The sequence below is a fragment of the Mesorhizobium atlanticum genome (assembly GCF_003289965.1).
Taxonomy (GTDB): domain Bacteria; phylum Pseudomonadota; class Alphaproteobacteria; order Rhizobiales; family Rhizobiaceae; genus Mesorhizobium; species Mesorhizobium atlanticum.
This window is the reverse complement of the sequence record NZ_QMBQ01000008.1, coordinates 169,885-224,886: the sequence shown is the minus strand read 5'-3', so window position 1 is coordinate 224,886 and position 55,002 is coordinate 169,885. Positions and strand designations below refer to the sequence as shown.

At 64.0% G+C, this 55,002-nt stretch carries 58 protein-coding genes and 1 tRNA gene (2 of these 59 cut by a window edge); 19 read left to right on the top strand and 40 right to left on the bottom strand.

Features of this window, described 5'->3' with window-relative positions; genetic code table 11:
* Positions 1–208: the beginning of a GumC family protein gene (locus DPM35_RS25440; RefSeq protein WP_112129952.1), read on the bottom strand. Its footprint begins 2,051 nt before the window's first position; 208 of the gene's 2,259 nt are visible here — the first part of the coding sequence; it begins with the start codon at positions 206–208; its stop codon lies off the left edge, out of view.
* 263 nt (positions 209–471) lie between these two features.
* On the opposite strand from DPM35_RS25440, the gene DPM35_RS25435 reads away from it, so the two are divergent.
* The 6 genes from DPM35_RS25435 (at position 472) to DPM35_RS25410 (ending at position 5,717) form a co-directional block, all read left to right on the top strand.
* A complete protein-coding gene (locus DPM35_RS25435; RefSeq protein ID WP_040983193.1) occupies positions 472–1,035 on the top strand; it encodes a polysaccharide biosynthesis/export family protein in 564 nt (187 codons plus the stop codon).
* Between the two features lie 9 nt (positions 1,036–1,044).
* A complete protein-coding gene (locus DPM35_RS25430; RefSeq protein ID WP_112129951.1) occupies positions 1,045–2,175 on the top strand; it encodes a glycosyltransferase in 1,131 nt (376 codons plus the stop codon).
* 98 nt (positions 2,176–2,273) lie between these two features.
* Complete coding sequence (locus DPM35_RS25425; RefSeq protein WP_112129950.1) at positions 2,274–3,809, top strand: undecaprenyl-phosphate glucose phosphotransferase; 1,536 nt, start codon at positions 2,274–2,276, stop codon at positions 3,807–3,809.
* On the top strand, positions 3,806–5,113 hold the full coding sequence (locus DPM35_RS25420) for an O-antigen ligase family protein (protein ID WP_245431636.1): 1,308 nt from the start codon (positions 3,806–3,808) through the stop codon (positions 5,111–5,113). The genes DPM35_RS25425 and DPM35_RS25420 overlap by 4 nt, the downstream gene beginning before the upstream one ends.
* 54 nt (positions 5,114–5,167) lie before the next feature.
* Positions 5,168–5,244 (top strand) — tRNA-Pro (locus tag DPM35_RS25415).
* A gap of 170 nt (positions 5,245–5,414) precedes the next feature.
* Positions 5,415–5,717, top strand: a complete 303-nt coding sequence (locus DPM35_RS25410) for an acyltransferase family protein (RefSeq protein WP_146767985.1) — start codon at positions 5,415–5,417, stop codon at positions 5,715–5,717.
* 153 nt (positions 5,718–5,870) lie between these two features.
* Here DPM35_RS25410 and DPM35_RS25405 read toward each other — a convergent pair whose 3' ends face one another.
* A complete protein-coding gene (locus DPM35_RS25405; protein WP_112129948.1) occupies positions 5,871–6,884 on the bottom strand; it encodes a sugar-binding transcriptional regulator in 1,014 nt (337 codons plus the stop codon).
* A gap of 142 nt (positions 6,885–7,026) precedes the next feature.
* Here DPM35_RS25405 and DPM35_RS25400 point away from each other — a divergent pair, with 142 nt between their 5' ends.
* Positions 7,027–7,806 carry a hypothetical protein gene (locus DPM35_RS25400; protein ID WP_112129947.1) on the top strand — a complete coding sequence of 260 codons (780 nt, stop codon included), beginning with the start codon at positions 7,027–7,029 and terminating at the stop codon, positions 7,804–7,806.
* 17 nt (positions 7,807–7,823) lie between these two features.
* On the opposite strand, the gene ptsP is transcribed toward DPM35_RS25400, so the two are convergent.
* From ptsP to DPM35_RS25375, 5 genes are read right to left on the bottom strand one after another with little or no spacing between them, the layout of a single operon-like run.
* Positions 7,824–9,809 (bottom strand): phosphoenolpyruvate--protein phosphotransferase, encoded by a 1,986-nt coding sequence (ptsP, locus tag DPM35_RS25395; RefSeq protein WP_112129946.1) that lies wholly within the window; start codon positions 9,807–9,809, stop codon positions 7,824–7,826.
* Positions 9,810–9,854: 45 nt separating this feature from the next.
* Positions 9,855–10,235, bottom strand: a complete 381-nt coding sequence (locus DPM35_RS25390; protein WP_112129945.1) for a PTS glucitol/sorbitol transporter subunit IIA — start codon at positions 10,233–10,235, stop codon at positions 9,855–9,857.
* Positions 10,236–10,262: 27 nt separating this feature from the next.
* A complete protein-coding gene (gene srlE, locus DPM35_RS25385; RefSeq protein ID WP_112129944.1) occupies positions 10,263–11,267 on the bottom strand; it encodes a PTS glucitol/sorbitol transporter subunit IIB in 1,005 nt (334 codons plus the stop codon).
* Positions 11,268–11,282: 15 nt separating this feature from the next.
* Positions 11,283–12,050, bottom strand: a complete 768-nt coding sequence (gene srlA, locus DPM35_RS25380; RefSeq protein ID WP_112129943.1) for a PTS glucitol/sorbitol transporter subunit IIC — start codon at positions 12,048–12,050, stop codon at positions 11,283–11,285.
* Positions 12,051–12,102: 52 nt separating this feature from the next.
* Positions 12,103–12,540, bottom strand: a complete 438-nt coding sequence (locus DPM35_RS25375) for a transcriptional regulator GutM (protein WP_112129942.1) — start codon at positions 12,538–12,540, stop codon at positions 12,103–12,105.
* A 189-nt stretch (positions 12,541–12,729) separates the two neighbouring features.
* On the opposite strand from DPM35_RS25375, the gene DPM35_RS25370 reads away from it, so the two are divergent.
* Both DPM35_RS25370 and DPM35_RS25365 read left to right on the top strand, forming a co-directional pair.
* Positions 12,730–13,371 (top strand): hypothetical protein, encoded by a 642-nt coding sequence (locus DPM35_RS25370; protein WP_112129941.1) that lies wholly within the window; start codon positions 12,730–12,732, stop codon positions 13,369–13,371.
* Positions 13,372–13,476: 105 nt separating this feature from the next.
* Positions 13,477–14,133: an HAD family hydrolase gene (locus DPM35_RS25365; RefSeq protein WP_425373416.1), complete on the top strand. Its 657-nt coding sequence runs from the start codon at positions 13,477–13,479 to the stop codon at positions 14,131–14,133.
* A gap of 1 nt (position 14,134) precedes the next feature.
* Here DPM35_RS25365 and DPM35_RS25360 read toward each other — a convergent pair whose 3' ends face one another.
* The 7 genes from DPM35_RS25360 to DPM35_RS25330 all read right to left on the bottom strand — a co-directional run bounded on the left by DPM35_RS25360 (position 14,135) and on the right by DPM35_RS25330 (position 21,301).
* Complete coding sequence (locus DPM35_RS25360) at positions 14,135–15,301, bottom strand: DUF930 domain-containing protein (protein WP_112130034.1); 1,167 nt, start codon at positions 15,299–15,301, stop codon at positions 14,135–14,137.
* 136 nt (positions 15,302–15,437) lie between these two features.
* Entirely contained in the window at positions 15,438–16,817 is a 1,380-nt protein-coding gene (locus DPM35_RS25355) for a pyruvate dehydrogenase complex dihydrolipoamide acetyltransferase (RefSeq protein WP_112129939.1), read from the bottom strand.
* A gap of 3 nt (positions 16,818–16,820) precedes the next feature.
* On the bottom strand, positions 16,821–17,819 hold the full coding sequence (locus DPM35_RS25350) for an alpha-ketoacid dehydrogenase subunit beta (RefSeq protein WP_112129938.1): 999 nt from the start codon (positions 17,817–17,819) through the stop codon (positions 16,821–16,823).
* The gene (locus tag DPM35_RS25345) at positions 17,819–18,847 is read right to left on the bottom strand and encodes a thiamine pyrophosphate-dependent dehydrogenase E1 component subunit alpha (RefSeq protein WP_112129937.1); all 1,029 of its coding nucleotides are present in this window, start codon (positions 18,845–18,847) and stop codon (positions 17,819–17,821) included. Before DPM35_RS25345 ends, DPM35_RS25350 begins: the two co-directional genes overlap by 1 nt.
* A gap of 2 nt (positions 18,848–18,849) precedes the next feature.
* Complete coding sequence (locus DPM35_RS25340) at positions 18,850–20,178, bottom strand: NAD(P)H-dependent oxidoreductase (RefSeq protein ID WP_112129936.1); 1,329 nt, start codon at positions 20,176–20,178, stop codon at positions 18,850–18,852.
* 245 nt (positions 20,179–20,423) lie between these two features.
* A complete protein-coding gene (locus DPM35_RS25335; protein ID WP_112129935.1) occupies positions 20,424–20,882 on the bottom strand; it encodes a YbaK/EbsC family protein in 459 nt (152 codons plus the stop codon).
* Positions 20,883–21,034: 152 nt separating this feature from the next.
* Positions 21,035–21,301, bottom strand: coding sequence for a helix-turn-helix domain-containing protein (locus DPM35_RS25330; protein ID WP_112129934.1), 267 nt, complete (start codon positions 21,299–21,301; stop codon positions 21,035–21,037).
* A gap of 558 nt (positions 21,302–21,859) precedes the next feature.
* Between DPM35_RS25330 and DPM35_RS25325 the strand changes: the two genes are divergently transcribed.
* Together DPM35_RS25325 and DPM35_RS25320 are read left to right on the top strand one after the other, a co-directional pair.
* A complete protein-coding gene (locus tag DPM35_RS25325) occupies positions 21,860–22,072 on the top strand; it encodes a hypothetical protein (RefSeq protein WP_181592144.1) in 213 nt (70 codons plus the stop codon).
* Between the two features lie 115 nt (positions 22,073–22,187).
* Positions 22,188–23,177 (top strand): ATP-grasp fold amidoligase family protein, encoded by a 990-nt coding sequence (locus DPM35_RS25320; protein WP_181592133.1) that lies wholly within the window; start codon positions 22,188–22,190, stop codon positions 23,175–23,177.
* Between the two features lie 87 nt (positions 23,178–23,264).
* Here the strand turns inward: DPM35_RS25320 and DPM35_RS25315 are convergent, their stop codons facing one another.
* The 7 genes from DPM35_RS25315 to DPM35_RS25285 all read right to left on the bottom strand — a co-directional run bounded on the left by DPM35_RS25315 (position 23,265) and on the right by DPM35_RS25285 (position 28,047).
* Positions 23,265–23,567, bottom strand: coding sequence for a glycine zipper domain-containing protein (locus DPM35_RS25315; RefSeq protein WP_112129932.1), 303 nt, complete (start codon positions 23,565–23,567; stop codon positions 23,265–23,267).
* A 94-nt stretch (positions 23,568–23,661) separates the two neighbouring features.
* Positions 23,662–24,201 carry a MerR family transcriptional regulator gene (locus DPM35_RS25310; protein WP_042640150.1) on the bottom strand — a complete coding sequence of 180 codons (540 nt, stop codon included), beginning with the start codon at positions 24,199–24,201 and terminating at the stop codon, positions 23,662–23,664.
* 132 nt (positions 24,202–24,333) lie between these two features.
* Positions 24,334–24,657, bottom strand: coding sequence for an integration host factor subunit alpha (locus DPM35_RS25305; protein ID WP_040983242.1), 324 nt, complete (start codon positions 24,655–24,657; stop codon positions 24,334–24,336).
* Between the two features lie 105 nt (positions 24,658–24,762).
* Positions 24,763–25,734, bottom strand: a complete 972-nt coding sequence (locus DPM35_RS25300) for a beta-ketoacyl-ACP synthase III (RefSeq protein ID WP_112129931.1) — start codon at positions 25,732–25,734, stop codon at positions 24,763–24,765.
* Between the two features lie 9 nt (positions 25,735–25,743).
* Positions 25,744–26,814 (bottom strand): phosphate acyltransferase PlsX, encoded by a 1,071-nt coding sequence (plsX, locus tag DPM35_RS25295; RefSeq protein ID WP_112129930.1) that lies wholly within the window; start codon positions 26,812–26,814, stop codon positions 25,744–25,746.
* A 130-nt stretch (positions 26,815–26,944) separates the two neighbouring features.
* Positions 26,945–27,493 (bottom strand): YceD family protein, encoded by a 549-nt coding sequence (locus tag DPM35_RS25290; protein WP_112130032.1) that lies wholly within the window; start codon positions 27,491–27,493, stop codon positions 26,945–26,947.
* 11 nt (positions 27,494–27,504) lie between these two features.
* Positions 27,505–28,047: a ubiquinol-cytochrome C chaperone family protein gene (locus DPM35_RS25285; RefSeq protein WP_112129929.1), complete on the bottom strand. Its 543-nt coding sequence runs from the start codon at positions 28,045–28,047 to the stop codon at positions 27,505–27,507.
* Positions 28,048–28,164: 117 nt separating this feature from the next.
* On the opposite strand from DPM35_RS25285, the gene DPM35_RS25280 reads away from it, so the two are divergent.
* The 3 genes from DPM35_RS25280 to DPM35_RS25270 all read left to right on the top strand — a co-directional run bounded on the left by DPM35_RS25280 (position 28,165) and on the right by DPM35_RS25270 (position 30,355).
* The gene (locus DPM35_RS25280) at positions 28,165–28,686 is read left to right on the top strand and encodes an outer membrane protein assembly factor BamE (protein WP_112129928.1); all 522 of its coding nucleotides are present in this window, start codon (positions 28,165–28,167) and stop codon (positions 28,684–28,686) included.
* 132 nt (positions 28,687–28,818) lie between these two features.
* Positions 28,819–29,364 carry a dTDP-4-dehydrorhamnose 3,5-epimerase family protein gene (locus tag DPM35_RS25275; RefSeq protein WP_245431635.1) on the top strand — a complete coding sequence of 182 codons (546 nt, stop codon included), beginning with the start codon at positions 28,819–28,821 and terminating at the stop codon, positions 29,362–29,364.
* 1 nt (position 29,365) lies between these two features.
* Positions 29,366–30,355, top strand: coding sequence for a glycosyltransferase family 2 protein (locus tag DPM35_RS25270; protein WP_112129927.1), 990 nt, complete (start codon positions 29,366–29,368; stop codon positions 30,353–30,355).
* Between the two features lie 97 nt (positions 30,356–30,452).
* On the opposite strand, the gene DPM35_RS25265 is transcribed toward DPM35_RS25270, so the two are convergent.
* The 5 genes from DPM35_RS25265 to osmF form a co-directional block, all read right to left on the bottom strand.
* Positions 30,453–32,594: a sodium-translocating pyrophosphatase gene (locus DPM35_RS25265; RefSeq protein WP_112129926.1), complete on the bottom strand. Its 2,142-nt coding sequence runs from the start codon at positions 32,592–32,594 to the stop codon at positions 30,453–30,455.
* Positions 32,595–32,843: 249 nt separating this feature from the next.
* Positions 32,844–33,593 (bottom strand): ABC transporter permease, encoded by a 750-nt coding sequence (locus tag DPM35_RS25260; RefSeq protein ID WP_112129925.1) that lies wholly within the window; start codon positions 33,591–33,593, stop codon positions 32,844–32,846.
* Entirely contained in the window at positions 33,590–34,528 is a 939-nt protein-coding gene (locus DPM35_RS25255) for an ABC transporter ATP-binding protein (protein WP_112129924.1), read from the bottom strand. Before DPM35_RS25255 ends, DPM35_RS25260 begins: the two co-directional genes overlap by 4 nt.
* Positions 34,525–35,691, bottom strand: a complete 1,167-nt coding sequence (locus DPM35_RS25250) for an ABC transporter permease (protein WP_112130030.1) — start codon at positions 35,689–35,691, stop codon at positions 34,525–34,527. The genes DPM35_RS25255 and DPM35_RS25250 overlap by 4 nt, the downstream gene beginning before the upstream one ends.
* A 52-nt stretch (positions 35,692–35,743) precedes the next feature.
* The gene (osmF, locus tag DPM35_RS25245) at positions 35,744–36,655 is read right to left on the bottom strand and encodes a glycine betaine ABC transporter substrate-binding protein OsmF (RefSeq protein WP_112129923.1); all 912 of its coding nucleotides are present in this window, start codon (positions 36,653–36,655) and stop codon (positions 35,744–35,746) included.
* Positions 36,656–36,896: 241 nt separating this feature from the next.
* Between osmF and DPM35_RS25240 the strand changes: the two genes are divergently transcribed.
* A complete protein-coding gene (locus DPM35_RS25240; protein ID WP_112129922.1) occupies positions 36,897–37,469 on the top strand; it encodes an NADPH-dependent FMN reductase in 573 nt (190 codons plus the stop codon).
* Between the two features lie 47 nt (positions 37,470–37,516).
* Here DPM35_RS25240 and DPM35_RS25235 read toward each other — a convergent pair whose 3' ends face one another.
* From DPM35_RS25235 to DPM35_RS25195, 9 genes are all read right to left on the bottom strand, one after another.
* The gene (locus DPM35_RS25235) at positions 37,517–38,737 is read right to left on the bottom strand and encodes an MFS transporter (protein ID WP_112129921.1); all 1,221 of its coding nucleotides are present in this window, start codon (positions 38,735–38,737) and stop codon (positions 37,517–37,519) included.
* Positions 38,734–39,228, bottom strand: coding sequence for a transcription antitermination factor NusB (gene nusB / locus DPM35_RS25230; protein ID WP_095818388.1), 495 nt, complete (start codon positions 39,226–39,228; stop codon positions 38,734–38,736). Before nusB ends, DPM35_RS25235 begins: the two co-directional genes overlap by 4 nt.
* On the bottom strand, positions 39,225–39,719 hold the full coding sequence (gene ribH, locus DPM35_RS25225; RefSeq protein ID WP_112129920.1) for a 6,7-dimethyl-8-ribityllumazine synthase: 495 nt from the start codon (positions 39,717–39,719) through the stop codon (positions 39,225–39,227). The genes nusB and ribH overlap by 4 nt, the downstream gene beginning before the upstream one ends.
* Before the next feature lie 245 nt (positions 39,720–39,964).
* A complete protein-coding gene (locus tag DPM35_RS25220) occupies positions 39,965–40,582 on the bottom strand; it encodes a riboflavin synthase (protein WP_112129919.1) in 618 nt (205 codons plus the stop codon).
* 61 nt (positions 40,583–40,643) lie between these two features.
* On the bottom strand, positions 40,644–41,771 hold the full coding sequence (gene ribD, locus DPM35_RS25215) for a bifunctional diaminohydroxyphosphoribosylaminopyrimidine deaminase/5-amino-6-(5-phosphoribosylamino)uracil reductase RibD (RefSeq protein WP_181592132.1): 1,128 nt from the start codon (positions 41,769–41,771) through the stop codon (positions 40,644–40,646).
* Between the two features lie 2 nt (positions 41,772–41,773).
* Positions 41,774–42,253 carry a transcriptional regulator NrdR gene (gene nrdR / locus DPM35_RS25210; protein WP_112129917.1) on the bottom strand — a complete coding sequence of 160 codons (480 nt, stop codon included), beginning with the start codon at positions 42,251–42,253 and terminating at the stop codon, positions 41,774–41,776.
* Positions 42,254–42,392: 139 nt separating this feature from the next.
* Positions 42,393–42,983: an invasion associated locus B family protein gene (locus DPM35_RS25205; protein ID WP_112130029.1), complete on the bottom strand. Its 591-nt coding sequence runs from the start codon at positions 42,981–42,983 to the stop codon at positions 42,393–42,395.
* A 111-nt stretch (positions 42,984–43,094) separates the two neighbouring features.
* The gene (gene glyA, locus DPM35_RS25200; RefSeq protein ID WP_112129916.1) at positions 43,095–44,408 is read right to left on the bottom strand and encodes a serine hydroxymethyltransferase; all 1,314 of its coding nucleotides are present in this window, start codon (positions 44,406–44,408) and stop codon (positions 43,095–43,097) included.
* Between the two features lie 125 nt (positions 44,409–44,533).
* The gene (locus DPM35_RS25195) at positions 44,534–46,174 is read right to left on the bottom strand and encodes a Na+/H+ antiporter (protein WP_112129915.1); all 1,641 of its coding nucleotides are present in this window, start codon (positions 46,172–46,174) and stop codon (positions 44,534–44,536) included.
* Between the two features lie 531 nt (positions 46,175–46,705).
* On the opposite strand from DPM35_RS25195, the gene DPM35_RS33145 reads away from it, so the two are divergent.
* On the top strand, positions 46,706–47,431 hold the full coding sequence (locus tag DPM35_RS33145) for a helix-turn-helix transcriptional regulator (protein ID WP_112129914.1): 726 nt from the start codon (positions 46,706–46,708) through the stop codon (positions 47,429–47,431).
* Positions 47,432–47,594: 163 nt separating this feature from the next.
* Here the strand turns inward: DPM35_RS33145 and DPM35_RS25185 are convergent, their stop codons facing one another.
* The 4 genes from DPM35_RS25185 to DPM35_RS25170 form a co-directional block, all read right to left on the bottom strand.
* Entirely contained in the window at positions 47,595–48,848 is a 1,254-nt protein-coding gene (locus DPM35_RS25185) for a L,D-transpeptidase family protein (RefSeq protein ID WP_112129913.1), read from the bottom strand.
* Positions 48,849–49,334: 486 nt separating this feature from the next.
* Positions 49,335–49,850, bottom strand: coding sequence for a transcriptional regulator LdtR (gene ldtR / locus DPM35_RS25180; protein ID WP_040983294.1), 516 nt, complete (start codon positions 49,848–49,850; stop codon positions 49,335–49,337).
* A 251-nt stretch (positions 49,851–50,101) separates the two neighbouring features.
* Positions 50,102–50,524: a DUF6163 family protein gene (locus DPM35_RS25175; protein WP_112129912.1), complete on the bottom strand. Its 423-nt coding sequence runs from the start codon at positions 50,522–50,524 to the stop codon at positions 50,102–50,104.
* Positions 50,521–51,564: an enoyl-CoA hydratase/isomerase family protein gene (locus tag DPM35_RS25170; RefSeq protein ID WP_112129911.1), complete on the bottom strand. Its 1,044-nt coding sequence runs from the start codon at positions 51,562–51,564 to the stop codon at positions 50,521–50,523. The genes DPM35_RS25175 and DPM35_RS25170 overlap by 4 nt, the downstream gene beginning before the upstream one ends.
* Positions 51,565–51,738: 174 nt before the next feature.
* On the opposite strand from DPM35_RS25170, the gene DPM35_RS25165 reads away from it, so the two are divergent.
* Positions 51,739–52,551, top strand: coding sequence for a DUF2066 domain-containing protein (locus tag DPM35_RS25165; RefSeq protein ID WP_112129910.1), 813 nt, complete (start codon positions 51,739–51,741; stop codon positions 52,549–52,551).
* A gap of 254 nt (positions 52,552–52,805) precedes the next feature.
* A complete protein-coding gene (gene hemB, locus DPM35_RS25160; protein WP_112129909.1) occupies positions 52,806–53,837 on the top strand; it encodes a porphobilinogen synthase in 1,032 nt (343 codons plus the stop codon).
* Between the two features lie 162 nt (positions 53,838–53,999).
* Here hemB and DPM35_RS25155 read toward each other — a convergent pair whose 3' ends face one another.
* A complete protein-coding gene (locus DPM35_RS25155) occupies positions 54,000–54,704 on the bottom strand; it encodes a glutathione S-transferase family protein (RefSeq protein ID WP_112129908.1) in 705 nt (234 codons plus the stop codon).
* Positions 54,705–54,812: 108 nt separating this feature from the next.
* Between DPM35_RS25155 and DPM35_RS25150 the strand changes: the two genes are divergently transcribed.
* A protein-coding gene (locus DPM35_RS25150) for a polyhydroxyalkanoate depolymerase (RefSeq protein ID WP_112129907.1) crosses the window boundary here: on the top strand, positions 54,813–55,002 show its 5' portion. It continues 1,019 nt past the right edge of the window; only the first 190 of its 1,209 coding nucleotides appear in the window; its start codon is at positions 54,813–54,815; the stop codon falls past the right edge of the window.

The window sequence follows — 55,002 nt, the reverse complement described above, 5'->3', positions numbered from 1 at the left end:
CCGGCGGCCGGGTGTATTCCGATTCGCGCGAGCCGATCTCCAGCTTGGCTGTCGCCTTGTAATAAGGCGTCGCGAGCCAGGCCAAAGCGAAGGCGAGCCCGGTGACCACAAGCGTGACAAGAACAATGCGCAGCCAGTTCCTCGCCAGGCTGGCGAAAAGCTGTTTCAGATCGACATCGACATCTGCGGCCGCGGACTGAACGGACATGCATCCTGCTCCGAACTTTGAGTCGAGGATGGACCGTAAACAACTATGGTAACTCACCCGTTAAGATTAGGGCTGCAGCTTATTAGAGGACACTCAAAGAATATTGGGTGAAAGCAATAGAACGATTGGGCTTTTTGCCGATCAACGCGGCCCCGGATCGCACTCCTTTACCGCCCATTAACCCTAACAGGATGATAACGGTCGCACTTTCCTGGGGTTGTGCCGCGGCTTGCGGCAAGAGCGATGAAGGTTCCTGGCCGGTCATGAAAAGCACTGCTTCCCTCTTTCGCGCTTTGCTTGCCCTGTCGCTTCTCACCGGCTGCTCGAGCTATCGCCCGACCCCCGCCGCCTTCCATGAAGTGCTCGACCAGCCCTACCGGCTCGGCGCCGGCGACCGCGTCCGTGTCACGGTGTTCGAGCAGGACGGGTTGACCAACACCTACAGCGTCGACCAGTCCGGCTATCTCTCCTTCCCGCTGGTCGGCGCGGTTCCGGCGCGCGGCCACACCGCGCAGCAGCTGGAGAAAGAGATCGCCGACAAATTGCGCCAGGGCTATCTGCGTGATCCCGACGTTTCGGTCGAGATCGACCGTTACCGGCCGATCTTCGTCATGGGCGAAGTGGGCGCTGCCGGCCAATATTCCTATGTGCCGGGGCTCACCGTGCAGAAGGCGGTCGCCATTGCCGGCGGCTTCACGCCGCGCGCCAATCAGGAGAGCGTCGACATCACCCGCGACATCAACGGCAAGGTGATGACCGGACGGGTGCTGACATCCGATCCGCTGCTGCCCGGCGACACCGTCTACGTCCGCGAACGCCTGTTCTGAAAAGCCGTCGTGGCGGTGAACCTCAGGATCGTCCACTGCTTCCGCTCACCTGTCGGAGGAATCTTCCGGCATGTGCGCGACCTGACCGAGGCGCAGGTCGCCGCCGGTCATGCGGTGGGAATCGTCTGCGACTCGACGACCGGCGGCGACTATGAAGAGCGGCTGTTCGAGGCAATGAAGGATAGCCTGGCGCTAGGCATCCATCGCACGCCGATGCAGCGCCATGTCGGGCCGGGCGATCTCGCCTCGGCCTGGCGCACCTACAGAATCATCCAGGAATTGCGGCCGGACGTGCTGCATGGGCACGGCGCCAAGGGTGGCGCCTATGCCCGGCTGTTCGGCTCACTGTTGCGGGTTTCAAGGTCTCGCGTGGCCCGCCTTTATTCGCCGCATGGCGGCTCCCTCCACTATGATGAAACAACAGCGACCGGAAAGCTGTTCTTCGGGCTGGAGCACTTCATGGCGCGCTTCACCGACTGCCTGCTGTTTGTTTCCGACTACGAGCGGAAAACCTATCGCCGCAAGGTCGGCGAACCGCCCGTACCCAACCGGCTCGTCTATAACGGCCTGCGCGCCGCCGAATTCGAACCGGTGGCGACGGCGGCAGATGCCGCCGATTTCCTGTACATCGGCATGATGCGCGACCTGAAAGGCCCGGATATCTTCATCGATGCGCTGGCTTTGGCCGGCAGCGAGCTTGAACGCCCCTTGAGCGCGGTGATGGTTGGCGACGGCGACGACCTGCCGCGCTACCACGTGCGGGTCGAGCGGCTTGGCCTCAAGAACCGCGTTCGCTTCCTGCCGCCGATGCCGGCCAGGCAAGCTTTCGCCCTGGCCGAGCTGGTCGTGGTTCCATCCCGCGCGGAGGCGATGCCCTATATCGTGCTCGAAGCCTTGGCGGCCGGCATGCCGATGATCGCGACCGCGGTCGGCGGCATTCCGGAAATCTTCGGCGAGAGTTCCCCTGTCCTGATCCGGCCGGACCCCGTCGAGCTTGCCGGCAAGATGAAGACTACGCTCGACGAGCGCGACGCGTACCGGGAGATGATGCCGCAGGCCGACGAGCTCAAGGCCCGATTTGGGGCGGATGTAATGGCGGCCGAGATCGAGACGGCCTATCTCGCGGCGCTCAACAAGTAGGTCCGCAACCGCACAACAGCTTCAAAACCACCGGTTGTCTCAAGCCTTTTTTAGCTCTCTTTTGCTATGCATTCGCGCGAAGCTCGCGGACAGTTCCCATGAATGAGATCGACCCCGCACACCGCTTTTCCATGGATGCGGTGCGCAACTACGACGCTCCCGCCGAGAGCGAAAAGCCCGGCGGCATCAACGATGTAGCGCGCCAGGTCGCCTCGCAATACCGGCGCGATACCATGTCGCCGATCATGGTCAGCGGCGTGCTGCGCATGGTCGAGTTCGCGGTGCTGCTCCTGTCGGGACTCTGCGTCTATTTCTACTATGTCGGTTTCTTCACCTATCTGGCCTGGCAATATCCGCTGGCAATCGCGGCGACGTCGTTCCTGGCCGTGGTGCTGCTCGACGTCACCGACTGCTACCAGATCGCGGCGCTGATGCGCCCGCTGGCCAATTTCGGCCGGGTGCTGCTCGTCTGGGCCGGCAGCTTCGCGCTGATGGCACTCACCGCCTTTGCCATCAAGGCGTCGGAAGACTATTCGCGCCTGCTGTTCGGCACCTGGTTCGTGGCCGGCTTCGTGCTGATCTTCGGTTTGAGACTGGTGATGTCCAGCCTCATCCGGCGCTGGGCGCGCGACGGCCGCATGGAGCGCCGCGCCCTCATCGTCGGCGGCGGCAAGGCTGCTGAACAGCTGATCCGCTCGGTCGAGAAGCAACCCTACAACGACATCCGCATCTGCGGCATCTTCGACGACCGCAACGACAAGCGCTCGCCGCCGATCGTCGCCGGCTATCCGAAGCTGGGCACCGTTTCCGAGCTCATCGAATTCGCCCGCATCGCGCGCATCGACATGCTGATCGTGTCGCTGCCGTTGACCGCCGAATCGCGCGTGCTGCAGTTGCTCAAGAAACTCTGGGTGCTGCCGGTCGACATCCGGCTCTCGGCGCATTCCAACGCGCTGCAGTTCCGGCCGCGCGCCTACTCCTATATCGGCTCCGTGCCGATGCTCGACATCTTCGACAAGCCGATCAACGACTGGGATTCGGTCGCCAAGCGCGCCTTCGACATCGTCTTCTCGCTTGTCGGCATCATCCTGTTCTCGCCGGTGATGCTCGCCACCGCAATCGCCATCAAGCTCGACAGCAAGGGTCCGGTGCTGTTCAAGCAGAAGCGGCACGGTTTCAACAACGAGATCATCGAAGTCTACAAATTCCGCTCGATGTTCACGGACCGGTCCGACCCGACCGCCAAGCAGACGGTGACCAGGAACGATCCGCGCGTCACCCGCGTCGGACGCTTCATCCGCAAGACGTCGATCGACGAGCTGCCGCAGTTCTTCAATTCGCTCCTCGGCTCGCTGTCTCTGGTCGGGCCGCGCCCGCATGCCATCGCCGCTCAGTCGCACAACCTGCTCTACAACGAGGTGGTGGACGGCTATTTCGCGCGCCACAAGGTCAAGCCCGGCGTCACCGGCTGGGCGCAGATCAACGGCTGGCGCGGCGAGATGGATACCAACGAAAAGATCCGCATGCGCACCGAATACGACCTCTATTACATCGAGAACTGGTCGATGCTGTTCGATCTGCGCATCCTGTTCCTGACGCCGATCCGCCTGCTCAACACGGAAAACGCCTATTGAGCGCCATCGCCCATGAGTTGCAGCCGCGGGCATTGCCGGCGTCCGCGGTCAACCAGTTGCCGCCTTCAGCGGTCAACGCCAAGCTGATCTCGCTGATCGCGTCGGCGGCGATCGGCATCGGCATCCTGCTCTCCGGCTTCGTCATCAGCGAGCCCGCGCCCTACGAGATCTACATGGCCGGGCTGATCGCGGTCTGGGCACTGTTCGGCCTCAGGATCTCCCGCGCGATCGTGCCGCTTCTGGTGCTCCTCGTGGCAATGAACATCGGCGGCATGATCGCCATGACGCAGATGGCGGATCTCGCCAACACGCCGCTCTATCTCGCCGTCTCGCTGTTCCTGGCCTTCAGCGCGGTGTTCTTCGCCTCGGTGACCTCGGTCCAGCCCAGCCTCTACCGGCTGATCTTCATCGCCTATGTCGTGTCGGCGGTGGCGACGTCGCTGCTCGGCATCGCCGGCTATTTCCATGCCTTTCCCGGCGCGGAGATGTTCACCAAATACGACCGCGCCGCCGGCGCCTTCCAGGACCCGAACGTGTTCGGGCCATTCCTGGTGCTGCCTGGCACCTACCTGCTCTACGTGCTCTTAACCGGCCCCGTATCGCGCATGCCGCTTCTGGCTGTGCCGTTGCTCATCATCACGGCCGGCATCTTCTTTTCCTTCTCGCGAGGGGCCTGGGGCATGTTCGCGGTGTCGGCGGTGCTGCTTACCGCGTGCCTGTTCCTGCAGAGCGCCAGCGGCAAGTTCCGGCTGCGGGTCGTGGTGATGACGATCGCCGCCGTGGCGCTGCTGGTCATCGCCTTCCTCATCATCCTGCAACTGCCCGGCGTGTCGGACATGTTCACCCAGCGCGCGCAGCTCGAACAGAGCTACGATTCGGCGCGACTCGGCCGATTCGCCCGCTACACGATCGGCTTCCAGCTGGCGATGGAGCATCCGTTCGGCATCGGCCCGCTGGTCTTCGGCACGATCTATGGCGAGGACACGCATGACATCTGGCTGAAGGCGCTGATGGATTATGGCTGGCTGGGCTTCGTCTCGTTCCTGACGCTGACCTTATGGACGATCGGCGCCGGCTTCCGCATCCTTCTGCGCGACCGGCCGTGGCAACCTTATCTGCTCTGCGCCTATGTCGCCTATCTCGGCAATATCGGGCTCGGCACCTTCATCGACATCGACCACTGGCGCCACCTGTACCTGCTGCTCGGCCTGGTCTGGGGCGCGATCGCGCTGGAGTACCGGCATCAGCGGGAATTGCGGCTGGCGAGGCCTGCATCCCTTCCTGCGATTTCACCTGCGCGATAGGCACCGAATTCGGTTGACCCGCACGGGGTTATCACGATACATCGCCACCCGGTCCGGAGTGTAGCGCAGCCCGGTAGCGCACTTGACTGGGGGTCAAGGGGTCGTCGGTTCGAATCCGGCCACTCCGACCATTTTCAGCCTGAGACTTGGCCCCAGAGCTTTCGTCGACCGAGAGCGACCGGCTTGACCGATTCCCGTGCGGCCGTTCCTGTGGAGCGCGGCCACCATCGTTGAGCATAACGGGCCGACAGGTTACCTCGCGTTCAGCTGGATGGCGCCAATGCCTCTCCCGCTTCTGAGGATGCCCGAATTCATCACCGGCATCATCTGCGCCTTGCTGTTCCGGGCCGGCGCGTTCAACCGTCGTCGTGACGACGTGGCCGCCATTGTGGCCGGGGCGTTCACGATGGCCGCGCTTATCGCGACAAGCACGGCATCGACAGGATCTTTCGCAGCAATAGGCTTTGTTGCCTTGATTACGACATGCGCCGTCAATGACGGCCTTGTTCAACGCGCCCTATCGTGCAGGCCGCTCGTGCTGCTGGGCAATGCAAGCTATGCCCTCTACATCCTGCAAATTCCGGTTCGAAAGTGGAGCCAGTGATATTCACGGGAGAATGGGACTGGATCGGACGGCTTTTGTATCAGCCCTTGCTGGTCATCATTTCGGTCGCCGTCTTCATTCTGCTGGAGGAGCCTGCCCGCAAGCTCCTCCGCGGTTCAATTGCGGAACGGGCAAGCCCTTCCGTCGCTTGATTCATGCCCCATGCGCCGCCAGCATACGGCGCGCGCTTTCCTCGTCAGTGATGAGCACGGTTGGCGCAATCAGGTTCATGGCGCCGAGCAGCGCCTCGGTCTTCTCCGCGCCGCCCGAGGCTAGGATGCGGATCGGCGCCTTGCGCAGCCGATCGACATCCACCGACATCACATGGCTGTTGACGGGATGGTCGACCAGATCGCCCTTGCGGTCGTAGAAATGGAACAGAAGATCGCCGACGGCGCCACGCGCCAGCAGGGCCTCCCGGTCCGCTTCATTGAGGAAGCCGCCGCGCGAGAAGGTGGTGGCCGAAGCAATGCCGCCGACGCTCAGCAGGACCGCGTCGAGCGCGTCGGCCATTGCAAAAATCTCCTGCAGGCCGCAGCGCTCGACCAGCGCGATCTTGGTCTCGACGCTGTCGACGACGGCCGGCGTCGGCATCAGATAGCCGTCACCCTGAAAAATCTGGGCGAAGCGCCAGGCGAACTCGGCCGGGTTGACCCGGCGTGCGACACCGACGCCGCCAAGCAGCGAGATCACGCTGAAGTCGGTCAGCGACTTGGCGCTGATGAACGGCAAGGTGTGGAACAGCGTCACACCCCAGCCGACGCCGACCCGCATGCCGGATTTCATCGCGTCGGACAGGAACATGCCGGTCTTGGCGGCGATCGCCGGGATCGGATCGGCGTTGGAATCAGAGAGCGGCGCGACCAGCGCCTGCTGCAGACCGAAGGTCTTTTCCAGCGCGCGCTCCAGGCGCACGATCTCCAGGAGCTCGCTCTCGATGGTGATCTTCACCTCGTTGCGCGCCCTCGCCTCCGCCAACATGCGCACGATTGTGACCCGGCCGACGCCGAGCACGTCGGCGATCTCGTTCTGTGTCATCTGCTCGACGAAATACATCCAGGCGGCGCGGATCCTGAGCCGGTCGGTCCGGCTTTCATTGACGACCTGCTCAGCCGCCTCCGCTGTCGCCTTGCCGCTTTCAGATTCGCCCTGCCGTCGCCTGCCCAAGTTCCCCTCCGCGATACCGCCGCCGATTCTGCGTTCTGGTTAAATATCGTCTATTGATCTACCAAGCGAGACGAACAATCTAGAGAGGGCGACTGGCGCCCCAGAGCCCTGACCGGCTTTCAGCATTTCGAGGCAATTGGTGATGCTGCGACAAATTTCCGAAGATGTGCGCGCCAACCTGAAGGACCGGCTTCGGGAACTGCGCGATGCCATTCGCCAGAGCCGCCACGACAGCGCCGGCGAGGCATCTCACGATATAGCCGGCAATTTGCCTCCCTTTCCGGGCCGTAGCCTGCTCGGCCACGCCGCGAGCGCTGTCGACGACGCGCTGACGATCGCCGAATCCTTCGTTCCGCATTCCCGGCCGCTCAAGGTCGACGGAACGACCGTAAAAAGCCTGCGCGCCTATTTCCCGCAAGGCGATGAAGACCGGCAGATAAACGGCGAACGTCAGTTCAGGCGTGACATGTATTATCTGACCCGGGCGGTCCTTGCCGGGCTCGGCATAGAAAACCCAAGGGTGCATGAGGCGAGCTTTTCGGCCGTCCATGCCGCAGTGCGCAAGCGCCATGCAGAATTGCTCGCCGCAGCGACAGCGTCCGCGGCCTCCACGGACCAGATCGCGGCGGCCTGCTCGGCCCTGCTTGTCGAATGCCTCAACCACCGCCCCATCCAGCTTGGCGAGACCGGCTCGGCCGCAACGACCTTCACCGACAGGTCGTTTGATATCGATTGCCTGGCGCCGATCGTGCTAGCCTGCGGTCTCGCCACCAAGGGCGAGACGTCCGAGCCCGACATTCTCGAGATCGCGGTGCTGGCGGCAGAAGTGCGGGAGGATCGCATCCGGCAGGCTTGCGCCCAAGCCAATGCCGTCCAGGAACTGACACCGGTTCTCGCCACCCTGCTCGCGCATCTGACGTAACCGCCGCGAGGGATCCGCTATCGTTCAGCCGCCATGGCCGCGATGGTCTTCTTGGCGCGCTGGATCGAGGCCGGGCTCATGCTGAGCTCGGTCAGGCCCATCCCGATGAAGGTCGGGATGAGGTCCGGACGGCCGGCGGCTTCGCCGCACATGCCCACCATGATGCCGGCGGCGACACCGGCCTTGGCGGTCAGTTCGATCGCCGACATCACCGCCGGATTGGTGACGTCATTGAGCTTGGCGACCGTCGGATTGAGGCGGTCGGCGGCCATGATGTACTGGGTGAGATCGTTGGTGCCGATCGAGAAGAACGCCACTTCCTTCGCCAACGCCGGCGCGATCAGCACGGCAGCCGGCGTCTCGATCATCACGCCGAGATCGAAGCTCGCATGCTCAACGCCCTCGGCCTTCAGCTCGGCCGCGCATTCATCGACCAGTGCCCGCGTGCGCGTCACTTCTGAAATCTCAGAAACCATAGGCAGCATCACCTTGATGTTGCCGTGCACGGCGGCCCTGAGCAGGGCACGCAGCTGGCGCTTGAAGATGTCGGGCCGGTCGAGACACATGCGGATGCCGCGCCAGCCGAGGAAGGGGTTTTCCTCGTCGGGAAATTCGATGCCGGCGATCGGCTTGTCGCCGCCGATGTCGAGCGTGCGCACGATCACCGGATGCGGCGCGAATGCCTTGGCCAAGGCGCTGTAGGTTTCGGCCTGCATGTCTTCCGACGGCAGGTGCATGTGGCGCATGAAGAGCAGCTCGGTGCGAAACAGGCCGACGCCCATGGCGCCGGCTTCCTGCGCCGCCTCGATCTCTTCCAGCGAGCCGATATTGGCGGCGACCTCGATCACCGTGCCGTCGGCGCGGGTAGGAGTTACTTCCTTGAATATCTTGAGGCCCGCGCGCTCCTGCGCCGCGGCTTCTACGCGCCGGTTGAAATCGGAGCGCGTCGCCTCATCCGGGTCGACGATCACATGCCCCGCATTGCCGTCGATGGCGACTTCCTTGGCCGCACGCAACTCGTTGATCTTATTTCCCAGACCAAGCACCGCCGGGATGCCGTGCGAGCGCGCGATGATGGCGATGTGCGAGGTGGCGCCGCCATGCCCGCAGACCACGCCGCCGATGCGCTTCAGCGGCGCGCGCGCCAGATCCCAGGCGCCGATGTCGTCGGCAATCAGGATCGCGCCCTGCGGTATGGTCTCCAGGCTGACCTCGTCCTGGCCGAGCAGCACCAGGCAGATCTGCCGGCCGACGGCATGGACGTCGTCGGCTCGGGCGTTGAGATAATGGTCATCTACCGCGCTGAAATCGGCGGCGATGGTGGCCGCGGCAGCGATGACGGCGGAGACCGCATCGTCACCGCCTTTGATCAATCTTTCCACTTCGCCTGTCAGGCTGTCGTCGGCGGCGATGTCGCGCAGCGCCGCGACGATGCCACGGTCGCCGGCGGAGAGATTGTCCTCGGCGAGCGTGAGGTCCATGCGGGACTGGACGCTGGTGACGGCGCCGCGGAAGCGCTCGATTTCGCTGTCGATCTCATCGGCCCGCAGCCGTCTGCCCGGTCCTTCGATCTCCGGCGGGAAATGGGCAAAGGCCGGCCCGATCGCAACACCCTCGCTGGCGGCGACGCCCTGGAGCTTGGAGATTCCATCCATCGGCGCGGCAGCCAGCGGCGCGGCCTCGGGAGCGGGTGCCGCGGCTGCGGTTTCCGAGCCGCCCTCGCCCGCTTCACTCTCGTCGTCGAGGCCGGCGCGCGGGTTCTCAAGATAGCCGATCAGCGCCTCGATCGCCTCGATCGCGTCGGCGCCGTTGGCGCGCACGGTGACTTCCTGGTTCTCTTTCACCGCCAGCAGCATCAGCTTGACCGAGCTCTTGGCGCTGACCGCCTTGCCGTCCTTGACCAGCTCGACATCGGATTCGAAACCCTTGGCGAGCTTCACGAACCGCGTGGCGGGACGGGCGTGCAAACCTTCGTGCACTCTGACGATGGTCGAGCGTTCCATGGCAATACTCTAGCTTACGGCGCCACCTGGACGGCGCTGATCCTATCAGGCGGCGATGGTGATGACAGCGCCCGGCGTCAGAGCCGTCACCAGCGCCCCGGTGTCGATCTCGGACGCGCACAGCTCGCCCGGCCTTTCGGCCTCAGTCGCTCCGTTGAAGGAGATCACGACATGGCCCATTTCGCGGACCTTGCTCCAGGCCGTGGAGCCGACCGCCGTTATCGTCGCCGAGACCGGTCCGAGCGTGATCGACGCGCCTTTCGCCGGCCCGTTATCGCTCGGGCCCTCCTCCGTCTTGTGCAGCACGGAGACCTCGGCCAGTTCGGGAGGCGAGCCATCCGCGAAAAGGATGACCACGCCGCCCTCGGCGAGGTCCGCCACTTCGGGTCCAATTGCCGTAACCCGTGTCTTGAGAAGAACCGACATATGGCGAACCTCGTTTTTACTGATGGCTTAGAACACGATCAGGGACACGACCCATGCGATCAGCACGGAAACCGGGCCCATGATCTGGCGGCTGATGAGCACCGCCGGCACGCCGATCTCGATCGTCTTCGGCTTGGCTTCACCCAGCGCCAGACCGACGGGAACGAAATCGCAGCCCACCTGGGTGTTGTAGGCAAACAGCGCCGGCAGGGCCATTGCGGGCGAGATGGTGCCGTTGGCGATCTGCGGGCCGATGATGGCGACGCCGATGACCTGCGCGATGACCGCGCCCGGTCCCAGGATGGGCGACAGGAACGGCAGGCCGCAGATGGCCGAGATGACCAGCAGGCCGACAATGTTGTTGGCCAGCGGACCCATCGGCTGCGCCAGCACGTCGCCGATGCCGGTATAGAGGATGAGGCCGATCAGCATGGTCACGAAGGCCATGAAGGGCAGCACGTTGCGGACGACCTGGTCGATGGTGCGGCGGCCGGAGTTGAAGAAGATGCCGACCACGCGGCCCATGACGCGGCCGATCGAGCTGATCAGGCCGATAAGCCCGCCTTCACTCGGCAGCGGTTCGGCCGCCCTGGCAGTGGTGTTGTTGCTTGAACTCATCGATGCTGCTCCCCCCGCAGTGGTGACCGCTTCGGATCCGTCCGCCATTGTGACGTTGGCCGGCTTCACGCCCGAAACGTAGATGTCTTCCGTGATGAATTGGGCGAGCGGACCCGCCTGGCCGACCGGCGTCAAGTTGACGGTCGGGATGCGCTTGCGCGGGTAGACGCCGCAGCGTGCGGTGCCGCCGCAGTCGACGACGACGACCGCCATCTCGCTTTCGATCGGCGGCGACTTGAAGCCGTCGACGGCCTGGGCGCCGGTCATGTCGGCGATGAGCTGCGCCACCGGATGAATGCCGCCGCCGGTTACCGACACGACCTTGTTGCGCTGATCGGTCGGCTCGATGACCAGGGGGCCGCCCCAGCCGGTGGAGCCCTTCGAGATCTTTACTGCCTTGAATGTCTTGGTCATGGTGCCCTCCCGCCCTTAGAGCTCGACGCCCTGGCGGCGCGCCATGATGGCCGTGATGCGCTCGGTCAGGATGCCCTTCAGCAGGATGACGACGAGGCCGACGAGGGCGTACCAGATGGCCACCTTGACGTGATAGCCGTTGGCGATGACACCCCGCTTCTCGAGGTCGAGCAGCGCGACCAGCATGCCGCCCCAGACGAAATATTCACCGGGGTTGATGTGCGGGAAGAGGCCGAGCGGCGGATGCACATAGGACACTGCCGCGTCATAGAAGGCAGGCTTGTGCTTTTCTTCCAGGAAGGAGCCGAAGGTGTAGGCCATCGGGTTGGTGAGGAAGAACACGGACAGCACCGGCAGCACGGTATAGCGGGTCAGCGCGATGCGGCCGGCGCCGCGCGCCAGACCGTGGACGCGCTCCTCGCCGACCAGTTCGGTCACGGCGTAGAAAGCGGTCATCAGCACGACCAGGGTCGGGATGATGCCGGTGACGAAGCCGGCGAACACCTCGCCACCCTTCTGAAAGATGCCGATGAAATACTTGCCGATCGCGGTCAGCCAGCCGAGCTGCTCTTCCTGCTGCACGTTCTTCAGCTGTTCCTTCAGCTGATCGGCGGTCACCGGCGCGTTGTCGGTCGTCGCCTGCGCCAGGACCACGAGATGATCGGTGGCATGCTCGACGCCGAGCTTGCCGTGCCAGGCAGCATCCGAGACCATGGTGCCTGCGACATGCAGGTTGTGCACCGCCAGGTCGGCATGCTGCGCCAATAACGAAATTACAGACATTTCTCCTCCTTATGACCCCTGCCGGTCATTCCCAGCCGGCTGCCGGCGTCGTTTAAGCCCTTGCTACGTTCAAGCCGGCCAAGCCCGGCTTTTTCCCCGGCTCCGACCGCGCGCGGTCGATCTGCTCGATCGCCCGTTTCACGGCCTCGGCCACACCGGGTTCCCCCTCCCCCATGATCGCAGGGTTGGACCGGAGTCGATCGAGGGGGATGCCCTCGAATTCTTCATGTCGCTTGAACTTGGTCAGCACCGAACGGCCGCTCATGACCATCATGCGGCGCACGATGAGATCCGGCGTTACGACGATGAGCGCGATGGTGCCCTTGGCGAGGCGACCGCGGAAATTGCCGGCGCCGATGAAGCCGTCCTTGTATTGGCTGGTGACGCCTTTGAAGACATCGGAATAGTGCCGCATCTGCAGCCAGACGCCCAACGATTGCAGCGCCCAGACAACAAACAGCAGAAGCAGCGCCCACTGCCAGATCGCCATTTCGGTCTCCTCCCGAGTCTCTTTCTCCGGCACATACTGAACGGAGCAGAGATGACCCGAAAGTGAGAACATTTGTTTCCTCGAATGTCAACATGTATTATATTTGTGGCCATAACGCTCCACAGGCGACCGGTCGATTTCGGCATCGGCGGCGCCTGTGCTAGCCTGTCGTCAAACGGGATATGAGACATGGATCTGCCTTTCAGGCATGAACTCGCGCTTATGCCGGACCTTCGCCACCGGCTGCGGCAGCTGCGCTGGTTTCGCGCCACCTTCCGCAGCAGCGCGAAGGTGGTGTCGGAGACGTTCGGCGTGCGCTTCGAGATCGACGAGGCGAAGCTGACGCGCGCCTTTCTCGACTGGATCGAGGTCATGGAAGCGCAGAAGCGATTCGCTGACGTGGACCGCGCGGACTTCATCGTCTTCGCCGCCGGACTGGTGCTGCGCGAGCTGATCCGGCAGGCGCCGGCGCGGGAGGTCTCAGGTCTGAAGGAAATGATCGAGACCGATGCCAATGCCGGCACGGCGGAGATCGTGCGCTTCTGGCCGGAGGGTTTCCTCTATACCAACTACTGCGTGTCGGCGATCCTGGCCGTGCATGAGCAGGAATTCGGCACGGCGCCCAGCATCGACAAATGCGCCGACGACCTGCGCACCTGGTGGTCCTACCGCGAGAACGCGACGGAAATGCCCGCCTATGCCGTGGCCTTCCTCGACCGCTTTCTCGGCGCCGAGCCCAACTGGATCACGCCCGATCGCGCCCAGTCGCGCCAGGCTATGCAGCGCGCGCTAGGATCCTCGCCGGTCAGCGAGGCGCTGCGTCAGCTTTGAGAGCTGGACACGGAACCACCCACTATTGAACATCTGACTTTTTATCGATAGCGATGTGCACATTGGCACAGGAGCTGGGAGAGGCGCGTGGCGCAAGCTAGACTGATGATTTTCGACTGCGACGGCGTTCTCGTCGACAGCGAGCCGCTGGCCGCCAGGGCCTATGAGCGCGTTTACGAGAAGCACGGAATGCCCGGCGTCCATGGCGGCATCATCGCCCAATGCATCGGCATGAAGCAGGCGGACATCATCGCAAAAATCAAGGAGCTGACCGGCCACCAGTTCCCGCCCGCCGCCGACGGCGACATCTGGGCCGAGACCAAGCTGCTCTTCACCGAGGAGCTGAAGCCGACGCCGGGAATCGTGCCTTTCCTCGGCGCGCTAGCCGGAGACCGCTGCGTTGCCTCGTCATCCTCGGTCGAACGCATCGACCACAGCCTGTCGGTGACAGGACTGTCACGCTTCTTCGGCGAGGCGATCTTTTCCTCTTCGATGGTAAAGAACGGCAAGCCGGCGCCCGACATCTTCCTCTATGCCGCCGACAAAATGGGCGCGAAGCCGTCCGACTGCATCGTGGTCGAGGATTCGCCGTTCGGCGTCCAGGGCGCGGTCGCTGCCGGCATGATCGCGATCGGCTATACCGGCGGCGGTCACACCTATTCCGAGCACGGCGCACGGCTGAAGGCCGCCGGCGCCGATTTTGTCTGCGCAGATTGGCACGAAGTCGGCCGGCAATTGGCCGAGCTCGGTGTGCCGGCCTAATCTAGCGGAGACTGGGGAAGCGACGCCGGGTCCAGTCACCGGGCGGCACCAATCCCCCCACGCGGAAGTTGAAGGACAGGACCCGCGTCGCATCGGCGTCGACCTCGCAGCGGAAGCTCAGATCATACCATTGGGTTGTCGTGCTGAAGGCGGCCTGCGGTGGGTTGAGAACATTGCCCTGTTTCAGGGGAATTGTCGGCAGCCATTTCGGCGCGTAATCGGCACTTTGCAATTCCTGGTTCAGGACGTTGGCGCAAAGATTGGCTATGCGCTGATCGCGCGGCACGTTCTCCATCGAGCTTGTGGCCAGCGCGTTGCCGGTCGCACCCGGCGAGTAAAGCTTTCTGACGCCCGGCAGGCCCGAATAGATCGGCGATCCCGCAACCTCGCTGTCGGCGGAGTTTGACCTTCCCAGGTTCGCGCTTGGTGCTCTCAAAGCTCTTGCGGATTTGAACTTCATCGCCTTGGAGGGTTTAGGTTTTACCTTTTCGGCCGGCGCAGGCTTGTCGCCGGCCTCGGCCGTCGATGGCTTTGGCGCTTCGGCCGCAGGCTTTTCGGCGGTTTGCGGAGCTGCCTCCTGCTTATCCTGCTGCTGTTTGTCAGTGTCCTCTGTCGCCTGCTTCTCCTCGCTTTGCGCGGGTTTTTCCTCCGGCGCGGCGGTTGCCGGTTTCTCTTGCGCCTTATTGGTGCCCGCCTGCTGCTCTGGCGTTACAGGCGGAGCGGGCTGGCTGGGCGCGCGCTGCGATACGACAGGCGGCTTAGTGGGCTGATCCTGGACCGGCGACGAGGCGTTGGCCGGCGCACTGCCGCCATCGGGAGATTTCTCCGGTCCGGTATCCTTCTCGCCATATTGGAAAACGCGCTTCAGAACCGGGATGTCCTGCGGTTTCGGCGGCTGCGGAGGCGGTGGCTTCTGCACGGGCTGCTCAGGCGGCTTCTCGGCCTTCTTTTCAGGCGTCGGCTCCGGCGGCTTTGGCGCAGACTTCGGCTTGGGCTGATCGGGCGGCGGCACGATCGCGACGTTGACCGGCTGCTCCTGTTGGTCCGGCTGTTGCTCGGGCCTCGGCAGGCCATAGAACAGGAATGCTGCGATCAGGGCATGCAGGAACAGCGATGCGGCCAAGGCCCATCGCCAATTCCGAAACCATTCCCGCATCTTGCCGTTCATTGCGCCCGATGTGGAACGAAACAGCGGCGGCTTCAAGCACCGGGCCTGGATTCCTGCGAGCTGCCGGCCTGACAAGTCGGTGATCGCAGGGCCCGTGGCGTAAGAGCAAGCCGGATCAAGGACCTGCGGGGATGACTTACACCAGCATGCTCATCGGGTTCTCGATCATGCGCTTGAAGGCGCCGAGCAACTCGGCGCCGAGCGCGCCGTCGACCGCGCGGTGATCGGTCGAGAGCGTCACCGACATGACGGTGGCTATCTTGATCTCGCCCTTCTTGACCACGGCCCGCTCCTCGCCCGCGCCGACCGCCAGGATCGTGGCATGCGGCGGGTTGATGACGGCGGCAAAGTCCTTGATGCCGAACATGCCGAGATTCGACACCGCCGTGGTTCCGCCCTGATATTCTTCCGGCTTCAGCTTGCGGCTGCGGGCGCGGCTTGCCAGGTCCTTCATCTCGTTGGAGATGACCGACAGCGTCTTTTCATCCGCATGGCGAATGATCGGGGTGATCAGGCCGCCTGGGATCGACACCGCGACGCCGACATCGGCGTGCTTGTGCTTGACCATGGCGTTCTCGGTCCAGGATGCGTTCGCGTCCGGCACCGCCATCAGCGCCATCGCCATGGCCTTGATCACCATGTCGTTGACCGAAAGCTTGTAGGCGGGAACCTCGCCCTTGTCGGTCTTCCTCATCGGAGCCGCGGCATTGAGCTGCGTGCGCAACGCCAAGAGCGCATCGAGCTCGCAATCCAGCGTCAGATAGAAATGCGGGATGGTGGATTTCGCCTCGACCAGGCGGCGCGCGATGGTCTTGCGCATGTTGTCGTGCGGCACCAGCTCGTAGGAGCCTTCGGCGAACAGCTTCAACACCTGGTCGTCCGACATCGGCTTTGGCGCGGGCGCCGAAGCGGACGGGAGTTCGGCCGGGCTTGGCGATGCGATCTCGGCGACCAGTTGAGCAGGAGCGGCGGCCTTCGCCGCAACTGCGGCCTCGACGTCGGCACGCACAACACGGCCGCGCGGACCGCTGCCATGTATTTCGGCTATCTTAAGACCGGCTTCACGAGCCAAGCGGCGCGCCAGCGGCGTTGCGCGCTCGCCTTGCGATTGGCCAATCTCCCCCCTTGTGGGGGAGATGCCCGGCAGGGCAGCGGGGGGCGCGAAGGAATGAGAGGCTGGCGGGACAGCGCCCCCCTCTGCCGGCTTCGCCGACATCTCCCCCACAAGCGGGGAGATTGGAGCCTTGTTCTGCGTCGTCTCTGCCGAATACACCTCGTCGTCGGCATAGATCCAGGCGACGGGCTCACCGACAGGAATGTGGACGCGCTCCTTGCCTGTGACGTTGCGCAGCGTGCCGCTGGCCGGCGCGTCGATCTCCATCGCCGCCTTGTCGGTCTCGATCTCGAAGAGCACATCGCCCTTCTTGACCTTGGCGCCCTCCTCGGCGAACCAGCGCGAGATCTGGCCGGTCGCCATGTCCATGTCGACCTTGGGAAGAATGACTTCTGTCGGCATCGCTCAGCGGACCCCTTTCACGAGGTCGCGCGCGGCGGCGATGATGTCGGGGACCTGCGGCACCGTCGCCTTTTCAAGATCCGGATTGTAGGGGATCGGCGTCTCGGCGCCGCCGAGGCGCACGATCGGCGCATCGAGATAGTCGAAGGCCTCGCTTTCAGCGACCAGCGCGCTCACCTCGGCGCCGATGCCTAGCGTCTTCACCGCCTCGTAGACGCAGAGCAGGCGCGAGGTTTTCTTCACGCTGTCGATGACAGTCTGCCGGTCGATCGGCCGGATCGTGCGCAGATCGACCACCTCGATGTCGATGCCCTCGCCTTCCAGCGCCGCGGCGGCGTCGAGCGCCTTCTGCACCATGATCGATGTCGCGACGATGGTGAGGTCGCGGCCCTCGCGGCGGATCTCGGCCTTGCCGATCGGCACGGTGTAGTGGCCTTCCGGCACATGTCCCTTCATCTTGTAGAGCAGCTTGTGCTCGAAGATCATGACCGGATCCGGATCGGCAACGGCGGCAAGCAGCATGCCCTTGGCATCGTGCGGCGTCGCCGGCTGGATGACCTTGAGGCCAGGCACATGGCCGAGCCAGGCTTCCAGGCTCTGGCTGTGCTGGGCGGCGGCGCCTGTGCCGGAGCCGGCGGGGAAACGCATCACCACCGGCACCGAAACCTCGCCGCCGAGCATGAAGCGCATCTTGGCCGCCTGATTGACGATCTGCTCCATGGCGAGCGCGGCGAAATCCGAGAACTGGAACTCGAAGATCGGCCGCATGCCTGTGACGGCCGCGCCCACCGCGACACCCGCGCCGCCCAGTTCGGAGATCGGCGTGTCGATCACCCGGTCGGTGCCGTAGCGCTCGACCAGATCGCCGGTCACCTGGAAGGCGCCGCCATAGACGCCGATATCCTCGCCCATCAGGAAGACGCGCTCGTCCATGTCCATGGCGATGGCCATGGCTTCCTGGATCGCCTGGGCGTAGCTCAGTTCACGCACCACGGCGTCCATCACGCTTGCTCCGTGTAAACATAGTTCTCAAGGGTGGCGATCTCGGGAGCCGGGCTCGCCTTGGCAAACTCGATGCCGTCGGCGATCTCCTTGGCGACCGCGTCGCGGATCGCCTGGATGCCCTGGTCGTCGATGAAGCCGAAATCGCGCAGTTCCGTCTCGAACAGCGTGATCGGATCGCGGTTCGCCATCCAATCGTCGATCTCTTCCTTGGTGCGGTAGCGGTTGCGGTCGCTCTTGGAATGGCCGCGGTGGCGGTAGGTCTTGGACTCGATCAGGGTCGGCCCCTCGCCCGCGCGCGCCCGCTCGACCGCCTTGAAGGACGCCTCGGCGACCTCCGAGAAGATGTTGCCGTTTACGATCACGCCGGGCATGGAATAGGCGGCCGCGCGCTCGGCGATGTTCTTCACCGCGGTAGAACGCGCCGTCGAGGTCGACATGCCGTAGCCGTTGTTCTCGCACACGAAGATCACCGGCAGCTTCCAGATCGCCGCCATGTTCAGCGCCTCGTGGAAGGCGCCTTCATTGTTGGCGCCGTCGCCGAAGAAGGAGACGACCACCTTGCCGGTCTTTATCATCTTGGATGAAAGCGCGGCGCCCACGGCGATCGGAATGCCGCCGGCAACGATGCCGTTAGCGCCGAGATTGCCCTTGGCGACATCGGCGATATGCATGGAACCGCCCCTGCCCTTGCAGTAGCCGGTGGTCTTGCCGAAGAACTCCGCGAACATGCGGCTGACCTCGGCGCCCTTGGCGATGCAATGGCCATGGCCGCGATGCGTCGAGGTGATCTGGTCATCCTCGGCGAGCGGCATGCAGATGCCCATGGCGCTCGCTTCCTGGCCGATCGACAGGTGCATGGTGCCGTGGATGAGGCCGCGCATGTAGCACTCTTCCGCGCCCTCTTCGAAGCGGCGGATGAGGTACATCTTGTGAAGCACGTGTCTGAGCTGCTCGGGGCGGTACTGACGATAGACGAAGGGTAGGTTGGCCCGGCTATCCGCGACGGCTTTGCTGGCTCCGGCCATGATCACGCCTCTACGGTCCCGTAAACGAGCTTGTCCTGGCGGGCGCGCAGCTCGGCGATCTTCGAGCCCGGCGCGGGCGCCGCATTGGCATAGGTGATAAGCTCGCCCTTCTTGATGGGCGCGGTGACCGAGCCACCCTGCAGCAGGCCGCAGGGAATCGCGCGCGCCGCATGGGCTTCCGGAGCCGTCATGATCCAGGCGCGATAGCAATACTCGCCGATGGCATCGAGGTTGTCGCCGGGCTTCAGATCCTTCTTGGCGACGGCGCAGACCTCGGCGACCGGCTTTGCCAGCGGCACCATGTCGGCCTTGCCGTAGAGCACGACGCGGGCGCAGGTGAGCGGCACCTCCAGCGAGGTCAGGTGATAGGGGCGGTGGAAGGTGAAGTACGGGCCCTTGCCCATCTTCAGGTCTTCCATGCGCTCCGAGATGCGCGGATGCGACATGTCGGCCACGACGAAGACGCCCGGCGCGACGCCCTTGCCGATCGAATAGTCGACGACGCCGACCTTCGACAGCACGCCGCCGTCCTTCTCAGGCACCAGCACCTTCGACAATTCGCCGAGCGTGGCCGATGGACCGTGCATGCCGGGCTTGTCGGGAACCAGCCCGGTCGCGTTGGCGATCGCCGCCATCTCGACCATGGTCTTCGAACCATCGACGAATTCGACCAGCATGCGCACATTCATATGCCGGCGCTTCGCCTCCTCCTCGTAATCCGGAGGCGTGGCGTCGATGTTGAGCGGGTTGTTCTTCCCCTTGCCGGCGGCAACGATCGGATGGCCCATGGCTGAGACGAACTCGATCAGTTCCATGCAGGAAGACGGCTCGTCGCCGGCGCCCAGAGAATAGGTGACGCCGAGCCGGTCGGCCTCGGCCTTGAGATAGGCGCCGATGGTGACGTCGGCCTCGACATTCATCATCACAAGGTGCTTGCCGTGCTCCATGGCGCGCAGGCCGATCTCGGCGCCCACGGCCGGAACGCCGGTCGCGTCGATCACGACGTCGATGAGCTCGTTGCCGATGACAAGGCTGGAATCGTTGGTGACGGCGATCTTGCCCGCCTCCATGGCAGCGGTCATGGCCGAGGCGTTCGACACTTCCCGTGCGTGTCCGGTTTCCTGGAACGCGATATCGACGGCCTTGCTGGCCGCCGGAAGGTTGAGCTCGGAAATGGCGCCGATCTCGATGCCGGACATGTGGGCGACGCGAGTAACGATGTCGGTTCCCATTTCGCCGGAGCCGATGAGGCCGACGCGGATAGGCTTGCCGGACTTGCCGCGTTCATCGAGATCCCGGGCAAGGCCCGTCAACGAAATATTGGAAGCCATGCCGCTTATTCCTCCCATATCGCATGCTGTTTGGTCGCTTGACGGGTATTGAACATATGTATTTCTGTCAAGACTAATGTCCAATCTTTGACCGTTAGTCGACGCTTTTCGGATTGGTCGAGGCGCGGCAGCGAAAGGCATGGACAATGAGCGCCGCCATCAAACCGAATGCGAGCGAGCGCCCGCGGCCGAATGCCGGCCTAGGCCGTTCGACGGACCGCAAGAAGATATCTAGGCGTTAATTGTTACTGGCAAACGTCGATCCATATGGCGCCGACCAGGTCGGCCATGCGCTGCGGTGCAATGCGCACCGCGGCATTGGTGGCGCCGGCAGCGGGGACGACCTCGTCGAAGGCCTTGAGCGACAGATCGCAATAGACGGGAAGCGGTGCCGGCAGGCCGAACGGACAGACGCCGCCCGGCGGATGGCTGGTGGCTGCCAGCACTTCTTCGCCGCCCAACATGCGCGGCTTGCCGCCCATCCTGTCCTTGAATTTGCGATTGTCGAGCCTGGCGACGCCGCTGGTGACGACCAGCATGGTCTCTTCGCCCACACGCAGGCAGATCGTCTTGGCGATCTGCGCCGGCGTCACGCCATGGGCTTCCGCCGCCAGCGCCACGGTTGCCGAACTGGCCTCGGTGACGATGACTTCGATGTCGGGCGCATGCCGCGCAAAGAAGGCGCGAACCGATTCCAAGCTCATGGTGAACCCCTCGTCAGGTCTGTCGGATAGCAGCGGTCGGCGATTCGCATGGCGCAACCATTGTTGGCAAGAGCCAGCGCTCTCGTCTTTCAGGCATTAAAAAGCCCGCCGGGCGAAACCTCGGCGGGCTCGAATGGACGCTTTTCGTGCCTCTACTGATGCGTGGGCCGATTTTCGGCTGCCGGCACTGTGATCAATTCCTCTTCCGGCATCTGCAGCGCGGAAGCGATGCGCCGAAGCTTGGCGGGATCGACGTCCTTGCCGTCTTCGATGTCGACGATCTCGCCCACGGCCAGACCGCAGGTCAAAGAGAGTTCCTCGATCGTGTATCCCCTCGTTTCGCGAGCGGCCTTCAGAGGATTGAGGCCGGGCGCGGCAATGATGTCGTTGGAAACAGCGTTTCGTGCGGTGTTGGGCATGGCAACTCCTTGGGATGAAACAGGGTCTGATGAAATGGTGTTGCCTGAGACGGGCGGGAGAATGCTCGTTAACGAATGATTTGCCAAGAGCACCGATGCGGCGTCACGCCATCGTGAAGCGGCGTCCAGTCGAATGCCACAGGCCCTTTAGATGTAAGAAAGCGCGGCGCTCAATCAAGTTCTTTTGAAGGTCCCGCGACCGGATGCGCCGGCATTTTCGACGCCTCGGTTCGTTAGCTTGAAGCTGGGCGCCGCGGTGTTCGTCAACGCCGAGCGAGGCGGCGACGGCAAGCTTGTCGCGAACAAGGGTCGTGGTCGAGAATCAGGGCATTGCGCCGCCCATGTGAAACCGAGTGGCTGCACGCTAGGGATTGCCGCGGCCCTTGCACGTTGAACCGGGCCTGCGGCGCATAGCCTTCTCAGAAACAATCCAGAAACAAAAATCTACACTCGGGAAAAGTTGTCGAAAAAAACCAGGAGGATAGTCCTTGTTGCGAGGCTTGGGTCACGGATTTGATCCGAGATTCCCGGAACGCCCGCTTAACAAGGAGACGTGTCATGAAGAAGTCCCTTCTCTCAGCGCTCGGGCTGGCTCTGGCTCTGGCTCTGGCGTTCACTGTGCCGGTCCTGGGCGTCACCAGCGCTGATGCGGCTCCAATGAAGAAGCATCATCATCGTCATCACCACAGGCATCATCGCTGGCATCACCGTTGGCATCACCACCACCATCACCATCATCACCACAAAAAGGTCGCTCCGAAGAAGTACTGACCTTTTCGCTTCTGCCGATGGGCAGGCCTCCGCTTGTTACGCGGTCCGGCCTCCCCATCGGAATTTTTCTGCGTTAGCATCCGGTGATGCCGCACCGTGCTCCCGAATGTGTCTGATGGAGATCAGCGCCGACCTTCCGGCCAGACACCGCCTGGTGCTGATGGCCGCTCGAATCGTGCTGACCCTTCGCCACCCGGTCCTCGTTGCCCGCTTCGCCATGAGACTTGGCTATCTGCCGAACCCGGCCGCCCCGACGCGCTACAACGAGCTGATGTTGTGGCGGAAGATCATCGACCATAATCCGCTGTTCGTAACGCTGACCGACAAGCTAGCGGCAAAGGCTCATATCCGCGCCACCTGTCCTGGGTTGCTGCTTGCCGAAACGCTGTGGTCCGGCCGGAATCCGGAAGACATACCGGCGGAACTGCTTGCGGGCCAGGTCGTGGTCAAGACCAACCACGGCTGCGAGATGAACATCTTCGTTTCCGGTGGCCGGCCCGCGCGCGCGGAGATCATGCGCAAGACAAAGCGGTGGCTCAAGAAACGCTTCGGACGACGCAACGGCGAATGGGCTTATTGGGCTATCACCCCCACCGTTCTTGTCGAGGAGCAGCTGACACTCGGCGGCGGTATGATCGCCACCGACATCAAGGTTCATGTCTGCAGCGGCGTCATCAGTCATGTCTGGGCCGAGGACAAGCTCGCCGCGCGCTCGCACCTGTTCGACGGCGAGGGCCGTCCGTTACCCGGACGCGATCCCGACTATCCGCGGGAGGACCAATCCCTGCCCGTCAGCCCCGCCCTGCTCGACTTTGTCCGGCAGGCGATAGCGCTGGCGCCGCGTATCACCGGCGACCTCGATCATGCCAGGGTTGATTTCCTGGTGACGGACAAGGGCCTCCATGCCGGCGAGATATGCATCTATTCCGCTGCCGGCTACGGCACCTGGACCAACCCTGCGATCGCTGAGCGGCTGGAACGGTTTTGGCGGCTTGAAGACGCGGCCTATCTCAAGCGACGGCATCGCGGGATAAGCCGCCTCTATGCCCAGGCGTTGCGTGCCAGATGCGCGCTGCGCGCAACACAAAAACAAATGCGCGCCTGACTGACCGCGTGCAGCCGAATGAAACGGAAACGGAAATAGCGGCCGTCGAGGACGGCCGCTATTTCCGTTCACAGCTCGTTGAACCGATCAGCGCCGGCTGATCAAAAGGCCAGCAAGCAATCCGACCACGACAAGGCCGACGGCGGCGGCCGTCGCTGGATGGTCGCGCGCCGTTCGTTCGATTGCCCTGCGCCTGCGCCTTATCGCCGGCAGCGCCTCGTGAAGGCGGTCATATAGCTGAGAATAATAATCGGACGCCGCCTCGCGGCCATCCTCGTAATAGGCGTCACCACGCCTGGCCAAGACCTTCTTTAGGTCGTTCAATTGCCGCGAAAGCGCCGCGACCTGTTTGTCGATGTCGAGGTCGGAGAGGGTCGAGAACGATGCCATGCCAATTGTCCTTCTCTTCGAGAAGGCCTAACGCACGGACGACGGGCCAGTTCCGGCGGCCCGACCGCGCGGCATCAAGTGGAATGATGACCGTTCAACGAACCTGGTCGAGCAGGCGTTTGCATTCCAGCAAGTCGAACAGCGCCTCCTGCAGCAAGGCGCGATTGTCACGCGACAACTTTGAAGCGTCTGGTTGCACCGGACCTTCGTCGTCGCTTTTGCCGAGGCCGAAGAAACGGCGACTGGGCTTCACTTTCGGCTGGCCGACGAGCGCATCCTCGTCGCCGCGCGGCTGCGCGGCCGCCGTCAGCGGCACCTGCTCGGCCTGACGGCGCTGGGCGATCGCCTCTACGGCGGCCATGTCGCCATTGCCGATGGCGACCAGAAAGTGGTTGCCGTTCTCGCGCAGCAGCTTCTGCACGCCTTTGATCGTGTAGCCCTGATCGTAGAGCATGTGCCGGATGCCCTTGATCAGCTCGACGTCCTGCGGCCGGTAGTAGCGACGGCCGCCGCCGCGCTTCATCGGCTTGATCTGAGTGAAGCGTGTCTCCCAGAAACGCAGCACGTGCTGCGGCAGGTCGAGATCTTCCGCGACTTCGCTGATGGTGCGGAAAGCATCGGGGCTCTTGTCCATGGGCCAATCCTCCACACTGGACCACGATCCGGCGCATGATGCCGAATCGCTCCTTATTTCAGCGATTTATGAAACGATATTCAAGCCCAGCGTCAAAACGGCCGGCGGTTTTCAACCGCATTCGCCAGCAAACTACTTGCCGCCTTTACCCTTGCTGTTCTGGTGCGAACGCAGGATCCGGTTCTTGAGCACGTTCGACGATTTGAACGTCATAACCCGGCGCGGCAGGATCGGCACTTCCTCCCCGGTCTTGGGATTGCGGCCAATGCGCTCGTTCTTGGAGCGGACGTGGAAGGTGGCAAAGGACGAAAGCTTGACCGTCTCGCCCCGAACGATGGCTTCGCAGATTTCGTCCAGCACGGCTTCGACGAGTTCCGCCGATTCAGTCCGCGACAGGCCAACCTTCCGATAAACGGCTTCAGCAAGGTCGGCACGCGTCAGTGTCTTTCCCCCCATGCGACCGTCCCATCTGCTCGCAGAAAATGTAAATCGATACAGCCAAAGGCAGAGCCTAAGTAATTGATCCGGCAAGGTCAAGGACCGAACCGGCGAGTTCGGCACTTACCAGCGGAGCAATACCGCGCCCCAGGTGAAGCCTCCACCCATCGCCTCGAGAAGCACCAGATCGCCCCTCTTGATGCGGCCGTCGGCGACGGCCACCGAGAGAGCCAGCGGCACCGAAGCAGCCGAGGTGTTACCGTGTAAATCGACGGTGACCACAACTTTCTCCTCGGCTATCCCGAGCTTCCTGGCGGAAGCGTCAATAATCCGTTTATTGGCCTGATGCGGCACGAACCAGTCGAGGTCCTGCGCCGTTATGCCAGCCTCGCCGAAGGTCGCCTCGATGACATCCGTGATCATGCCGACGGCATGCTTGAACACCTCACGGCCTTCCATCCTGAGATGGCCGACGGTTCCCGTCGTCGAAGGCCCGCCATCGACGAAGAGCTTGTCCTTATGTGCGCCATCGGAGCGCAGGCTCGCCGCCAGCACGCCGCGGTCGGTGATCGCACCGGCGCCCTCCTGGGCTTCGAGAACGAGCGCCCCGGCGCCGTCGCCGAATAGCACGCAGGTCGAGCGGTCGTTCCAGTCGAGGATGCGCGAGAATGTCTCCGAGCCGATCACCAGGACGCGCCTGGCCAAGCCGCCACGGATGTAAAGGTCGGCGGTGGCCACGGCATAGACGAAGCCCGAGCAGACGGCCTGCATGTCGAAGGCAAAGCCGTGATGCATGCCGAGCCTGTTCTGGATCTCGACGGCGGTCGCGGGGAACGTGTTGTTGGGCGTCGAAGTCGCCAGGATGATGAGGTCGATATCGGCGGGCGTCATGCCAGCGCTGTCGAGCGCCGCGCGCGCCGCCGCCTCGCCCAGCGAGGCGGTCGTCTCGTCATCGGCCGCGACATGGCGCTGGCGGATGCCGGTGCGCTGCACGATCCACTCGTCGGAGGTTTCGACCATGCCTTCGAAGTCGGCATTCTTCATAGTGCGGCGGGGCAGCGCGGCACCATTGCCGCGCACGACTGATCTGATCAAGGTCCGTTCCTATTCCTCGGCGTCGGCGGCGACGCCGGATTTCCTGTTTGCCTGGGCGTTCGGATTGCGCGCGTGAAACAGATCGAGGTCGGCCTCGATCCGGTCAAGCAGATTGTTGCGCACCATGTCGTAGCCGAGCTCGATCGCCGCGGCGAAGCCATCCGAATCGGCGCCGCCATGGCTCTTCACCACGATACCGTTCAAGCCCAGAAAGACGCCGCCATTGGAGCGGCCGACATCCATCTTCTCACGCAGCCGGTCGAAGGCTCCCTTGGCGAAGACGTAGCCGATCCTGGCCATGAGCGTGCGGCTCATGGCGGCGCGAAGATAGCCAGCGATCTGCCTTGCCGTGCCCTCGGCGGTCTTGAGCGCGATATTGCCGGCAAAGCCCTCGGTGACCACCACGTCGACCGTACCCTTGCCGATGTCGTCGCCTTCGACGAAGCCGCGGTAGTTCATCGAGGCCATGTTGGCCTCGCGCAGCATGCGGCCGGCCTCCTTGACCTCTTCCTGGCCCTTGATCTCCTCGACGCCGACATTGAGCAGGCCGACGCTCGGCCGCTCGATGCCGAACACCGAGCGCGCCATGCCGGTGCCCAGAATGGCGAAATCGATCAGCTGATGTGCGTCCGCGCCGATGGTGGCGCCGACATCGAGCACGACGCTTTCGCCGCGCGTCGTCGGCCAGAGCGCCGCGATCGCCGGGCGGTCGATGGTGGCCATCGTGCGCAGGCAGAATTTCGACATCGCCATCAGCGCGCCGGTGTTGCCGGCCGAGATGCAGGCCTGTGAAGCACCGCTCTTCACCGCCTCGACGGCCTTCCACATCGACGACTTCCAGCGGCCGTGGCGGAGTGCCTGGCTCGGCTTGTCGTCCATACGCACGGCGATCTCGCAATGGACGAACTCGCTGACTTCGGCGAGCTTCGGAAACTTGGCGAGCTCGGGACGCACCACGTCCTCGCGGCCATAGATGACGAAGCGGATGTCAGGGCGGCGGATGACGACCGTCATCAGCGCCGGGATGACCACGCTCGGTCCGTGATCGCCGCCCATGGCATCGATGGAAATCCTGATCACTCGGTGTTTTTCTCACGGTTTGCCTGGCTTGCGGCGGACGCCTGCCAAGGTAAGGGGGCTCGCGAAGGTTCGGCGAAAATAGCGGTTTTGCGCCTGCGCACAACCAACTTTTCCAAAATCCGGACCACTCTCAGGATTTTCCAAGCAGCGAACGCAGCTTTTTCTGGAATTCGCTTTCTTCCGGTGGATCGTCGCCGGCCACGTCAAGCGAGGCTCCCGGCTTGCGCGGATAGGGGTCGATCGCCAGGCCGAAGAACTGTTCGGCCAGCGCGCCGACGTCGATCGTGTCGCCGGAGAATGTTTCCGGACTGTCCGGTCCATCGGCGTCGAGAATGATCTCGCCGCCGCCCTCGAAGCCCTCGCGTCCAAGCTTCGACTGCTCGGGCAGGAACAGCGCCTCGACCGGCTCGTCTATATGCGCGCTTACCGGCTCCAGGGTGACGATGCAGGCCTGCGTGATGTCGGCCTCGACACGGCCCGTAACCTTGACACCGTTGCGCTTCCACGAAGCAACAAGCAGTTCGGCGCGGTAGCTTTCGACGGAAAGCAGATCATATTCGGCGGCAAGCGCCTCTCGCTGGCGCTGATCCGCCTCGACCAGCACGGGCAGGCCCTTCTGCGGCAGCCGCGCGACATTGGCGACAAAGGATACCGGGCTGCGCAATTCAGCGTCTTTCATGCTGGCCTCCTTCAAGTGGCCTCGGCGGCCGGGAACGCGACCGTGCCGGCGGCGATCGACTCGGTCGGCTGCACGGCGAGCTTCCGGCTGGCATCGCAGACATAATCCGCCAGCAGCGACGCCTGCGGCCAGGGGCCAGCGTCCGGCCTGACATTGCGGGCAAGCGCCGCCGCGAGCGCCACCCGATTGTTTTCCCGGAGGGCTTCATCATAGGCGGCCGTGCGGCCGTAAAACATTCTCGCCAGCTTCTTCATGCGCTTGGGCACGCCGACATCGCTGATTCCAAGTTCGCGCAGCGAATGATCGACGTCGAGGAAGAACTCGTCGATCAGCACTTGCGCAACCTCGGCCGCCACGCCTTGCTCGCCGTGCAACCGGTGCTGGACGAGATAGATATGCAGCGACAGCATCTCGAAGCGGCCGAGCGGCGTATCCGGCACATTCCAGTCCGAATAAAACACCGTTTGCCGCGCCGCCGCCACGATTTGTGCGTAGAGCGCGTCGGTGATAGCGCGGTTGGCATTGCGTTCGCGGCCAAAAAGGCGCTGGAACATTGAGGGCGGTCTCCCGGGGACCTGTTGTTTGATTTGGCCTTGTTGCATCGGCATGCAAGCTGGTTTACCGGTTTTGCGGCCCAGCGCAAGTTGCGGGGATGTGATGGAGAATTGTTGTTGGGTGCGCTGAAATTCAAGTCGTTTCTTGCGCCCGCCCCGGTGGGCGTGGCCTCACTGCTGATGGTGGCATCAGCGCTTTCCGCCTGCAATTCGTCCAAGATGTTCGGCGATCTCCATCCAAGCGAGACGCTGACGAAAGGCTACGTGATCGACCAGCAGGCAATCGATTCGGTGCCGGTCGGATCGAGCCGTGAACAGGTGCTGCTGGCGCTGGGCACGCCGTCGACGACGGCGACCTTCGACAACGAGGCCTTCTACTACATCTCGCAGACGCGCAAGCGCTACGTCGCCTTCGACAACCCGCACATCATCGACCAGCATGTGCTGGCGGTCTATTTCGGGGCTGACGGTCGCGTGACCCAGATCGCCAATTACGGCCTGAAGGACGGCAAGATCTTCGACTTCATCTCCAGGACGACACCGACTGGCGGCAAGGACCAGAACTTCCTCAGCCAGGTCATCAACGGCGCCAGCAAGCTGGCACCCGGTGTCCCCGGCGGTGGCGGCGGCACGCCTTAAGTCTATCGACGGCAGCAGAACAATCAGCACCGGCCGGCGCGCCGGCGGGTTTTGTTCACGCGCGGCCAAGACGCATACTTGCTTATATTCGGACGTCCCCCTATCAATTTGCCGGGAATTGGGGGACCGGTCATGAGCAACAGCGATCGTACTGTGCCGCAAGGCTGGATGGCGACAGGCACGCCCGACCGGCAGACCGTGACACCTGACTGGCTCGTCGTCGATGCGCCGACAATCGACGGCGTCGCGCTCAAGGAAATCCGGCCTGTCGCGACTTCGACCGGCTACCTCACTGAAGTCTTTCGCGAAGAATGGAACCTCGACGGACTTCCCGTCGGACAGGTGTTTCAGCGCTCGCTTTATCCGGGCGCGGTGACGGGATGGCACGCCCATGGCGTCACAACCGACCGGCTTTTTTGCGCGGCAGGCAGCGTTCGGATCTCGCTGTTCGACGGTCGCAAGGCCTCCCCGACATTCGGCACGGTCTGGCACAAGATCGCCGGAGCCGTCAGGCCCGCCATCGTCGTCATCCCGCCCGGCGTCTGGCACGGTGTCGTCGCGCTCGGACCGGACATTGCTATGGTGCTCAATCTGGTCGACAAGGCATACGCGTATGACGCGCCCGATCATTGGCGGCTACCGCCCGATACCGAACAGATCCCCTACAAGCTGGCATAGCGTGGAACAGGCCGGCCAGCGCGCGCCAACAGGGCGGATCGAACCACTTGTCTCGGTCGTCATCGCGACGCACAACCGCCCGGCGGTCCTGCGCCAGACGTTGAAGAGCCTAATCGGTCAGACCCTGCAGGACTGGGAAGCCATCGTCGTCGGCGACGCGTGCCGGCCGGAGACGCCGGCAATTGTCGCCGCCTTCGATGACTGCCGCATCTCCTACATCGATCTTCCCGTGAATTTCGGCGAGCAATCAGGGCCGAACAACATCGGCTTCGCCAGGGCTCGCGGCCGCTTCGTCGCGATCTTGAATCATGACGACCTCTGGTTTCCCGATCATCTGGCGTCGATGAGCGGCTGGATAGACGCCACCGCTGCAGATGTGGTGATCGCGCGGGGCGCGGTCATCGAGTCGTCCGCGAGCAAGGGTTCCAGGCATATGATCCTCGGAATGGGGCGGGACGGCTTCTATGACCCAGTGACCACGGTCGGATTTGGCTCCGCGCAAATGATCCGCCGGACGTCGCTGCCAAGGCTTGGGCCTTGGCGCCCGGCCAGCCAATGCGTTTGCGAGAGTTCCCAGGACTGGCTGTTCCGTGCCTGGCGCAAGGGTGCGGTGATCTCGACGATGCCGCATCTGACCGTGCTCATGCTGCATTCGGGCAAGCGCGAAGGCAGCTATGCGCGCGATACGGCGCAGGAGCAGGAAGAACTGATGGACGCGATGAGTTCGCCGGACGCTCTGCGCGCCGCGATTCTCGGCAACGCCGAGGAGCCTGCTCCCCTCAAACGCTCCCGCTACCTCAAACGCAGGGTTCTGGCGATGCTTGGCATACATCCGCGGGCGCGTTCCTTCCGCCGCCAACATCGCCGGGGCGCCTTCATTGCCATGCTGCGCCAGACACGCGGCTTACCGCCAATGCCCGAGCGGGAACCGGACATCGACGCGTTGCTGGCCCGCTATCGCCATGGCAGCGAAAGGCCGGAAGCCGACTGAGTGCCCCCGCCGGGAAGGCGGCACGCATGGTGTCATGCGAAAAAACAAAGCCCGCGGGATCGCTCCCGCGGGCTTTGTCCTGGAATTGCCGCCGCGATCAGCCGTGCGCGAGCACGGCGAGAAGAAGCAGTGCGACGATGTTGGTGATCTTGATCGCCGGATTGACGGCCGGGCCGGCGGTGTCCTTGTAGGGATCGCCGACGGTGTCGCCGGTGACCGAGGCCTTGTGCGCGTCGGAGCCCTTCAGGTGCTTGACGCCGTCCTTGTCGGTGAAACCGTCCTCGAACGACTTCTTGGCGTTGTCCCAGGCGCCGCCGCCGGAGGTCATCGAGATGGCGACGAAGAGGCCGTTGACGATGACGCCGAGCAGCGAGGCGCCGAGCGCCGCGAAGGCCGAGGCCTTCGAGCCCGAGATCAGCAGCACGCCGAAATAGACGACGAGCGGCGCCAACACCGGCAGCAGCGACGGGACGATCATTTCCCGGATCGCCGCCCTGGTCAGGATGTCCACGGCGCGCGCATAGTTCGGCTTCGAGGTGCCGGCCATGATGCCCTTGTCCTCGCGGAACTGCTTGCGCACTTCTTCCACGATCGAGCCCGCGGCGCGACCGACGGCGGTCATCGCGATGCCGCCGAACAGGTAGGGGATCAAGCCGCCGAAGATCAGGCCGGCGACGACGTAGGGGTTGGAGAGGTCGAAGGAGACGTCGCCCATGCCCTGGAAGTAGGGATACTTGTCGCCGTTGGCGGCAAAGAACCTGAGGTCGTTCGAATAGGCCGCGAACAGCACCAGCGCGCCGAGGCCGGCCGAGCCGATGGCATAGCCCTTGGTGACCGCCTTGGTGGTGTTGCCGACAGCGTCGAGCGCGTCGGTGGAGTGGCGCACCTCCTTGGGCAGACCAGACATTTCGGCAATGCCGCCGGCATTGTCGGTGACCGGGCCGAAGGCGTCGAGCGCCACGATCATGCCGGCCAAGCCAAGCATGGTGGTGACGGCGATCGCCGTGCCGAACAGGCCGCCGAGCTGGTAGGTGGCGATGATGCCGCCGACGATGACGATGGCCGGCAGCGCCGTCGATTCCAGCGAGACCGCAAGGCCCTGGATGACATTGGTGCCGTGGCCGGTCACCGAAGCCTGGGCGATGGAGTTCACCGGGCGCTTGTTGGTGCCGGTGTAGTATTCGGTGATCACCACGATCAAACCGGTTACCAGGAGGCCGATCAGGCCGCAGATGAACAGGTTCTTGCCGATGATGGCGATGCCGGCAACGGTGCCGACCTCGCCCCAGCCAACCGTAGCGGAGGTCGCGGCGGCAAGACCGACGATCGACAGCAGGCCGGTGACGATCAGGCCCTTGTAGAGAGCGCCCATGATCGAGCCGTTGGAACCGAGCTTGACGAAGAAGGTGCCGACGATCGAGGTCAGGATGCAGGCGCCGCAAATGGCGAGCGGGTAGAGCATGGCCGCGCCCAGCGCGGCCGTGCCGCCGAAGAAGATGGCGGCCAGAACCATGGTGGCAACGACGGTCACCGCGTAGGTCTCGAACAGGTCGGCGGCCATGCCCGCGCAGTCGCCGACATTGTCGCCGACATTGTCGGCGATGGTGGCCGGATTGCGTGGATCGTCTTCGGGAATACCGGCCTCGACCTTGCCGACGAGGTCGCCGCCGACATCCGCACCCTTGGTGAAGATACCGCCGCCGAGACGGGCGAAGATCGAGATCAGCGAAGCACCAAAGCCGAGCGATACCAGCGAGTCGATGACGATGCGGTCATTCGGCTGCAGGCCCATCGGGCCGGTCAGGATGGCGTAGTAGATCGAGACGCCGAGCAGCGCCAGCCCCGCGACCAGCAGGCCGGTGATGGCGCCAGATTTGAACGCGATGTCGAGGCCGGCGGCGAGGCTGTTCGAGGCGGCCTGCGCGGTTCGCACATTGGCGCGTACCGAAACATGCATGCCGATGAAGCCGGCGGCGCCCGAAAGCACGGCGCCGATCAGGAAGCCGATCGCGGAGGTGATCGAGAGCAGCCACCAGGCAAGGAAGAGCACGACGATGCCGACCACGGCGATTGTGGTGTACTGGCGCGCCAGATAGGCCTGGGCACCCTCGCGGATGGCCGCGGATATTTCCTGCATGCGCTGATTGCCCTGATCGGACGCAAGGACCGAACGTGTCGCCCAGATGGCGTAAAGGACTGACAGCAAGCCGCAGGCGATGACGGCGGTAATGATGGTCATTGCCGGATTTTCCTCGATTGTTGGCCCAAAAGAACCCCTCCCTGGGCCGTTGGAATGAGATGGATGCCGCGCACGGATTCCACCCGTTGGTTGGGGTGTATGCGAAACAGGGCTTGGAACGTCAAGATATTGTTCGGTTTTTGCCCGGCTTTCGCCCAAAAGAAGAAGGCGGGAATTGTTGTGCCAGCGCGGGCCTGGAATTAGATCGATTGAAATGACGCTGCGGCACCTTCGCCAATCCGCAGAGCGTTATTCCGCTCCCTGCCCCATGCGCCGCGCGGCGAAGCGTTCGATCGCCGACAGCCCATCATAGATCAGCACCGCAAGCGCGGCGACGATCAGGCCGCCCTGCAGCACGAAGGCAGGGTTGTTCGAGATCAAGCCGGCGATGATCACCTCGCCGAGCGTCTTGGCTGCAACCGTCGAGCCGATCGTCGCGGTGGCGAGGCTGATGACGACCGAGAGCCGGATGCCGCCCAGAATGACTGGGGCGCTGAGCGGCAACTCGACCTTCATCAGCCTTTGCCAGCCGGTCATGCCGGCGCCGCGCGCCGCTTCCATCACGTTGCCCGGCAGCGTGGTGAGCGCCGTCAGCGCATTCTCGAAGATCGGCAGCAGGCCGTAAAGAAAGAGCGCGATCAGCGTCGGCTTCTCGCCGAAACCGACGGCCGGTACCGCAAGCGCCAGCACGGCTACCGGCGGGAAGGTCTGGCCGATATTGACCAGGCTGCGCGACAGGGGCAGGAACTCGACGCCTGCCGGCCTGGTGACCAGGATGGCTAAAGCCACCGCGACGATCGTTGCCGCAACCGTTGCGACCAAGACAGTCCGCAGATGCTGCAAGGTCAGCGTCAGCAGGCTGCCCTGGTTGTAGATCGCTGGCGCGCCATTCTCGGTCAGCGGTTTCAACAGCGGCTCAAACCAGCTGGGGCTGGTGATGAAAACCACCAGCAGTAGCAGAACGGCCAGCCTCAGCAGCGCGGGCAGCCAGGCTTTCATTGCGGCCTCGCCGCGCGTTTCACCAGGCCCTCCACAGTGACACGGCCGAGCAGCTTGCCGTCAGCATCTTTCACCGGCAGAGCGGGGCGTCCGGACCACAGGAGCTCAGCCAGCGCGTCGCGCTGCGTGGCCCCACCGGGGATCGCATCGCCTTCCGCGCCGCCCGGCTCCACGGCATCGCGCACGGGCCCAAGCGACAGCAGCCGGAACGGCCTTTCGCTGGCGCCGACCAATGTCTCGACGAAGCCGCTCGCCGGCCTGGCCAGAATTTCCGCCGGTTTTGCGTATTGCACCAGCTTGCCGGCATCCATGACGGCGATCTTGTCGCCCAGATGCACAGCCTCTTCCATGTCGTGGGTGACAAGAATGATGGTGGTGCCGAAGCGCTTCTGGATCGCAAGCAGATCCTCCTGCGCCTTGGTGCGGATGATCGGGTCCAGCGCGCCGAAGGGCTCGTCCATCAAAAGCACGTTCGGCTCGGCGGCCAGGGCGCGGGCGACGCCGACACGCTGCTGCTGGCCGCCGGAAAGCTCGTGCGGGTAGCGCGGCCCGTAGGCCTGCGGGTCGAGCTGGTAGAGCGTCATCAACTCGTCGACGCGTGCCTTGATGCGGTCTCGGCCCCAACCAAGCAGCAAAGGCACGGTGGCGATGTTCTGCGCCACCGTGCGGTGTGGAAACAGGCCGTGGCCCTGGATGGCGTAGCCGATGCTACGGCGCAACTGATAGGCGGGCACCGAGCGGTTGTCGGCGCCGTCGAGCTTGATGACACCGGAGGTCGGCTCGACAAGCCGGTTGATCATCCGGAGCAGCGTTGTCTTGCCGGATCCCGATGTGCCGACGATGACGGCAATGGTGCGCGGTTCGATGACCATCGAAACATCGTCGACCACCGTCGTGTCGTCATAGCGCTTGGTGATGCCTTCGATCTCGATCATGCTGTTTCAACTACCCTGCGCTTGGTGGCAGTCATCTCGATGACCGCGTCGAGGATGATGGCCGCCGCAAAGGCCAGCGCCACGGTGGGTAGCGCGCCGAGCAGCACCAGATCCATCGCCGTCTGGCCGACGCCCTGGAAAACGAACACGCCGAAGCCGCCGCCGCCGATCAGCGCCGCGATGGTGGCGAGGCCGATATTCTGCACCAGCACGATACGGATGCCGGTCAGGATCACCGGAAAGGCGAGCGGGAACTCGACGTCGAGCAGGCGCTGGCGGTCGGTCATGCCCATGCCGCGCGCGGCGTCGTTGGCCGCGCGCGGCACGCCAGCCAGCCCGACAACGGTGTTGGCCACCACCGGCAGCAGCGAATAGAGGAAGAGCGCGACGAAGGCAGGCGCGGTGCCGATGCCTCTGATGCCGACCGCTGCAGCGCCCGGCACATGGACGGCGACCCAGCCTAGCGGCGCGATCAGCAGGCCGAACAGCGCGATCGAGGGAATGGTCTGGATGATGTTGAGCACATTGAGCACCCCTGCCCGCAGCTTCTCGACGCGATGGCAAAGGACGCCGAGCGGTATGCCGACGATCACCGCGCCGGCAAGCGAACCAAGCGCCAGCGTGACGTGCTTGGACGCCTCTGCCCAGAAACTGTCGGCGCGGCTGGCATATTCCTTGAGGATGGAGAGGCTGTCCCAGCTTCCCGAGACAAGCAGCACGGCAATGGCGAGCGTGGCAAGCACGAGCACGCCAACGCGCGCCCAGGGTGACAGGTTCAGCCTGGTCAGCACGTCGGCAAGCAGCAGGGTGAAGGCAAAGATCAGCAGCCAGAAGCCCGAGGCCGGCGCAACACGGGCGAAGGTGTTGCCGGCCGGCGTCAGGAAACCGCCGGCAACGCCGATGAGGACCGCAAGCGCGATCAGCGCGGCCACGCTGGCCGCCAACCTGAGAATGAGTGGCGTCCTGAGCAGTGCAACGATGGCGGCGGCGATCACGATCGCCAGCAACAATATGCCAAGCGTCGGCGGCAGCGCTTCGAGGATCGGGCGCGCCTGGCCCGGCACGATGCGGTTGGCGCGGAACGTGGCAAAGGGCGCGGCCAAGGCAGCGTAGGCGACGATCGCGGCGATCACGACGCCGAGCTTGTCGAAGCGGATGATCACGATCGCCCCCAATCGAGCCGGCGCGCCGTAAACACGGCGCGCCGAACTCACCTTACTTCAGGAAGCCGTTCTTCTTCAGGAAATCCTCCGCCACGCCCTTGGCGGGCTCGCCGCCCAGTTGCACGCGGCCATTGAGCTCCTGCAGGGTGACGAGATCGAGCTTGGCGAAAACCGGCTTCAGGAGCGCATCGATTTCGGGATGCTGCTTCAGGACTTCTTCGCGGATGATCGGCGCCGGCTGGTAGACGGGCTGCACGCCCTTGTCGTCCTCGAGCACGACGAGGCCGGAGGGCTGGATCCCGCCATCGGTGCCATAGACCATCGCGGCGTTGGCGCCGTTGGTCTGGTTGGCGGCGGCAGCGATGGTTGCCGCGGTGTCGCCGCCGGAGAGCGTGATCAACTGGTCCGGCTTCAAGGTGAAGCCATAGGTCGTCTGGAAGGCCGGAAGCGCCGCCGCCGAATTGACGAACTCGGCGGAAGCCGCCAGCACCACCTTGCCGCCGCCGGCGACATACTTGCCGAAGTCCGTCAGGGTGGCGAGCTTGTTCTCGTCAGCCACTTCCTTGCGCAGCGCGATCGCCCAGGTGTTGTTGGCCGGCGACGGCGACAGCCAGACGATCTTGTTGGCGTCATAATCGAGCTTCTTGGCGGTCTCGTAAGCCTTGGCGGCGTCCTTCCAGACCGGATCGTCGGCCTTCTGGAAGAAGAAGGCGGCATTGCCCGTATATTCTGGATAGATGTCGATCTCGCCGGCGGTGATCGCTTTGCGCACGACAGGGGTCGCGCCGAGCTGGATGCGGTCGGTGGTCTTGATGTTGTTGGCGTTGAGCACGAGCTGGATGATGTTGCCCAGCACGCCGCCCTCGGTGTCGATCTTCGAAGACACCACCACCTGGGCATTCGCCGATGCCGTGGCGATGCCAAGCGCCATCGCCGCGAAAGCGAGCTTTCTAACTGAAAACATTGTGAAAATCCCTTGCTATGAGCCGATCAATCGGTGGTCGCATATGAGCACAGCTTCAACGGCCGGTCGGGGCATACGGTTTCATAACTAGGGGGATACACGCAATAATTTTGTTCGGTCCGGACGAAGGCTATGGCCGCACCCCGACATGGCTATGCCGACCTAAGGTCGGCTGGCGGCCTGCCCTGTTCTGGGGAATATTAGGGAAAGGCGGGTCGGCGGCCAAAACAGGGAGTGTGTCATGGCCAAGCATAAAGTCGGCTACCTCATCGGCAGCCTTGCCAAGGGCTCCATCAACCGCAAGCTTGCGAAGGCCCTCGTGAAACTGGCGCCGCCCGAACTTGAGATGACGGAAATTCCCTTCAAGGACCTGCCGCTCTACAGTTACGACTATGATGCGGACTTCCCGCCGGTCGCCCTGGAGTTCAAGAAGGCCATCGCGTCCGTCCAGGCAGTACTTTTCGTCACGCCGGAATACAACCGCTCGATCCCCGGCGGCCTGAAGAACGCAATCGACTGGGCAAGCCGGCCTTACGGCAAGAACTCTTTCGCCCGCAAACCGACAGCCGTCATCGGAACGTCGCCCGGCGCGATCGCTACAGCCGTCGCCCAGCAGAGCCTGCGCAGCGTGCTCAGCTTCTGCAACGCACCCCAGATGAACTCTCCCGAAGCCTACATCCAGTTTACCCCGGGATTGATCACCGACGACGGCGAGGTGACTGTGGAGTCAACCGAAACATTCCTGCGCAACTACATGGACGAGTTCCACATGTTCATCGCGCGGGTGCTGCAGGTGCTCCCGCCGGATGCATGACGCCGGCCGTTTCGGACTTTGTCGCCGGAGCGGCCTTGGCACCCTCTTCACAGTTTGCGGGGACCCATCATCCTCAACGTGCCGAGCGCGACAAAGCAAAGCGCGACGACCGGGAAGACGACCCAGTTGAGCATCGTCCAGCCCCATGCATTGTAGATCGCGCCTGACATGAGCGAGGAAAACGCGACGGAGCCGAACAGGACAAAGTCGTGGAAACCCTGCACCTTGCTCTTCTCGGAGGGGCGGTAGCTGGTCGCGACCATGGCCGTCGCGCCGATGAAGCCGAAGTTCCAGCCAAGCCCGAGCAGGATCAGCGCCGTCCAGAATTGCCACAGATGCAGCCCGGAAAGCGCCACCGTGGCGCAGCCGATCAGGAGCACGAGGCCAGCGGCCACGATGCGTTCGGCGCCGAAGCGATGGATCAGCGAGCCGGTGAAGAAGCTGGGCCCGAACATGGCCATGACGTGCCAGGAAATGCCGAGCGTCGCGTCGTCTTCCGACAGGCCGCAGCCGACCATGGCGAGCGGCGCGCCGGTCATGACGAAGCTCATCAGCGCGTAGCTGCCGACGGTGCAGAAAAGTGCTGCGACAAAACGCGGCTGGGTGACGATCTCGGCCAGCGGCCGGGCATCGCTTGCAGCGGTTTCGGTGACCGCTTCGGTCCGGGAGGAAACGCGCAGGAACGACAGGACGAGCGCGCCAACCGCCGCAAGCGGCAGGATCGAGGCGAAGGATCCCGCGAACATGACCGGGGCCAGCAGTTCGCGGGTGTAAATGACGATCTGCGGACCGAGGATGGCGGTAATGATGCCGCCCGCCAGAACGAAGGAGATCGCGCGCGCCTTGAATTGAGGCGGCGCGCTGTCGGCGGCCGCGAAGCGGAACTGCTGCACGAAGGCGCCGCCGACGCCGATGACGCAGAGGCCGAACGCGAACAGCCAAAAGCTCTCTTGGAAGAGCGCGAGGGTCGCGATCAGGCCGCCGAGCGCGGTGACCATGGTGCCGGCCATGAAGCCACCGCGATAGCCGAGCCTGCGGATGATGGCGGCGGCCGGCAAGGCTCCGAGCGCCACGCCGAGATTGAATCCGGTGACCGGAGCCGTCGCCAGCGACTTGTCCGGGCCGAGCAGGTATTGACCGGCAAGCGCGCCTAGCGAAATGGCTATCGGAGCGGCCGAACCGACGATCGCTTGCGCGGCGGCAAGCAGCACGGCTGTGCGGCGCCCTTCCCTGCCGGTCCGACCGACCGCGGCCGTTGCGGTCGTCACGAAGCGTCCTTGCCACGCCCCTCGCCGCGAACCCGGCGCGACACGCGATCGAGAACGGCATTCACCAGCTTTGGCTCGTCTTCCTCGTAAAACGCTTTTGCGATGTCGACATATTCTGAGACGATCACGGCCACCGGCACGTCCTCGCGCTTCATCAATTCGTAGACGCCGGCGCGCAGGATGGCGCGCAGCGTCGAATCCAGCCGCGACAGCGGCCAGTCCTCGGTCAGCGCCTGACGGATGACGGGGTCGATGGTCTTCTGGTTCTCGACGACGCCGGTCAGGATGGCACGGAACCATTGCGCGTCGGCTTCGCGGTAGAGCGCGCCATCGACTTCCTTGCCGAGGCGGAAGGTTTCGTATTCGGCCGTGATCTCGAAGACACCGCTGCCGGCCACATCCATCTGATAGAGCGCCTGAACGGCGGCAAGACGGGCGGCGCCGCGCTTGTTGGCGTGGCGTACCGCTCCGGTCGGGGCAGGCTCGGTCACGATTGGGCTCCGAATTTCTCTTTGAGCGCTATCATGGTCAGCGCCGCGCGCGCGGCAAAACCGCCCTTGTCGCCTTCCGTCTTTCGCGCGCGTGTCCATGCCTGCGCGTCGTTCTCGGTAGTCAGGATGCCGTTGCCGATCGCGACCGCCTCCTGCACCGAAAGGTCCATCAGGGCACGGCTCGATTCATTGGCGACGATGTCGAAATGATAGGTATCGCCGCGGATGACGGTACCGAGCGCGACGAAGCCGTCATAATGCGTGCCGCCTTCGGCTGCGCCATCGAGCGCGAAGCATATCACAGCCGGGATTTCCAGCGAACCGGGAACCGTAACGACATCATAAGTGGCGCCGGCCTCGTCGAGCGCGCCGATCGCGCCTTCGAGCAGAGCGTCGGCGAGATCGTCGTGAAAACGCGCTTCGACAATGAGCAGATGCGCCTTCGCCTTCGGGCGAATGAACGCTTTGCCGTGTTGGGATGTGCCAGCCATAAAAATCTCCGGGGGGTTGCCGGTGACTTAGGCCGAAGCCGGGTTGATCGCAAGCGGAAGATGCTGGGCGCGACGTTCTGTGGCCTAGTCAGGCTGGCGCGTTACGCTCTCCGCGCAATTTACGAGGTTCTTGACCCAACCCTCTACCTCCTGGTGCTCGATCACTCGGCCCGCATCGACATCCGCCAACGCGTCAAGAGTCATCTGTCGGCGGTCGGCGGTCTCTTCGGCTCCGGCAGGATCCATCACAGCCCCTCTTTCGCCGCCTCCGCTAGCCGCGCGGCGTAGCGGGCCATGGTGTCGATTTCGATGTTGACGCGGTCGCCGGCCTGGCGTTCGCCCCAGGTGGTGACGCTCAGCGAGTGATGGATGAGAAGCACGTCGAAGCGGGTGCCTTCCACCTTGTTGACGGTGAGCGATGTGCCGTCAAGCGCGACCGAACCCTTGGGCGCGATGAACTTCGCCAGATGGCGCGGCGCTTCCAGCGTGAAGCGCACGGCATCGCCCTCCTCCTTGCGCTCGACGATCTCGGCGGTGCCGTCGACGTGGCCGGAGACGATGTGGCCGCCGAGTTCGTCGCCGATCTTCAGCGCCCGTTCGAGATTGATCCGTGTGCCGGATTTCCAACTCGAAGCGGTGGTCAGCCTCAGCGCTTCCTCCCAGGCCTCGACCTCGAACCAGCGCGCGTTAGAACCATGCTCAGGGAGAGCCGTCACGGTCAGGCAGACGCCGCCGCAGGAAATCGAGGCGCCGATGGCGATGGTTTCAGGATCATAGGCCGTGTCGATGCGCAGGCCGACGCCTTCAGCGAGCGGCTTCACAGCGGCTACCGTGCCAACGTCGGTAACGATGCCAGTAAACATCAGAGAGCGTCTTTCGTTTTGACCATGATTTGATCCAAAAACCGGTTCCCACTTTTTGGGATCATGGTCTTACCCACTCGGCGTAGCTATCCTCGCCGAAGCGCATGTCGCGCAGTTTGCGAAATCCAGCCGGGATATGATCGGCGTCGATCGGCGATGCAATCCCGTCTTCGCCAATGGCGTCCGGCCCCTGGAACAGGACGATACGGTCGACAAGGTCTTCCTCGAGGAAGGCCTTGGCCACCTGGGCGCCGCCTTCGACCAAAACGCTTGCCATGCCGAGCGCGGCAAGGTCTTCCAGCAATTCCGGCAAAGCGACGACGCCGTCATGGGTTTCGGTGCCGATGAAGCGCACGCCGGCGCGTTCAAGCGCGGCCCGCCGATGCGGGTCAGCTTCCAGGCATGCGGCGACATAGAGCGGCACGCGGTCGACGCCGGAGACCAGCTTGGATGTCTCCGGCAACCGGATCTGCCGATCAAGGACAATGCGCGCCGGCGAGCGGTTCTCCAGCCCCGGCAGGCGCACGGTCAGCGCTGGGTCGTCCTCAAGCGCCGTGCCGATGCCGACCAGGATGGCGTCGGACTCGGCGCGCATCAGATAGACGTCGCGCCGCGCGATCTCGCCGGTGATGGCGACCTGGCCGGCGCCCTTGCGGCCGATCTTGCCGTCGCTCGAAAGTGCAAGCTTCAGAGTTACTTCCGGGCGCTTCTTCAGAGAACGAGTGAGATAGCCGGCCATCTGCTCCGCGGCTTCGGCTGCCAGCACCTTCTCCACCACCTCGACACCTGCGGCGCGCAGGATGGCGTAGCCCTTGCCGGAGACGCGCGGGTCGGGATCGCTGGCAGCACCAACGACGCGCGCTACACCGGCATTGACCAGCGCGTTGGCGCAAGGCGGCGTGCGGCCGTGATGGGCACAAGGCTCCAGGGTAACGTAAGCTGTGGCGCCACGCGCGAGCTCGCCGGCCTCGGCCAGCGCCTCGGTCTCGGCATGCGGACGGCCTCCGACGGCCGTGACGCCGGTGCCGACGATCATCGGGCCCATGCCGTCGTCACGCACAATGATCGTGCCGACGGAGGGGTTGGTCGAGGTGCGGCCGGCATTGCGGCGCGACAGCCTGATGGCCGCAGCCATGAAACGGCGATCAAGGGCCGCCTGCGCGGCCTCATTCAATGGGGATCCGGCCATGATCAGTCGGCGTCCTCTTCGGCTTTTTCCTCGTCGCCCTTCAATTCGCCCAGCAGTTCGTGGAAATCCTTGGCTTCGCGGAAATTGCGATAGACCGAGGCGAAGCGGACATAAGCGACGTCATCCAGAGATTTCAGCGCCTCCATGACCAGCCGGCCGACCTCGCCTGAAGCGACCTCGGTTTCGCCGGAGCTTTCGAGCTGGCGCACGATGCCGGTGACGGCGCGGTCGATGCGCTCGGGGTCGACATTGCGCTTGCGCACGGCGATCTCGACGGAGCGCAGCAGCTTGTCGCGGTCGAAGGGCACCTTGCGGCCGGACTTCTTGATGACGACGAGGTCGCGCAGTTGGACGCGCTCGAAGGTGGTGAAGCGGCCGCCGCAATCGGGGCACACCCGCCGCCTGCGGATCGCCGCGCCATCCTCGGCGGGACGCGAATCCTTCACCTGCGTATCTTCGGACTGGCAATAGGGACAGCGCATAGGAAGCTTTCGGTTGGCGATTCTCGGGATGCCGCAGGCTTAATGTGTTTTGCCGACACGGCAAAGCGCTGAGCCTTCGTATCAGAGATAGCGAGGCGCAAGCATAATTGCCAGCGTCCTGCCCCGGCGGCTGGCAGGCTCAGGGCGCGACGTCCTTGGTCGAGAAACCGCAGGACGTGCCGAGATTGCGATAGGCCTTGGTGAAGCCATCCATCGGGATGCTTGTGACCTTCTGTTTGCCGAAGGTCACATCGAGCGAGGTAACCTTGCGCATGGCGCGCAGCAAAGCGAGGCTGGTCTTGGCCTGGTTGTCGACCATCCAGTTGGGACGGCCGCCCGCGGCCGCGTTGGAACTTACGGTCGCGGCCACCTTCACGCCCGGATCACCGAAAGTGGCGGCGATCTTGTCGCCCGTCGGCAGGGTCTTGTTGTCTATGATGAACATGATGGCCGGATAGGCGTCCGGCGGTAGCGCGTCGCCGGTCGAGATCGACAGCGTCAGGGACCCGGCATTGCCGTCGCCATCGACGAAAGCCGTCGAGGCGGCGCAGGTCTTGTGCGCATCCTGCCCGCTATCGAGCGTATCGATGATGGTGGTCCACCTGCCGAAGGTATTGGTGACCGGCATGTCGGAGGCAGACTGCGTCTGCTCCTGCGCGACTGCGCCGGACAGGGCGAAAACGGTCAGCGAGCCCGACAGGGCCAGGGCGGCAAGATGGAAAGTGCGCATCATCAGTTCTCCAGTAAGCCGCGCCGCCCGATCAAGGAGCGGCGCGAAGCGCGTGGATAAAAGATGACGCGCGGCGCCCGGTCAACCGAGGGCGGGCAGCCGGAAGAATGATCAACCGAGGTAGGGGTAGAGCGGGAAGCGGTCGGTCAGCGCCGTGACCTTGGCCTTCACCGCGGCCTCGACGGCCGCGTTGCCTTCGTCGGAATTCGCCACCTTCAGCCCGTCCAGCACCTCGGCGATCAATTTGCCGATCTCGCGGAATTCGGCCTGGCCGAAGCCGCGCGTGGTGCCGGCCGGCGTGCCGAGACGCACGCCCGAGGTCACGAACGGCTTTTCCGGATCGAACGGGATGCCGTTTTTATTGCACGTGATGTTGGCGCGGCCGAGCGCTGCCTCCGCGCGCTTGCCGGTGGCGTTCTTCGGCCGCAGGTCGACCAGCATCAAATGGTTGTCGGTGCCACCCGAGACGATGTCGAGCCCGGTCTCCTGCAGGCTGGACGCCAGCGCCTTGGCGTTGGCGACGATGCTTTCGGCATAGGTCTTGAAGCTTGGCTTCAGCGCCTCACCGAGCGCCACCGCCTTGGCGGCGATGACATGCATCAGCGGACCGCCCTGCAAGCCCGGGAACACCGCCGAATTCATCTTCTTGGCGATTTCCTCGTCGTTGCACAGGATCATGCCGCCGCGCGGACCGCGCAACGACTTGTGCGTCGTGGTGGTCACGACATGGGCATAAGGCAGCGGCGACGGATGCACGCCGCCGGCAACGAGGCCGGCGATATGCGCCATGTCGACCATGAGATAAGCGCCGATCGAATCGGCGATCTCGCGAAAACGCTTCCAGTCCCAGATGCGCGAATAGGCGGTGCCGCCGGCCAGGATCAGCTTCGGCTTGGTCTCATGCGCGGTCTTCTCGATCGCGTCCATGTCGAGCAGATGATCGTCCTTGCGCACGCCGTAAGAGACGACCTTGAACCACTTGCCGCTCATGTTGACCGGCGAGCCGTGGGTGAGGTGGCCGCCCGAATTGAGGTCGAGGCCCATGAAGGTGTCGCCGGGCTGGAGCAGCGCCAGGAACACCGCCTGGTTCATCTGGCTGCCCGAATTCGGCTGGACGTTGGCGAAGTTGCAGCCGAACAGTTTTTTGGCGCGCTCGATGGCCAGCTCCTCGGCCACGTCGACGAACTGGCAGCCGCCATAGTAGCGCTTGCCCGGATAGCCCTCGGCATATTTGTTGGTCATGATCGAGCCCTGCGCTTCGAGCACGGCGCGCGACACGATGTTTTCCGACGCGATCAGCTCGATCTCATGGCGCTGGCGGCCAAGCTCGTTGCGGATGGCGCCGAAGATTTCCGGATCGGCATCGGCAAGCGTGGTCTCGAAAAAGGACTCGAATGTGCTGGAGGATGCCGCTGCATTTGACATGGCTTGCTTTCCCTTGGGGCCGGAGGTCTGCGAGGTCGCCGCGCATTAACACAGTTGTTTTCGGGCCGCCACGTTTGCGGCGCGAAATTTGCTGGCCGGTTTGCGCCAAGACAGCGCATCCGGTTCTAATCCCGCGGCTCACGGCCCTTCAGGATCGCTTCGGAGAAGGTGATCTCGGTAAACAGCTTGCGCGCGGTGTGGTCATTGATGTCGCCGCGGCGAAGCATCGCCTGCAGCTCGGCGCGCTCGGCCTCGATGCCGGCAAGCCTGAGTTCCAGTTCGATGCGGCCGGATTCGCGCGCCTCGGCGCGCGCTTCGTCGGCGCCGTCGGAGAGCGAGATGCGCCGCCGGTAGATGGAGGCGACGCTCTCGGCGATGGCGAGCTTCATCTCAGCCGCCTCCCCTTCACTGCCGTCGCTGGCCAGGCCTTCGATCCTGGCGATGGCCGCGTTGGCCGCGCCGACCCGGGCCCTGCGCTCTTCGGCCGCGCCCGGATGCTCGCCCGGTTCGACGAGACCGCGCGCGACCGCCGGCAAGGCAAGGCTGGCAATCGCCAGCGAGCAGATGATGACGCCGGCGGCGAGGAAGATCACGAGATCGCGGGCTGGGAACGGCGAGCCGTCCTGCAAGGTGAGTGGCAGCGACAGGATGCCGGCCAGCGTGACAGCACCGCGCACGCCGGCGATCGAGCCGGCGAGCCTGACGCGAAAGCCAAAGGGTTCGGCCTTGCGCTTGCCGAACCGGGCGGCAAGCACGGCGCCGATGTCGCCGATCCAGATCCAGACGAAGCGCAGGCCGATCAGGCAGAGCGTGAGCAACAACACGGTCAGCGCCGGCTCGAAAAGCCAGTGCCGGGTGGTCAGTTCCGGCGGCACGCGGCGGATGATGCCGGGCAGTTGCAGGCCGAGCAGGATGAAGAGCGAGCCGTTGAACATGAAGATCAGCATCGACCAGAGCGAAATCGTCTGGATGCGCGCCGACACCGCCATGTGGCGGACGATGCCGGAATATCCGGTCAAAAGCCCGGCCGTCACCGCCGCCAGGATGCCTGATGCGCCCAAATGTTCGGCGATCAGATAGGCCACGAAGGGCAGCAGCACCATGACCAATACCTGCGCTTCGGCCGGTGTGCTGGTGACGCGGCTGAGGATCTGCAACGACTTGGCGGCGATGAACAACGCCGCGATGCCGGCCAAGATGCCGATCGCCACGGCGAGGAGGAAGCTCATGGAAGCCGCGGCGAACGAAAAGCTGCCGGTCAGTGCCGCCGCCACCGTGAACCGGAACATCACCAGGCCGGAAGCGTCGTTGAGCAGCGACTCGCCTTCCAATATGTGCATCAGCCGCGCCGGGACGAGATTGCGGTCGACGATCGAGGATACGGCGACCGCATCGGTCGGCGACAGCACGGCGGCCAAAGCGAAGGCGACAACCAGCGGAATGCTCGGCACGAGCCAGTGCAAGGCGTAACCGAAACCGACGATGGTGAAGAAGACCAGTCCGATGGCGAGGTCGAGGATCGGGCCGCGCAGCGCCATCAGCTCACGCTTCGGTGCCGAAAAGGCGTCGCCGAACAGCAGCGGCGGAATGAACACCAGGAGAAAAAGTTCCGGATCGATCTCGACATGCAGGCCGCCCGCAGGCCAGGCAAGGGCGGCGCCTATCGCGATCTGCAGCACCGGCAGCGGCACGCGCACCAGCCGCACCAACGCGCCGGACAGCGTGACGAAGGCGAGCACGACGAGGATAAAGACGGCGACGTCCATGGCGCGATTCCGACGATTCGACCGACCATGGGCAATTGGATGCGCGCCGTCCAGCAACGCCTTTCCGATCGGGCGAGGAATGTAGATTCGAAGCGGCCGTAGAAGATTTGCTGAAGATGCGCCCCGACGGCCCAACCCGCTCTTTTCGCCCCGGCCGCAGCGTTTGGTCGAGAGCGTTCCCATGTCGGGGCGCATCCGGCGGCGGCTCGCGATATCCGGAGCGCCACGCAAATTCAAAAAAACCGGCCGGCACCCGGCGTCAGCGCAAGGCTGCTAAGGGGCACCGGGTAGCCGGCCGCCACGCCAAGGCCCTGGAATTGGCGTGACAAATGCACAAGAGGACGCCGGGTCCGCACCCTTCCGCCGGAAGCGCGCGGCTGACTGGCGCGCCGCATCTTTCCTGATACGCGAGGGGTCAACTCCATCAACCCCTCGAAAGCGCCGGGTTGACAAGCGAAGCGCCTCTGCCCTTGCGGCACGGAACGGCCCGTGCAACCCTGCGTTTCGGGTGGGTTGAAACTGGGGCGAGCGATGCTGTCACGATTGATGACGCATGTGGAGGCGGCGTATGCGGCGCCTAGGGCCGAAGACGCCAGCTTGGCCTTCTTCGCGGCAATGCAAGATTTCGGCGCCTCCTATCTGCAGACAAGGCTCTACCGCCGGCCGGCGGCGACCCTGACTTCGGCCAGCCATTGGGCGGCCGGCGGCTTCATCACCAGGCTGGCACCAAGCGACTGGCCGGGCAGTCCGGCCTTCAACTATGTCTGCTTCGAATGCAATCCGCTGCTGGGGGCGATCCGCGAGAGCCGCACGAGCTACCGCTTCAGCGATTTCGCGCCGCACGACAATGCGCGATACGGCGCCTATTGGGAGGCTCTGAGCGAGGCGAATATCGGCGATGCGCTCTGCGCCACCTCCTACGGGGCGGATGGCGTGATCGCCTCGCTGCATCTCGGCTTTCTCAGGCGGGAGTTCGCGCCAGACGAGCGTTTCGCCATCCATATGGCGGGCCTTGCTCTGACGGAAAGGCTGATGAGCCTGACCTCGCCGCCGCCAACCACCGTTGTCAGGCTAACGCGGCGCGAACGCGACAGCCTGGCGCTGGTTGCCGAAGGCAAGACCGACTGGGAGATCTCGGTGATCCTCGGCATCGCCGAAGCCACGGTGCGTTTCCATGTCGACAATGCCAGGCGCAAGCTCGGCGCCGTGAACCGCGCGCAAGCGGTGGCGCGGCTGGTGAACCAGCGGCTTATCTAAAGCAATTCCAGGAAAAAGTGTCAGCGGTTTTCCGTAGGAATTGCGTCAAACAAGGAGATAACGCGCTCCGCAGTTTCCGTGAAACGGTGAAACGCTTTACACAGCATTTCCCAACAAAAAGGCCGCTACGAAAGCGGCCTCTTTTTCGTTCAAGATCAGATGTTTACTGAGCAGAGCTGATCTGCAGCTCTTGGGCGCCGTCGAGGCCATAGATGTCGTCGCGGAACTGCACGACGCCCGGCGCGGTCGACCATGCCGACAGATAGAGGAAGTGGACTGGCACCGGATTGACGACCTGGATCGGCGTATTCTCGCCGGTCTTGATCGCCGCCTCGAAATGCTGGCGGTCCCAGCCGGGCGTGTCGCGCAGGATCCAGGTGACGAGGTCGCGCACATTCTGGACGCGCACGCAGCCGGAGGAATCGAAGCGCATCAGCTTGCCGAACAGGCTCTGCTGCGGAGTGTCGTGCATGTAGACGCCGTCCGGGCTCGGGAAGTTGATCTTGACCGAGGCCATGGCGTTGTTGTTGCCCGGATCCTGACGGAAGCGGTATTTCGCGGCATCATCCGTCGACCAGTCGATGGTCATCGGATCGACCTCGCTGCCGTCCGGCGCGAAAAGGCGGATGTGGCTGTCCTTGAGGTAGTTCGGATCCTTCCGCATCAGCGGAATGATATCCTTGCGCACGATCGAGACCGGCGCGTTCCAGTACGGGTTGACGATGATCTCATTGATCTTGGAGTTCACGATCGGCGTCTGGCGATCGATCTTGCCGACGATTGCCGTGTGGCGAAGCACCACGCGGTCGTTCTCGACCGCTTCGATCTGCGCGCCCGGAATGTCGACCAGCACGTAACGGCTGCCGAGCGTTCCGGCCTTCTCCTTCAGGCGCTGGAGGTTGGTCTGCAGCTGGCCGAGGCGGATCTGCGCCGACACGTTCATGGCGGCGTAGGTGTACTTGCCCATGGCGCCGTCGGCCGGCAGGCCGTGGCGGAGCTGGAAGCGTTTGACCGCGGCGTCCACGTAGGAATCGAAAGCCGTCGAGATGCCGGCGCTCTGCGGCAGGTCGCCCGAGACCATCAGGCGCTTGCGCAGCGGCACGACATCCGGATCGTCGTCGCCGAGTTGCAGTTTCTTGGTCGCCGGAACCTGTTCCCAGCCACCTTGGGTGACGATGTTCTGGTACTGCGCAACGGCCTGCTCGGTGAAGGCCACCGTCTGCTGGCTGAAGATCGGCAGCGTCGAGGCGACCTTGTTGGTGTCGTTGGTGCGGGCGTCGAACTGGTCGTCCCAGTTGCCGCGCGTCGAGGATTTCAGGATGTCGCCGACCACATCCTGTGCGCTTGCCTGGCCGGCGACCATGGCGGCGGCGAGCACGGAGGCTCCGGTAAGGAAGAAACGGCGGCTGGTTCTCATGGCAGACATTCTTGCTTAATCGCTCTCGCTCAATTCGCTTGCCGGGCGGCTTTGTCCGCACTCTAGGGTCGGCAAACTTAACAATTCGCCAACCATGACCCCGCTCCACGGCTGCCAGAAACGCGCTGCCGCCACGCCGGTTCTAAGGAGCGCGGGGCATAGGCCCGCAGCATCACCCACCTTCCGCATTGCCCGCGATTATGGCGGCAACGTGGCCTTGGCCCGCGATTTGCTTGCGGCGGCGAGATGAAAGAAATGGGGGCGATGCTTTTTTGCATCGCAGCGACGCCAGCGCGCCTTTACGAAGTCTGCGCCCCTCCCCGTCAGGCACAGAACTTCAACGCGCGCGGAGCTACGGTCAAATTCCCGTGGCTGGCGCCTTCGCAAAAAAGAAAAGAAAGGGACCGGCGCTTCGGCGCACCGGCCCCATATTCTTCCTCCGGCCGCGCTTCTTCGGCGCGGCTTCCCTGTCCCAATTCGTAGCGCTTACATCCGGTAAGCGATCGTGTCGTTCCAGAAGCGGTCGAGGCGCTGCAGCGCGCGGTTCATCTGCTTGAACTCGTCGGTGTTGATGCCGCCGACCGCCTCGATCGAGCCGACATGCCGTTCGTAGAGGCCGGCGACGACGTCGGCCACCTCGTTGCCCTTCGGCGTCAGCGAAACTCGCACCGAGCGGCGGTCGATGCGAGAGCGCTGGTGGTTGATGAAGCCCAGGTCGACCAGCTTCTTCAGATTGTAGGAGACGTTCGAGCCGAGATAGTAGCCGCGCGAGCGCAGCTCGCCGGCGGTCAGCTCGGAATTGCCGATGTTGAAGAGCAGCAGCGCCTGGATGGCGTTGATGTCGGAACGGCCGTTGCGGTCGAACTCGTCCTTGATCACGTCAAGCAGACGGCGGTGCAGACGCTCCACCAGCTGCAGCGATTCCATGTACAGCGAGCGGATAGCCTCGCGGCGATCGTCGGATACGTTTGCGGTCTTCGCCGCCGGACGCGAATTGATCATTGTCTTTGCCTCTCGTTTGTCGCCTTGGTGATTTTTTGTTTTTCACCTTGATCGCGACACTATCGAATACTCATAAAATTCGACTTAAACGCCAGGGCTAACAAGAGCTTACCGGTAAGAGGTTTCGGAAGACGCTTAACGATCGGTCACCCGAGCAAGAACAATTAACCTAAAGATTTAGCCAATGGATTTTGGGCGGAACGAGGCCGCAAAATCGGCCCTGGACAGGCAGGGCACGATGCCGCGTCGGCCTATTGGCGGAGCTGGCGCTTCTGCAGCCAGATGGTGACGCGAAAGACGATGTAGAGCAAGGCCACGCAGGCATGCGAGATCACGATCAGCAGCCGGTGGCCGAAGAGGTTCGGGAAGCCGGCATACATCACCGTCTCCGTCACCGCGCAGATGAACCAAATCACCGGCCCCCAGGATGCCAGCATCCAAAGCCCCGCCGCGGCGAAGGGGAAAAAGACGGCAAGCGTGGCCGCCGCCACCTGCCAGTGCACCGGCATCAGATCGAAGCGCCACAATTCGCCCGGATAGATACCGATCAGGCGGATCCAGTAGAGAATGCCGAACAAGAGGCAGTAGCCGGCGATGACGCGCTGGAACCAGGCGAAGATGACCTCGGTGGTCGAGGGCTGCAGCACCACGCGCCTGGAGGTGACTTCGCTCACAGGGCGAGCTCCCTGTCTCCGAGCGGCGCGAAATAGGCGTCGATGTCGGCGGCGCTGACCTCGCTCAGGGTCGCCGGGCGCCACTCGGGTGTCGACCCCTTGTCGATGATGGCGGCGCGGATGCCTTCGTAGAAATCGTGGCCGGCAAGCATGCGGTTGAGGATGCGGAACTCCATCTTCATGCATTCGTCCATCGACAGCGTCGATCCCGCGCTGATCTGGCGCCAGGCGACGTTGAGGCTGGTCGGCGAGCGGGTCTTCAGCGTCGCCAGGGTCTTTGCGGCAAAAGCATCGTCGGCCCCTGCCCGCTCCAGACTGTCGATGATGCCGGCGAGCGAGCTCTGCGAGAAATGGCGCGCGATCGCCTCCAGGTCCTGCCGCTCGGTCTCGCGTTTCGCGGGCACGAAGAAATCGCGCAGCTCCGCATTGGCGTCGCCGCTCGTCGCCAGCTCGTCGAGCAGGCCCGCCTGGTCCTCGGCCTTGATGGTATGGGTGGCGAGACCCGACCACAGCGCGTCGCCATAGCGGATGCGGTTTCCGGTCAGCCCGAGATACATGCCGAACGAGCCGCCCAGGTCCGGCAGCAAATGGCTGCCGCCGACATCGGGGAAGAAGCCGATGCCGACCTCGGGCATGGCGAACTGCGCGTTCTCGGTCAGCAGGCGATGCGAGCCGTGAAAAGAGATGCCGACGCCGCCGCCCATGACGATGCCGTCGATCAGCGCGACATAGGGTTTCTTGAAGCGCGCGATGCGGGCGTTCAACCGATACTCGTCGGCGAAGAAATCGACAGGCGGCTTGCCGGCGCGGCCGGCCTCATAGATGTGCAGGATATCGCCGCCGGCGGAAAATGCCCTGCCCTCGGCCTTGACCACGACGACGCCGACGCCCGGATCCTGTTCCCAGGCGTCGAGCGCCTTGCCGAGCGCCTTGACCATGTTGTGCGTCACGGCGTTGAGCGCCTTCGGCCGGGTCAATGTGACCACGCCCGCTCTGCCCAGCCGCTCGAAGCGGATCTCGTCGCCTCCGCCAAAATCCATCACCAGAGAATCCCTCTCTCCGCCCGCGGGGGAGAGAAGTGCTAAAGGCGGCATGGAGACGCGTCAATGGTGGCGGTCCCGGGGCAGCGCTCCTTGCGCTGGCGGGCGGCCGCGTCAGATGTTAGGTAACCGGCAAAGCACTGTGCCCGCCCGACCGGTTTCGAGCAGATCGACATGCCTGGGATTTTCCGCTTCGTGGTTGGATTGGCCGGTCTCCTGTGCCTGGGGGCGCCCGTCCGTGCCGCGACAATCGCAGAGCTTTACCAGGCGCAAACGATCGTCACCGGCACCGGAGACGTGAACCGGCAGATCGGCTTCAAGGATTGCCTCGACAAGGTGCTGATCAAGGTCTCGGGCGACCAGCGGCTGACGCAGAAGCCGGAGATGCTGGCGCTGCGCGAGAAGGCGCCCGATTTCGTCCAGTCCTTCCGCTACCACGACCGGCTCGAGGGAATTCCGATCCATGACGAGCAAGGCACGCATGACCGGCCGCACGATCTGACCTGCCTCTACAAGCCGGCTGTCGTCGACAGACTGCTCGCGCAGCTCGGCAGCAGGCCCTGGCCCGGCGAGCGGCCGGCGATCGCCGTCTTCATGACCGCCGAGCAGGGCGCGCGGCATTTCCTGCTGACGCAAGACGAGCAGAGCGGCGACGCGATGCGCGAATCCTTCGCCAATGCCGCCGGTCCGCTGCTGATGCCCGTCACCTTTCCAAAGGCTGGGCAGCTTGGCGGGCTCGATGAGAAGGCGCTTTCCGGAGCGGACATTGCAAAGCTCGACAGATTGGCGAAGAAAGCGGGCGCGGCCCGGGCGCTCGCCGGCAGCATCGTGTGGAGCGACAAGGAACTCGGCTGGATCGCCGACTGGCGGCTGGCCGATCGCGGCAAGACCTATCGCTGGCAGGTGCGCGGCGTCAGCTTCGACGAGGCGTTTCGGGTGGCGATGAGGGGCGCGGCGCAGATCCTGTCGGGCCACGGGCAGCCGTGACGGCATTTCCTCGCCCCACGAAGTGGGGAGAGGTGGCTCGGCCAAGCCGAGACGGAGAGGGGAACGCCGGTTGCATCGGTAAAGGCTCTCATATTGGAAGACTCTCTGCCCTACGAAGGCCCCCTCTCCGTCCGCTTCGCGGACACCTCTCCCCCGCGTTGCGGGGGCGAGGAAACTGGGCTGGCACAATCGTGTCGCATTGGTCAGCGGCTGAGACGCGTGGTAAAAGCCGGGCGCAAAAGAGAGTTTCGGCGATGAACAAATTCACCCCCGCAAAGCCTGCCGGCGCGCGCAGCGTCGACGAGATCACCGGCAGCCGGCGGCTCAGGCGCATGCGCAAGGCCGACTGGTCGCGCCGTCTGGTGCAGGAGAACCAGCTTTCGGTGAACGACCTGATCTGGCCGATCTTCGTCATCGACGGCAAGAACATACGCGAGCCGATCGCCGCCATGCCGGACGTCTATCGCCTGTCCATCGACCTCGCGGTCAAGGAAGCGGAGCGCGCCGCCAAGCTCGGCATTCCGGCGATCGCCACGTTCCCCAATGTTGAGCTTGCGCTGCGCGACCAGACCGGCTCGCATATCCTCGACCCAGACAATGTCATCAACCGCGCGACGCGCGCCATCAAGGACGCGGTGCCGGAGATCGGCATCATCACCGATGCCGCGCTCGACCCCTTCACCAGCCACGGCCATGACGGCATTTTGCGCGACGGCATCATCGTCAATGACGAGACGGTGGAACAGGTCGCCGCGGCGGCTGTCATCCAGGCCGCAGCCGGCGCCGACATCATCGCACCGTCCGACATGATGGACGGCCGCATCGGCGCCATCCGCGACGCGCTCGATGCCAACGGCTTCCAGGACGTGGCGATCATGTCCTATGCGACGAAGTTCGCCTCGGCTTTCTACGGCCCCTACCGCGAAGCGGTCGGCACGGCCGGCCTGCTCAAGGGCGACAAGAAGACCTATTACATCGACCACGCCAATTCCGACGAGGCGGTGCGCGAAGCCGAGCAGGACCTTGCCGAGGGCGCCGACATGCTGATGGTGAAGCCCGGCCTGCCCTATCTCGACATCATCCGCCGGCTGAAGGACGAGCTGCAAATGCCGACCTTCGCCTATCAGGTGTCGGGCGAATATTCGATGATCAAGGCAGCCGCCGCCAATGGCTGGATCGACGGCGAGAAGGCGATGCTGGAATCGCTGCTTTCGCTGAAGCGCGCCGGCTGCGACGGCGTGCTGACCTATTTCGCGCCGACCGTGGCGCAGATGCTGAAGGGCTAACGCAAATTCCAGGAAAAGTGTGAGCGGTTAGGCTCGGCGACTTCGCCACAGCCGTCCGTCCGGAATTACATCAAAACCGAGAGATAGAGCGGTTCGCCATTTCCGTGAAACGGTGAAACGCTCCAGGCTGCCGAACCGGCAAGCGGCGCCGCCGACCAGCCGTCAGAACTCCACGTCGAGCTCGACGATCTCTTCTGGTTCGGCGAGCGCTCCTTGCGTCCATTCCCGCATCAGCGGCCAGGCGAAAACCGTCTCGCAGAAGGCGGCGAGCGGCGCTTCGAGGTCAACCGCGTAGGTGCGGAAGCGGGTGCTGACCGGAGCATACATGGCGTCGGCCATGGTGGGCCATGCCCCGAACAGCCACGGTCCACCATAGGTCGCCAGGCATTCCGACCAGATCGCCTTGATCCGCTCCACATCGGGCCGCGCGCCGGAGAAGATCTTGAAGCTCTTGTGCCTCGCCTTGAGGTTCATCGGCAGTGCCGAGCGCAGATTGTGGAAGCCCGAATGCATTTCGCCCGACACCGCGCGGCAATGGGCACGCGCCACCCGCTCGGCCGGCAGCAGGCCGGCGCGCGGCATCGTCTCAGCAAGGTATTCGGCGATGGCCAGCGTATCCCATACGGTGACGCCGTCATGCGTCAGCCGCGGCACCAACACCGATGGCGACAGGAGCAGCAATTCCTGCCGCTGCTCCGGATCATCGATGTCGACGCGCTTCTCCTCGAACTCCAAACCGGCCATGCGGCACAGCAGCCAGCCGCGCAGAGACCAGGACGAGTAGTTCTTCGACGAGATCGTCAATGTCGCCTTCGTCGCGCTTTCCGGCTTCGCCGCAACCACCTTCGCCTTCCCCGCCTTGGCCATGTCGTGGAACCTCCAAGCCTTTCGCCGGCAACAATCCTCTCGCAATGCAAAATAAATTGCACTAGCTTTTTTGCACTGCACGATGGGCTGTCAGCGGAACGAGGCGCAATGCTTTACCAGGCCTACCAGCTCCAGGACGACCTCATAGCTCCGGCGCGCATGCTTGCTGAACTGATGGGCTCGGGGACGGGCGGGATGGCGCTCGGCGACGCCGCCAAAAGGCGCATCGCGGCCGGGCTGGAGATGATCGCCCGTTTCAGACTGACCCATACGCGCCCGGATTTCGGCATCGGGACTG

Excerpts from the sequence above, each read along its gene's own strand:
- DPM35_RS25435 (WP_040983193.1), top strand. The coding sequence starts at position 472 with ATGAAAAGCACTGCTTCCCTCTTTCGCGCTTTGCTTGCCCTGTCGCTT.
- DPM35_RS25425 (WP_112129950.1), top strand. The coding sequence starts at position 2,274 with ATGAATGAGATCGACCCCGCACACCGCTTTTCCATGGATGCGGTGCGC.
- DPM35_RS25410 (WP_146767985.1), top strand. The coding sequence starts at position 5,415 with ATGCCCGAATTCATCACCGGCATCATCTGCGCCTTGCTGTTCCGGGCC.
- DPM35_RS25400 (WP_112129947.1), top strand. The coding sequence starts at position 7,027 with ATGCTGCGACAAATTTCCGAAGATGTGCGCGCCAACCTGAAGGACCGG.
- ptsP (WP_112129946.1), bottom strand. The coding sequence starts at position 9,809 with ATGGAACGCTCGACCATCGTCAGAGTGCACGAAGGTTTGCACGCCCGT.
- DPM35_RS25390 (WP_112129945.1), bottom strand. The coding sequence starts at position 10,235 with ATGTCGGTTCTTCTCAAGACACGGGTTACGGCAATTGGACCCGAAGTG.
- srlE (WP_112129944.1), bottom strand. The coding sequence starts at position 11,267 with ATGACCAAGACATTCAAGGCAGTAAAGATCTCGAAGGGCTCCACCGGC.
- srlA (WP_112129943.1), bottom strand. The coding sequence starts at position 12,050 with ATGTCTGTAATTTCGTTATTGGCGCAGCATGCCGACCTGGCGGTGCAC.
- DPM35_RS25375 (WP_112129942.1), bottom strand. The coding sequence starts at position 12,540 with ATGGCGATCTGGCAGTGGGCGCTGCTTCTGCTGTTTGTTGTCTGGGCG.
- DPM35_RS25370 (WP_112129941.1), top strand. The coding sequence starts at position 12,730 with ATGGATCTGCCTTTCAGGCATGAACTCGCGCTTATGCCGGACCTTCGC.
- DPM35_RS25365 (WP_425373416.1), top strand. The coding sequence starts at position 13,477 with ATGATTTTCGACTGCGACGGCGTTCTCGTCGACAGCGAGCCGCTGGCC.
- DPM35_RS25360 (WP_112130034.1), bottom strand. The coding sequence starts at position 15,301 with ATGAACGGCAAGATGCGGGAATGGTTTCGGAATTGGCGATGGGCCTTG.
- DPM35_RS25355 (WP_112129939.1), bottom strand. The coding sequence starts at position 16,817 with ATGCCGACAGAAGTCATTCTTCCCAAGGTCGACATGGACATGGCGACC.
- DPM35_RS25350 (WP_112129938.1), bottom strand. The coding sequence starts at position 17,819 with ATGGACGCCGTGGTGCGTGAACTGAGCTACGCCCAGGCGATCCAGGAA.
- DPM35_RS25345 (WP_112129937.1), bottom strand. The coding sequence starts at position 18,847 with ATGGCCGGAGCCAGCAAAGCCGTCGCGGATAGCCGGGCCAACCTACCC.
- DPM35_RS25340 (WP_112129936.1), bottom strand. The coding sequence starts at position 20,178 with ATGGCTTCCAATATTTCGTTGACGGGCCTTGCCCGGGATCTCGATGAA.
- DPM35_RS25335 (WP_112129935.1), bottom strand. The coding sequence starts at position 20,882 with ATGAGCTTGGAATCGGTTCGCGCCTTCTTTGCGCGGCATGCGCCCGAC.
- DPM35_RS25330 (WP_112129934.1), bottom strand. The coding sequence starts at position 21,301 with ATGCCCAACACCGCACGAAACGCTGTTTCCAACGACATCATTGCCGCG.
- DPM35_RS25325 (WP_181592144.1), top strand. The coding sequence starts at position 21,860 with ATGAAGAAGTCCCTTCTCTCAGCGCTCGGGCTGGCTCTGGCTCTGGCT.
- DPM35_RS25320 (WP_181592133.1), top strand. The coding sequence starts at position 22,188 with ATGGAGATCAGCGCCGACCTTCCGGCCAGACACCGCCTGGTGCTGATG.
- DPM35_RS25315 (WP_112129932.1), bottom strand. The coding sequence starts at position 23,567 with ATGGCATCGTTCTCGACCCTCTCCGACCTCGACATCGACAAACAGGTC.
- DPM35_RS25310 (WP_042640150.1), bottom strand. The coding sequence starts at position 24,201 with ATGGACAAGAGCCCCGATGCTTTCCGCACCATCAGCGAAGTCGCGGAA.
- DPM35_RS25305 (WP_040983242.1), bottom strand. The coding sequence starts at position 24,657 with ATGGGGGGAAAGACACTGACGCGTGCCGACCTTGCTGAAGCCGTTTAT.
- DPM35_RS25290 (WP_112130032.1), bottom strand. The coding sequence starts at position 27,493 with ATGAAAGACGCTGAATTGCGCAGCCCGGTATCCTTTGTCGCCAATGTC.
- DPM35_RS25285 (WP_112129929.1), bottom strand. The coding sequence starts at position 28,047 with ATGTTCCAGCGCCTTTTTGGCCGCGAACGCAATGCCAACCGCGCTATC.
- DPM35_RS25275 (WP_245431635.1), top strand. The coding sequence starts at position 28,819 with ATGAGCAACAGCGATCGTACTGTGCCGCAAGGCTGGATGGCGACAGGC.
- DPM35_RS25265 (WP_112129926.1), bottom strand. The coding sequence starts at position 32,594 with ATGACCATCATTACCGCCGTCATCGCCTGCGGCTTGCTGTCAGTCCTT.
- DPM35_RS25260 (WP_112129925.1), bottom strand. The coding sequence starts at position 33,593 with ATGAAAGCCTGGCTGCCCGCGCTGCTGAGGCTGGCCGTTCTGCTACTG.
- DPM35_RS25255 (WP_112129924.1), bottom strand. The coding sequence starts at position 34,528 with ATGATCGAGATCGAAGGCATCACCAAGCGCTATGACGACACGACGGTG.
- osmF (WP_112129923.1), bottom strand. The coding sequence starts at position 36,655 with ATGTTTTCAGTTAGAAAGCTCGCTTTCGCGGCGATGGCGCTTGGCATC.
- DPM35_RS25240 (WP_112129922.1), top strand. The coding sequence starts at position 36,897 with ATGGCCAAGCATAAAGTCGGCTACCTCATCGGCAGCCTTGCCAAGGGC.
- ribH (WP_112129920.1), bottom strand. The coding sequence starts at position 39,719 with ATGGCTGGCACATCCCAACACGGCAAAGCGTTCATTCGCCCGAAGGCG.
- DPM35_RS25220 (WP_112129919.1), bottom strand. The coding sequence starts at position 40,582 with ATGTTTACTGGCATCGTTACCGACGTTGGCACGGTAGCCGCTGTGAAG.
- ribD (WP_181592132.1), bottom strand. The coding sequence starts at position 41,771 with ATGGCCGGATCCCCATTGAATGAGGCCGCGCAGGCGGCCCTTGATCGC.
- nrdR (WP_112129917.1), bottom strand. The coding sequence starts at position 42,253 with ATGCGCTGTCCCTATTGCCAGTCCGAAGATACGCAGGTGAAGGATTCG.
- DPM35_RS25205 (WP_112130029.1), bottom strand. The coding sequence starts at position 42,983 with ATGCGCACTTTCCATCTTGCCGCCCTGGCCCTGTCGGGCTCGCTGACC.
- glyA (WP_112129916.1), bottom strand. The coding sequence starts at position 44,408 with ATGTCAAATGCAGCGGCATCCTCCAGCACATTCGAGTCCTTTTTCGAG.
- DPM35_RS25195 (WP_112129915.1), bottom strand. The coding sequence starts at position 46,174 with ATGGACGTCGCCGTCTTTATCCTCGTCGTGCTCGCCTTCGTCACGCTG.
- DPM35_RS33145 (WP_112129914.1), top strand. The coding sequence starts at position 46,706 with ATGCTGTCACGATTGATGACGCATGTGGAGGCGGCGTATGCGGCGCCT.
- DPM35_RS25185 (WP_112129913.1), bottom strand. The coding sequence starts at position 48,848 with ATGAGAACCAGCCGCCGTTTCTTCCTTACCGGAGCCTCCGTGCTCGCC.
- ldtR (WP_040983294.1), bottom strand. The coding sequence starts at position 49,850 with ATGATCAATTCGCGTCCGGCGGCGAAGACCGCAAACGTATCCGACGAT.
- DPM35_RS25170 (WP_112129911.1), bottom strand. The coding sequence starts at position 51,564 with ATGGATTTTGGCGGAGGCGACGAGATCCGCTTCGAGCGGCTGGGCAGA.
- DPM35_RS25165 (WP_112129910.1), top strand. The coding sequence starts at position 51,739 with ATGCCTGGGATTTTCCGCTTCGTGGTTGGATTGGCCGGTCTCCTGTGC.
- hemB (WP_112129909.1), top strand. The coding sequence starts at position 52,806 with ATGAACAAATTCACCCCCGCAAAGCCTGCCGGCGCGCGCAGCGTCGAC.
- DPM35_RS25155 (WP_112129908.1), bottom strand. The coding sequence starts at position 54,704 with ATGGCCAAGGCGGGGAAGGCGAAGGTGGTTGCGGCGAAGCCGGAAAGC.